The 52,852-nt window shown below is 42.0% G+C and carries 44 protein-coding genes; 41 read left to right on the top strand and 3 right to left on the bottom strand.

All coding sequences use genetic code 11. From position 1 onward, the window contains the following. The coding region (locus WC955_03580; protein MFA5858129.1) for a gliding motility-associated C-terminal domain-containing protein at nt 1-722 on the top strand (722 nt) is incomplete at its 5' end. Between the two features lie 60 nt (nt 723-782). Here WC955_03580 and WC955_03575 read toward each other — a convergent pair. Then, on the bottom strand, nt 783-1,739 hold the full coding sequence (locus tag WC955_03575) for a 4Fe-4S cluster-binding domain-containing protein (GenBank protein MFA5858128.1): 957 nt from the start codon (nt 1,737-1,739) through the stop codon (nt 783-785). A gap of 32 nt (nt 1,740-1,771) precedes the next feature. On the opposite strand from WC955_03575, the gene dusB reads away from it, so the two are divergent. The 4 genes from dusB to WC955_03555 all read left to right on the top strand — a co-directional run bounded on the left by dusB (nt 1,772) and on the right by WC955_03555 (nt 7,959). Further along, nucleotides 1,772-2,740: a tRNA dihydrouridine synthase DusB gene (gene dusB / locus WC955_03570; protein MFA5858127.1), complete on the top strand. Its 969-nt coding sequence runs from the start codon at nt 1,772-1,774 to the stop codon at nt 2,738-2,740. A gap of 103 nt (nt 2,741-2,843) precedes the next feature. Further along, a complete protein-coding gene (locus tag WC955_03565) occupies nt 2,844-6,179 on the top strand; it encodes a carboxypeptidase regulatory-like domain-containing protein (GenBank protein MFA5858126.1) in 3,336 nt (1,111 codons plus the stop codon). A gap of 17 nt (nt 6,180-6,196) precedes the next feature. Further along, entirely contained in the window at nt 6,197-6,985 is a 789-nt protein-coding gene (locus WC955_03560) for a fumarylacetoacetate hydrolase family protein (GenBank protein ID MFA5858125.1), read from the top strand. Between the two features lie 11 nt (nt 6,986-6,996). After that, nucleotides 6,997-7,959, top strand: a complete 963-nt coding sequence (locus tag WC955_03555; protein MFA5858124.1) for a hypothetical protein — start codon at nt 6,997-6,999, stop codon at nt 7,957-7,959. Between the two features lie 4 nt (nt 7,960-7,963). Here the strand turns inward: WC955_03555 and WC955_03550 are convergent, their stop codons facing one another. Further along, a complete protein-coding gene (locus tag WC955_03550) occupies nt 7,964-8,311 on the bottom strand; it encodes a PilZ domain-containing protein (GenBank protein ID MFA5858123.1) in 348 nt (115 codons plus the stop codon). Between the two features lie 157 nt (nt 8,312-8,468). Here WC955_03550 and xseB point away from each other — a divergent pair, with 157 nt between their 5' ends. The 8 genes from xseB to holA all read left to right on the top strand — a co-directional run bounded on the left by xseB (nt 8,469) and on the right by holA (nt 17,234). After that, entirely contained in the window at nt 8,469-8,744 is a 276-nt protein-coding gene (gene xseB, locus WC955_03545) for an exodeoxyribonuclease VII small subunit (GenBank protein MFA5858122.1), read from the top strand. After that, nucleotides 8,731-9,591, top strand: coding sequence for a polyprenyl synthetase family protein (locus tag WC955_03540; protein MFA5858121.1), 861 nt, complete (start codon nt 8,731-8,733; stop codon nt 9,589-9,591). The genes xseB and WC955_03540 overlap by 14 nt, the downstream gene beginning before the upstream one ends. A gap of 11 nt (nt 9,592-9,602) precedes the next feature. Beyond that, the gene (gene dxs / locus WC955_03535; GenBank protein MFA5858120.1) at nt 9,603-11,510 is read left to right on the top strand and encodes a 1-deoxy-D-xylulose-5-phosphate synthase; all 1,908 of its coding nucleotides are present in this window, start codon (nt 9,603-9,605) and stop codon (nt 11,508-11,510) included. Then, nucleotides 11,510-12,301, top strand: a complete 792-nt coding sequence (locus tag WC955_03530; protein MFA5858119.1) for a TlyA family RNA methyltransferase — start codon at nt 11,510-11,512, stop codon at nt 12,299-12,301. The genes dxs and WC955_03530 overlap by 1 nt, the downstream gene beginning before the upstream one ends. Nucleotides 12,302-12,398: 97 nt before the next feature. Beyond that, nucleotides 12,399-13,058, top strand: coding sequence for a HEAT repeat domain-containing protein (locus WC955_03525; GenBank protein MFA5858118.1), 660 nt, complete (start codon nt 12,399-12,401; stop codon nt 13,056-13,058). 21 nt (nt 13,059-13,079) lie between these two features. Next, entirely contained in the window at nt 13,080-15,545 is a 2,466-nt protein-coding gene (gene leuS / locus WC955_03520) for a leucine--tRNA ligase (GenBank protein MFA5858117.1), read from the top strand. Nucleotides 15,546-15,588: 43 nt separating this feature from the next. Then, nucleotides 15,589-16,206 carry an LPS assembly lipoprotein LptE gene (gene lptE, locus WC955_03515; GenBank protein ID MFA5858116.1) on the top strand — a complete coding sequence of 206 codons (618 nt, stop codon included), beginning with the start codon at nt 15,589-15,591 and terminating at the stop codon, nt 16,204-16,206. Next, nucleotides 16,203-17,234 (top strand): DNA polymerase III subunit delta, encoded by a 1,032-nt coding sequence (gene holA, locus WC955_03510; protein MFA5858115.1) that lies wholly within the window; start codon nt 16,203-16,205, stop codon nt 17,232-17,234. The genes lptE and holA overlap by 4 nt, the downstream gene beginning before the upstream one ends. On the opposite strand, the gene rpsT is transcribed toward holA, so the two are convergent. Next, nucleotides 17,208-17,486, bottom strand: coding sequence for a 30S ribosomal protein S20 (rpsT, locus tag WC955_03505; protein ID MFA5858114.1), 279 nt, complete (start codon nt 17,484-17,486; stop codon nt 17,208-17,210). The two genes, holA and rpsT, sit on opposite strands and share 27 nt — an antisense overlap. A gap of 147 nt (nt 17,487-17,633) precedes the next feature. Here rpsT and murJ point away from each other — a divergent pair, with 147 nt between their 5' ends. The 28 genes from murJ to WC955_03365 all read left to right on the top strand — a co-directional run. Beyond that, a complete protein-coding gene (murJ, locus tag WC955_03500) occupies nt 17,634-19,208 on the top strand; it encodes a murein biosynthesis integral membrane protein MurJ (GenBank protein MFA5858113.1) in 1,575 nt (524 codons plus the stop codon). A gap of 44 nt (nt 19,209-19,252) precedes the next feature. Next, entirely contained in the window at nt 19,253-20,500 is a 1,248-nt protein-coding gene (locus WC955_03495) for an excinuclease ABC subunit UvrC (GenBank protein ID MFA5858112.1), read from the top strand. Between the two features lie 179 nt (nt 20,501-20,679). Continuing rightward, on the top strand, nt 20,680-20,886 hold the full coding sequence (locus WC955_03490; protein ID MFA5858111.1) for a cold shock domain-containing protein: 207 nt from the start codon (nt 20,680-20,682) through the stop codon (nt 20,884-20,886). A 116-nt stretch (nt 20,887-21,002) separates the two neighbouring features. Further along, nucleotides 21,003-23,678 carry a preprotein translocase subunit SecA gene (gene secA, locus WC955_03485; GenBank protein ID MFA5858110.1) on the top strand — a complete coding sequence of 892 codons (2,676 nt, stop codon included), beginning with the start codon at nt 21,003-21,005 and terminating at the stop codon, nt 23,676-23,678. A gap of 8 nt (nt 23,679-23,686) precedes the next feature. Continuing rightward, complete coding sequence (locus tag WC955_03480) at nt 23,687-24,481, top strand: ABC transporter permease (protein ID MFA5858109.1); 795 nt, start codon at nt 23,687-23,689, stop codon at nt 24,479-24,481. Between the two features lie 7 nt (nt 24,482-24,488). After that, complete coding sequence (locus WC955_03475; GenBank protein ID MFA5858108.1) at nt 24,489-25,178, top strand: ATP-binding cassette domain-containing protein; 690 nt, start codon at nt 24,489-24,491, stop codon at nt 25,176-25,178. Nucleotides 25,179-25,249: 71 nt separating this feature from the next. Then, the gene (locus WC955_03470) at nt 25,250-26,173 is read left to right on the top strand and encodes an MlaD family protein (protein MFA5858107.1); all 924 of its coding nucleotides are present in this window, start codon (nt 25,250-25,252) and stop codon (nt 26,171-26,173) included. Nucleotides 26,174-26,182: 9 nt separating this feature from the next. After that, nucleotides 26,183-27,760, top strand: coding sequence for an apolipoprotein N-acyltransferase (gene lnt, locus WC955_03465; GenBank protein ID MFA5858106.1), 1,578 nt, complete (start codon nt 26,183-26,185; stop codon nt 27,758-27,760). Nucleotides 27,761-27,842: 82 nt separating this feature from the next. Beyond that, nucleotides 27,843-28,733, top strand: coding sequence for a Gfo/Idh/MocA family oxidoreductase (locus WC955_03460; GenBank protein ID MFA5858105.1), 891 nt, complete (start codon nt 27,843-27,845; stop codon nt 28,731-28,733). A gap of 22 nt (nt 28,734-28,755) precedes the next feature. Further along, nucleotides 28,756-29,559, top strand: a complete 804-nt coding sequence (locus WC955_03455; protein ID MFA5858104.1) for a hypothetical protein — start codon at nt 28,756-28,758, stop codon at nt 29,557-29,559. A gap of 10 nt (nt 29,560-29,569) precedes the next feature. Continuing rightward, nucleotides 29,570-32,593, top strand: a complete 3,024-nt coding sequence (locus WC955_03450; protein ID MFA5858103.1) for a beta-N-acetylhexosaminidase — start codon at nt 29,570-29,572, stop codon at nt 32,591-32,593. A gap of 138 nt (nt 32,594-32,731) precedes the next feature. Continuing rightward, nucleotides 32,732-33,469, top strand: coding sequence for a 1-(5-phosphoribosyl)-5-[(5-phosphoribosylamino)methylideneamino]imidazole-4-carboxamide isomerase (hisA, locus tag WC955_03445; GenBank protein MFA5858102.1), 738 nt, complete (start codon nt 32,732-32,734; stop codon nt 33,467-33,469). A gap of 12 nt (nt 33,470-33,481) precedes the next feature. Beyond that, nucleotides 33,482-33,871 carry a phosphoribosyl-AMP cyclohydrolase gene (gene hisI / locus WC955_03440; GenBank protein ID MFA5858101.1) on the top strand — a complete coding sequence of 130 codons (390 nt, stop codon included), beginning with the start codon at nt 33,482-33,484 and terminating at the stop codon, nt 33,869-33,871. Between the two features lie 4 nt (nt 33,872-33,875). Next, entirely contained in the window at nt 33,876-35,363 is a 1,488-nt protein-coding gene (trpE, locus tag WC955_03435; GenBank protein MFA5858100.1) for an anthranilate synthase component I, read from the top strand. 9 nt (nt 35,364-35,372) lie between these two features. Further along, nucleotides 35,373-35,945, top strand: coding sequence for an aminodeoxychorismate/anthranilate synthase component II (locus WC955_03430; protein ID MFA5858099.1), 573 nt, complete (start codon nt 35,373-35,375; stop codon nt 35,943-35,945). A 6-nt stretch (nt 35,946-35,951) separates the two neighbouring features. Then, nucleotides 35,952-36,614, top strand: a complete 663-nt coding sequence (locus WC955_03425) for an FtsX-like permease family protein (GenBank protein MFA5858098.1) — start codon at nt 35,952-35,954, stop codon at nt 36,612-36,614. 16 nt (nt 36,615-36,630) lie between these two features. Further along, the gene (locus WC955_03420; GenBank protein MFA5858097.1) at nt 36,631-38,643 is read left to right on the top strand and encodes a DUF6785 family protein; all 2,013 of its coding nucleotides are present in this window, start codon (nt 36,631-36,633) and stop codon (nt 38,641-38,643) included. An 82-nt stretch (nt 38,644-38,725) separates the two neighbouring features. Continuing rightward, nucleotides 38,726-43,207, top strand: a complete 4,482-nt coding sequence (locus WC955_03415) for an FtsX-like permease family protein (GenBank protein MFA5858096.1) — start codon at nt 38,726-38,728, stop codon at nt 43,205-43,207. Then, nucleotides 43,204-45,180, top strand: coding sequence for a peptide transporter (locus tag WC955_03410; protein ID MFA5858095.1), 1,977 nt, complete (start codon nt 43,204-43,206; stop codon nt 45,178-45,180). Before WC955_03415 ends, WC955_03410 begins: the two co-directional genes overlap by 4 nt. A 57-nt stretch (nt 45,181-45,237) precedes the next feature. Then, nucleotides 45,238-46,179, top strand: a complete 942-nt coding sequence (locus WC955_03405; protein ID MFA5858094.1) for a hypothetical protein — start codon at nt 45,238-45,240, stop codon at nt 46,177-46,179. After that, nucleotides 46,169-46,549 (top strand): PqqD family protein, encoded by a 381-nt coding sequence (locus WC955_03400; protein MFA5858093.1) that lies wholly within the window; start codon nt 46,169-46,171, stop codon nt 46,547-46,549. The genes WC955_03405 and WC955_03400 overlap by 11 nt, the downstream gene beginning before the upstream one ends. Nucleotides 46,550-46,593: 44 nt before the next feature. Continuing rightward, nucleotides 46,594-47,328 carry an ABC transporter ATP-binding protein gene (locus WC955_03395; protein ID MFA5858092.1) on the top strand — a complete coding sequence of 245 codons (735 nt, stop codon included), beginning with the start codon at nt 46,594-46,596 and terminating at the stop codon, nt 47,326-47,328. A gap of 2 nt (nt 47,329-47,330) precedes the next feature. Beyond that, on the top strand, nt 47,331-48,389 hold the full coding sequence (trpD, locus tag WC955_03390) for an anthranilate phosphoribosyltransferase (GenBank protein ID MFA5858091.1): 1,059 nt from the start codon (nt 47,331-47,333) through the stop codon (nt 48,387-48,389). After that, nucleotides 48,379-49,185 carry an indole-3-glycerol phosphate synthase TrpC gene (gene trpC / locus WC955_03385; protein MFA5858090.1) on the top strand — a complete coding sequence of 269 codons (807 nt, stop codon included), beginning with the start codon at nt 48,379-48,381 and terminating at the stop codon, nt 49,183-49,185. Before trpD ends, trpC begins: the two co-directional genes overlap by 11 nt. A gap of 60 nt (nt 49,186-49,245) precedes the next feature. Beyond that, nucleotides 49,246-49,890 (top strand): phosphoribosylanthranilate isomerase, encoded by a 645-nt coding sequence (locus tag WC955_03380; protein ID MFA5858089.1) that lies wholly within the window; start codon nt 49,246-49,248, stop codon nt 49,888-49,890. Between the two features lie 49 nt (nt 49,891-49,939). Continuing rightward, nucleotides 49,940-51,053 (top strand): peptide chain release factor 2 gene (gene prfB / locus WC955_03375; GenBank protein ID MFA5858088.1). Its coding sequence is split into 2 segments (ribosomal slippage): nt 49,940-50,002 and nt 50,004-51,053, totalling 1,113 coding nucleotides; the frame shifts between segments, so codons are not numbered across the junction. Nucleotides 51,054-51,060: 7 nt separating this feature from the next. Further along, complete coding sequence (locus WC955_03370) at nt 51,061-51,426, top strand: response regulator (GenBank protein ID MFA5858087.1); 366 nt, start codon at nt 51,061-51,063, stop codon at nt 51,424-51,426. A gap of 19 nt (nt 51,427-51,445) precedes the next feature. After that, the coding region (locus WC955_03365; GenBank protein ID MFA5858086.1) for a DUF6785 family protein at nt 51,446-52,852 on the top strand (1,407 nt) is incomplete at its 3' end.

The raw sequence follows: 52,852 nt of genomic DNA, 5'->3' as shown, positions 1-52,852 counted from the left end.
TGCTAACGCTATCTGCGGGAACATACTACTTTACCGCGATAAACCTCTCTGGTAACGCTGTAGTAAAGATAGACAGCGAAAACGGTAGTGTTGGAATATTTGTCACAGGCAAGGTTATGGTTGACGGCACTGCGAAACTCAACCCTGACAATGACAAGTACGCACTTGCGTTGTACTGCCATAACGTTACGGACAACAAAATATTGGTCAACGGCACAATTTGCGGGACAATATACGCTCCGAAATACGACCTTGTGATGGACGGCAACGGTATGATTACGGGTAATGCGTGTATCGCTTCTGCGGTACTCAACGGCAAGGCAAGCGTAGTTGGGCCGGTAGTAACCCCGCCGGAAGCAGATGCTGCAGGTTCACGGTTTGGTATGATGACAAACGATGCTGCAGCGTTGGAAGCAGAAATCGCGAACCTCAACTTTAAGCTTGGCGAAAAAATTATCACACCCAACCATGACGGGAGAAACGATAATGCAACCTTCAGCGGGATAACACGGTACTTAAGTATACGGTTAATGCAAGGTCGGGAAGAAAACGTTGACGTAACAATCTGTGACCTCTCGGGTAGAGTGGTACGGCGGATATCCAACCCATCAGGCTGGGACGGTACTGACGACAACGGCCAACCCGTCGCTAACGGCGTATACATTTACCAGTTCCGCGCGAACGGCAAACTGGTCACCGGCAGTGTTGTTGTGGCGAAGTAAGTAATATATAGATACTTTGTTCATACAAGCATGAGGACATTTTATATAGGGGATAGATCATTAACAGTACGTTCGAGCGTAGTAACAAAAAAAGCAGTGGTTATAAGTTTTACCTGGGAATATGACACCTTCCCGCACTAACTTATTCTTTATCGATGTTAATCCTTGCGTAAAGACGGTATTAACGAATTTGTTGGTATGAGCGTTACGTGCTAGCTTGCCTGGTGTATCGCGTTGAACATTGCCAAGCCTTAGATCGTTACAAAAGTCTGTAGCGTATCCACAGCACGGATATACGTCACCCGTAGGGGTAACAAAAAAAATGTTGCCGGGGCCTGCGCAGTAATCTTCATGGAACCATTTTTTTGCATCCCACGGGGTTGAGAGTAAAACTTTTTTGTTGTTTATAGGGAATAACGGGATACTCGATATCCGTAATAATAAGTTATCCGCTCTTATCACTACCGGCATTTCTCTGTGGTACTCCATTTTTGCGTGTAATACCCGCGCTAGAGCGCGTAGTTTCTTATACGTTTTTGTTTGTAATGCTTTAACTTTGTCTTCTATAAACACCAGTGATACCTGATCAATTCTCTCCCATACACGGTTACATCCGGTGATAAACTTTGCGAGTTTACGTATATCCTGCCGGTGGAACCTGTCACAACTAAGGCCAAACGTACCGTCGTATCCTGCGGTATGTAATTCCGTAAGCTCGTGGGTTAGTTCATCGGAAGTGTGCCACCATACGCCGTTAGTTGTGATTCTGTCAAATTCCATATCATACTTCCGTGCTGTGCGGGTTAGAGCTAATAATTCGCGTAGCGCAAGGAAAGGTTCACCCCCAGTGAAGCCTACTTTAATAATTTCGTACTCCGTGCATTGGCGTAAGAACTTTGATGCTGTCTTTAGATTAATGGTATCACTGCCGGGTTTTACCGTGCAATGTTTGCATGCGAGGTTGCATTTTGTTGTTAATGAAAACAGTACTTGTTCCGGTATAAACTTAGGTTTCATAATGTAAGAATTATAGTATAATATCCGTCATTATGTATATTTTTTGCGGGATGAAACTTAATTCCAACATATTCCTTGCGCCGTTAGCGGGTTATGCTGATGCCGGGTTCCGGAGTGTATGCCGTGAACTTGATGCCGGGTTTACCTACACCGAAATGATAAGCGTTATAAGCCTCGCACGTAAGATTATGCCGGCACTTGAGATGCTTAAGGTTGAACAAAACGAATTGCCGTATGGTGTGCAACTATTCGGGAAGCATGTTGAAAGCTATGCCATAGCAGCGGAACTGCTAAACTCCTATCCCGGGGTGGGGTGTATAGACGTTAATATGGGCTGTTCCGTTCGGAAAGTATCAAACCGCGGGGAAGGTGTTGGGTTGATGAGCACACCTGAACTTGCCACTGAAATTGTATCACGGATGAAAGCTGTAACGCATTTACCGGTGACTGCTAAAATACGAAAAGGGTGGGATGAGAATAGTATTAACGCTGTGGAGTTCGCAAAACGGTTGGAGCAAGCCGGGCTTAACGCTATTACTGTTCACGGGAGGACTAAGGTTCAAAGGTTTCAGGGTGTTGCGGACTGGGATATTATCCGTGATGTAAAGAAAGCGGTTAATATCCCTGTTATCGGGAACGGTGATGTACGCACACCGGAGGATGCAAAACGTATGCTTGCCCATACCGGCTGCGATGCTGTGATGATCGGCCGTGCAGCGGTGGGGAATCCCTGGCTTTTTCGGCAAATTAAGGAGTTAGTTGAAACCGGGAAATATACGCTTCCTGCTGCTAAGGATAAGCTTGGGATTTGTGTGGAACAGTATAAGAAGACATTGAAATATGTCAACCCGCAAAGCGCGGTGTTTCAGCTTAGGAAACACGTATTTTTTTATATCCGCGGCCTTGACGGTGCGGCAGAGGTCAGGCAACGGATTTCAGTGGAACGCTCCTGGGATGCTGTACTAATGATTCTGGCGGAATATCTGCATAAATTTGAGTAAAATATATACTTACAGCTTTTCTTGAGATTTGTTGCAAACAAATATGTGTGTAAAGTATAATGTTTTGTATATTTAGTTAATGGTTAAGGTGGAATTTTAATTTATGTATCAGAAGAAGAACTGGTTAACCCAACTTTTAGTTATCTCATTTTTGTGTACGCAGTTGGAAGGTATTGGTTCAACTGCGGAAGTTATGAATGCGGAACTATGTTTTTACCGCGGGGATGAGGTGTACTCAATTTTCCGTGATGTCGCGGTTAATAATTTGCGTTCTGATGAAGAAAAGGTTAAGGCTGTACTTACCGAACTTGTAAATGGTTTATTACCGGAAGAAAAAGTTGCATACCTGCGTACTGCAATCCCTGCTGGGACGGAAGTTATCGGTGTGAAGATTGCAGGGGAGGTAATATATATTGATTTTACATCTCAAATTGTTAAAGGTATAAACGAAGTGTCGTTAGCAGAGATTTCAAGGCAGGTGTTGTTCACTGCTAGAATTATAGTTCCTGCGGTTAATACTTATAAAATAACATCGATGGGTAAGCCGTTGGGTGAGTACATACCCAAAATTGTGATGACTGAAAAGGAAAAGGTGGACCTACAAAAGTCGTTGAAACTGTACCGTGCGCCAATACCGCCGGTAGCGCCTCGGACTAACGACGGGCCGTTTACCGGGAAAAATATTTCTGTAAGTCCCGGGCATGGGTATTGGTATACGTGCTATGCCTGGGTGTTCCAGCGTGGGCAGGTGTTTGGGTTTGAGGATAATGACGCTGCGTTGCGGGAAGATCATACAAATTGGCATATGATGCGCCACGTGATTAATTACTTGCTTGACGGCGGGGCATCTGTATTCCCGTGCCGTGATATGAATATGTCCTCCGGGAATGATACTGATGAGTCGGATATCGGCCTTGCTGCACCAAATAAGCCGTGGTGGTTGATGGCAGGGAAGTATTACATAAAAAAAGTTGGTGCACCAAAAGCGGTCTCCGATCCTAGTACGTCAGCGCAAAGTTGTGATCCTCAAAACCAAAAGGCAAAGGATTGGAAAGCACGGCCGTATTACGGGAATTGGTTGCTAAAAAACGGGCCGGGGATGGATTTTCATATTGCGTTCCATACAAACGCGAGTAGTAACGCGTCAGTCCGCGGGATGCAGTTTTATGTTGATGTAGATGCAAATGCGGATAATGGTAGTGATTACGATGGGGGTAATCTTCAGGTGCATGTGGATAATATACCTAAACACCGCTTATCTGCGCAAAAAGTGTATGCCCAGGCGGATAAGTTAATTAAAAAGTATTATGACCCGACTTGGAAGTCCGTAGCAATTTATTATACTGACTGGCAGTACTCGGAGAATCATCATTCCCAGGCGCCGTGTTTTATGGCGGAATTTTTGTATCACACAAATGCAATGGATACTAAAGCGTTACTTGACGAAAAGTTCAGGAGGCTTGCAGGGCAGGCGTATTACAAAGGTTTATGTGATTACTGGGGTATAACGGAATACGGGTTGCCGGTTACTATTACCGACCTTAAGGCGTATCCCGGGAGTTCTGCCGGGCAAGTGAGGCTCGTGTGGAGCGCGCCAGGTGAGGATTATACGTATGTCAGCGCAATTAAGTATGTGTTAAAATATTCAAATGCTCCTATTGACACAAAAACTAAGTTTGACGCTGCAACAGTGTATCCGCAAGCATGGGTGCCGAAGTATCGATGGTGGATGGAAGAAAAGGTTATTGACGGGTTCACTCCGGGTGTAACTTACTATTTTGCTATAACTTCAGAGAATGATACTGAAGATATTTCAAAAGTGTCAAATTCAGCTGGGACATACGCAAAAAATGCGGGGGTAATTATTACCGGGGATATTAGCGGGAATATTAAGGATTTACTGGCTAGTGTTGCAGTATCTACCGCCCAAGTAATGTTAGTGCCTAATGGTGACGGTGTGTATCCTGATAAAAACGGGAATTACAGGATAGCAAACCTTACTCCGGGGGTTTATACGTTAAACATTACTGCCGCAGGGTATTCTGCTCAAACAAAAACGTGTGCGGTTGTCGCACAGTCAACTGTTACTGTAAATTTCTACCTCGTGTCCGGTTCCAGCGGTGCGATTAACGGCCGTGCGGTGAATAAACTTACCGGAGAACCTGTATCGGGTGTGAAGATAGTTAATACTTCAAATAATAATGCGACAGTGTATACTGACACCAGCGGGGATTATATTTTTGGTAGCCTTTCTCCGGGGGCGTATTTTATCACTACTCAGGTTGCGGGGTATCAAAATGCGAATAGTTTGTGTACCGTAAGCGCTGGGAATTTGACGGTATTGGATTTTTCATTAACCCCAAGTGGTGTCACTACCGGGAATTTGAATGTCCGTGTTCTGGATTCTGTTAATACATTGTTGACACTTAACGGTGCGGATTGTTTCCTAAGCCCGGAAAACCGGCATGTACTGACTAATACCGGCGGGGTGTATAGTTTCAACAATATTGTTTCAGGGAGCCATACTGTGACGGTTAATCTCGCGGATTATGCTGTTGCGTCGTCCACGTGTTCAATTACTTCAGGGGTTACAGCAGAACTTATAATAAGATTGATACCGTTAGCTTCCGTTTGCGGGGTTTATGGGATAGTAACAAATAAAACTACTTCCGCAGCGTTGCAGGATGCAGGGATTAGTATTTTAGAGAATAGCAGGGTTGCACAGTCAGGATCTAACGGTGTATATGAGTTCACGAATTTATCTTCCGGCACTTACAATCTTGCAGTTTCTCTTTCCGGTTATGAATCAAGTACAACAACGTTTACCCTGGGGTCAGGTGAACGTAAAGAAGTTAATTTTGAACTTACGCCGTTAGCGAGTATTACCGAAATTTCGGGTCGCGTAACGGATAATACTGGGAATGCGATCAAAGGTGCAACCGTAAAAGTGGTAAAAGGTAATACTGTGAATACTTTGATAACGGATGCAAATGGTAATTATAAATTGTCAAACATTTCAGCGGCAGGGTATTATAACGTTGAATTTAGCCATATTGGGTACGAAACAGTTAGTAAAAACAATCAGTATATAACGCTTGGGAGCGCTAATGTAATAAATGCTCAAATGCAGCCTGTTGAAACATTACAAAATGTGCAGTTGAGTAATAGTGTTTATACGCCTATACGTGACGGTGTAGCGCAGGTGTTGACTTTAAAGTTTAATGTTTCATCCGGTGAGAGTAATGTGGTGGTTAGGGTTTATGATATCAAAGGGCGTAGTGTGCGGCAGATGGAGAATGTAATGGTTAACGGTACAGCTGCGGAAACGTCCTGGGATGGTAATGATAATGCCGGCCGTGCAGTACCCGGCGGGGTATATATCTATCAGATCGAAGCCGGGGGGAAAGTGCGTACCGGTAAGATTCTTGTCGCTAAATAAAGAAAGGATGTTGTTGTATGGCAAAGTTTGTAAGGTTCAAAACAGGTAATATTCCTCCGAGTTACGGGCTGGTCGAAGGAAGTGATGTTACGTTGTTGGAAGGCGATGTTTTTTTGGGTTATAGGTTATTAAAGACAGTATTGCAGTTGCGTGACCTTGAAATCCTTGCCCCTGTATTGCCTCCGAATATTTATGCTGTAGGGTTGAACTACCGTGATCATGCGGAAGAAAATAATTTGCCGTACCCCAAAATACCGCCGGTATTTATGAAAGCTAATACCAGCGTTATTGCGCATGGAGAAAAAATTAAGCTCCCGAAATGCGCACCAAAGATGGTGGATTATGAAGCGGAACTCGGGGTGATCATAAAAAAACCGGCATTGAATGTTCCTGAAGATAAAGCTATGGAGTTTGTCGCAGGGTATACCTGCGCAGATGATGTCAGTGCGCGGGATGTGCAGTTTGAAACCAATGAAAAACAGTGGGTCCGCGGGAAGTCGTTTAATACGTTTTGTCCACTTGGGCCGTTTATAGTTACCGACGTTTATTCAAAAGGGTTGAGTGTTGAGTTAAGGCTTAATGGTAAAGTTATGCAGAAGTCTAATACAGATAATCTTATACATAATGTTTCTAAATTAATTGCGCATCTGTCACAGGATAATCTGTTATTACCCCAAACATTGATTCTTACCGGTACACCGGGCGGGGTTGGGCATTTTAAGAAACCGCCGGTATACCTCAAGCCAGGGGATGATGTGGAAGTTGAAATCGGGGATGTAGGTATTCTCCGGAATATTGTGGAGTAAGAATTGTTGATATGAAAATATTGTCTAATAAACAGATATTCTCTGACGGGAAGCATAACGCGTTTACTTCTATCTCAAAATTTAAGGGTAAGTATTTTATAGTGTTCCGTCACGGGGAAAGTCATGTGTCTTTAGACGGGAAGATTGTAGCCATTACTTCAGAGGATCTTAAGGTGTGGTCACTACCGTCAGTCGTTGCGGATATCGAGACGGATGACCGGGACCCTAAATTGTTTGTGTTTAACGATAAACTTTACTGCGCGTACCAAACACGGCATCTTAAGGATAATGATCCAAAACAAAGCGTTGCGGAACCTATGATTACATGGACAGAAGACGGGTTTAATTGGTCAATCCCTGTAAAGATGATTGATCTTATGGGTGTGCCTTGGTATGTTCACCAGGGTGCGGATGGTAAGTTTTATTCTGCATTATACACTTTTGAGGACCGTACTGACGGGCGTACCTGGAAAGTTGTATTACTAAAAACTGCGGATCCTGAAAAAAAGTGGGAGCAACAATCGGTTATATGGCAGGGTGAATCCGCGAATGAGACGGATATCCTGTTTTCCGGGGATAAGCTTTACGCGGTTATCCGGAGGGAGAGAATGAATACTGTTATAGTATCATCAGTTATGCCGTATACAACCTGGGAGAAAGTGTATGAACTGCCTTTTGAAGTACACGCTCCGGTGTTGTATCCGTCACAACAAAACACCGGCGGGTTCTATATAATTGGAAGGTTGATACAACGCACAACGGAGTTCGGGTTGCCGTATCATGAAGTTGCAGTATTTGAATGGGCACCCGTAACTGGGTTTAAGAAACATTGTATATTTGTCAGCGGGTACGGTGTTGATTCTTCATACGCGGGTATCTGCGGGATTGATGGGCAACCTGATGAACTTGCGGTATCCTATTATTTTGGTACATCGCAGCAGGCAAGTATTTTTGTTGCCCGGATAAAAACCTGAACTTCTACTTCCCGTGTTCTGCGAATAATGCTTTGTTTATGAAGCGTTTAATCTTGAAACGGTTAAATAATCCGAGTTTAATAAATTCAATGCCGTGTAACGGGCCGATATCTGAGCTGTAAGTCCAGCAGACTTTTCCTTTAACGCGTATAGGCTTGCTGTCCGCTGAGAGTGAAAATATTAGTGTATAAATTTCATCTTTTTTTAATTCCGCGTGTGCTTGCAGGCCAAGCCCGCCTGCGCTGATATTACTCGTCACGCCTGTGCATACCCGTCCTGTGCTTTTTTTGTCGTATACTTCAAGTTTTAGGATTAACGGTATACGTTCAAATTTACGCCTGTTGATTGACATTAGACAGTATTTCCTTTTCCATAAACTGCGTTATTTTGAATATATTATATCAAATATACCATGCTTTTTGCCTAACATTTAAGTATACGCCTTTAATAATTGGTATAATGTATTTATTAATTGTTATGTACAAACATTAAGTAGATCGGGGATACTAATGAAAAAAGATGGGAAGAAAGAGTTGAAATTTGAGGTTGCTATTGCGCGGCTGGAAGAAATAGTTGCCGCTCTTGAGTCAGGTAATGTCGAGCTTGATAAGTCATTGGAGTTATTTGAAGAAGGAATTGGCTTGGTGAAGTATTGTAATGAAAAAATTAATGAAGTTAAGGGTAAGATTGAAATCCTGATGAAAACAGGTGAGGGTAAATTCATAAAAAAAGTGTTTGAAGAGGATAACAGCAAAGACGGGGATGGTAATATTGGAAAAGTTTAAGGCATACTGGAAAAAAAGTTGTCCTAAGATTGATGGTAAAATTCATGCGGAACTGCGGGGATTAAAGCCTTATACCCCAAAAAGGTTGTATTCCGCAATGGAGTATGCTTTATTTACCGGAGGGAAAAGGTTGCGTCCTGTATTATGCCTTGCCGGTGCGTATGTGTTGGGTAAAGAAGTAACACCTGCGTTATTGAGGTTGGCTTGTAGTGTTGAGTTTGTGCATACGTACTCATTGATTCATGACGACCTGCCGGCATTGGATAATGATGATTACCGCCGGGGAAAACTTACCTGCCACAAAAAGTTTGATGAAGCAACGGCGGTACTTACGGGTGATGCGTTATTAACTCATGCGTTTGAACTGATTACAGGGACAAAAGGCGTACCTGCGGAACGGAAAGTATGGATTGTTAATGAATTGGTGAGAGCGATCGGCGCAGGGGGAATGATCGGCGGGCAGGTGGTTGATCTTGAGTTGATTACAAAAAAGAAGGTTTTGGAGAAACATATTCATTATGTATACCGTCATAAAACTGCGGATTTAATCCGTGCGAGTATTATTACCGGCGCAATTGCAGCGGGTGCAGAGGCAGATGATATAAAACGGTTATCGATATACGCGGAGAACGTGGGGTTGGCATTCCAGGTGCAAGATGACTTATTGGATTATAACGAAGATGTTAAAGCTAAACGCGTGACGTATCCCGTAGTGGCGGGGTTAAATAAAACTAAGGATGATCTTGGAATTATGGTAGGTAACGCTAAACGCGTAATCAAAAAGTACCTTCCGCGTGCGGATGTATTGCAGGGATTCGCGGAGTTTGTTATTAACAGGGACAGGTGATATAGTTTTTTATGGTACTAGAAAAAGTTAATTTTCCTGATGACCTTAAACGTGTAGAGAAAGAGCAGTTACCGAAACTAGCTAATGAAATACGTGAGGTTATTATTAATACAGTCTCAAAAACAGGGGGGCATCTGGCGCCAAGCCTTGGGTGTGTGGAGCTCGCAATTGCGATACATTATGTTTTTGATACACCCAAGGATCAGGTGGTTTGGGATGTCGGCCATCAGTCATATGCTCATAAGATACTTACAGGGAGAAAAGATAGGTTTCAAACATTACGTCAGCATGATGGGTTAAGCGGATTCCCTAAACGCGTGGAAAGTGCGTATGATCCTGTTGGTACCGGCCATTCATCAACGTCAATCTCCGCAGCGCTGGGATTAGCGGTTGCGCGGGATATTAAGGGTGAGAACCATAAAGTTGTAGCAGTTATCGGTGATGGAAGTATGACCGGCGGGATGGCGTTCGAAGCACTGAATAATGCGGGGAGTTTGCATAATGATATGCTTGTTATCCTCAACGATAACGCAATGTTTATTTCTCATAGTGTTGGCGCACTGGCTGCGTATTTCACTAAGATCTTGACATTAGGGTTAGTTAAGAAGTTTGAGAAGACAGTGGAAACGTTTTTCAGGAGGCTGCATTTTCTCGGGGTGTATATGCTTAGGATTGCAAAACGGTTTAAACTTTTATTTTTCCCGGGGATGTTGTTTGAAGAGATGGGTTTTTCGTATCTCGGGCCGATTGACGGGCATGATCTTGAATTATTGATTACTACTTTGGAACGTATAAAAGATTTTAAGGGGCCGGTGTTGTTGCATGTTATCACGCGTAAGGGGAAAGGGTATTCCCCTGCGGAAAAGCAGCCGGCTAAGTTTCATGGAACACCTGCGTTTTCATTGGAAGAAGAAGATGATGAAATTTTGAGTACTGCAGGGTATACGGCTGGAACTCAGCAGAATGATGGGAAGAAAGTGTTGACTTATACTCAGGTATTCTCTAAATCACTTGTTAAACTAGCGGAGAATGATACGCGTATTTGCGCGGTAACCGCTGCAATGCCGGAAGGGACAGGGTTAGGGATGTTTGCTCAAAAGTTTCCTGACAGGTTTTTTGATGTTGGGATTGCTGAACAGCATGCAGTAACTTTTGCGTCAGGTTTAGCGGTTAACGGTATGCGCCCGGTAGTAGCGATGTATTCTACGTTTATGCAGCGCGCGGTTGATCAGTTGATACACGATGTTGCGTTACAGAATTTGCCGGTAACTATTGTTCTTGACCGCGGTGGGCTCGTAGGGGAAGATGGGCCGACGCATCACGGGGTGTTTGATTTATCGTATCTCAGAATGATACCGAACCTTGTTATTATGTCGCCGCGGGATGAGAATGAATTGCAAAGGATGTTGTATACAGCAGTAAAACTTGACCGCCCGGTGGCAGTACGGTATCCGCGGGGGTATGGGTATGGTGTTGAGCTGGAACAGGATATACGGCAGTTGGAGGTTGGTAAGGCTGAAGTGGTTCATTCAGTAAAAGGACGTGGGGTTATAACGGTGTTGGGTATTGGTAATATGGTAATCCCTGCTGTGCGTGTTGCTGAAAAACTGGCTGCTGAGGATAAGATTGAAGTTCAGGTTATTGATATGAAGTTTGTAAAACCGTTGGATACATGTATGATTGATAAAGTATTGAGTGAATACCAAAAAGTTGTGACTGTAGAAGAAAACGTTCTTACCGGCGGGTTTGGGAGCGGGGTAGGGGAGTATATCGGGAGTAAGTACAGCGGAGTAAAACTTCTGAACATTGCGTTACCGGATAAGTTTATTGAGCATGGTAAGGTTGTTGAACTTCATAAAATATATGGTTTGTCTGAAGATAAATTGTGTGAGTCCATAAGACAGTTTGCTGGTTCGTAATGTTAAAAAAAACTGCTCAACGGAAAAAGTTGTGTGATATTGTCGCTGATAAATGCTGTATCCCCGTTAAACTTGCCGGTGCGTTGGTATTGGCTGGAGAGATTGAAGTGAATGGCGTGGTTATCACAAAACCGGGTGTAATGGTTGGGTTGGATTCTGTGATTAAGAGGTTGGAACTACGGAAGTATGTTTCCCGGGGAGGTATTAAATTATCCGCGGCTTTGGATAAATTTAATGTGCTTCCCGCGGGGAAGGTGTGTATCGATGTAGGATCTTCAACCGGCGGGTTTACCGACTGCCTGCTTCAACGTAATGCTGAACGCGTGTACGCAGTGGATGTAGGTTATGGGTTGATTGATGTTAAGTTAAGGAATGATAAACGTGTGGTATTGCTTGAACGTACTAATGCGAGGATGCTTAACCGTAAGGTGATTGAACTTAAGTGTAAAGAATCAGGGGTTGAGTACCTTGTTCCGTCACTTGCAGTGATTGATGTAGCGTTTATTTCATTACGCATGGTTCTCACGCCGGTGAGTGAGGTATTGAGTGATGACGGTGTGATTGTTGCGTTATTAAAACCGCAGTTTGAGGTTGAACCCCGGGATTTGGTTAAAGGTATTGTCAGGGATGTTGGGGTTAGAGAAAAAGTTGTTAGTGATATTAAACAATACATTGGAACGGTTGGGTTAGTATGTACCGCTGTTACGGAGTCGGTTATTAAGGGAGCGAAGGGGAATGTTGAGTATTTGTTACATATTACGAAGGGTGTTGATAGCGGTTTTACAGTCTAGCTATGGCCGGGATGCTTGATATTTGTCAGTAGTATGTTATAAAATGTATTTTTATGGGTATGCAACAGGGTTGTTTTATAGAAACGGTTATTAATTAATGAACAAAAAAGTTACAGTTTTTGCAAAAGGGTTGGATTGGTTAAGTAAAGGTTTTGTGGTGGTACGTAAACCTATAACTAAACCTGAAGATATTAAAAAAGAATTGAAAAAGGATACCTCCGTTGCATTAATAGATTCTTTGCGTGACCGTGACCCGTTTGTAAGGTCAATCTCTGCGGAAGTCCTGGGGAGAATGAAGGAAAGAAACGCTGTTACACAATTGACCGGATTGTTAAAAGATCAGTCGAAGTTTGTCCGTGAGAAAGCTGCGTTATCACTCGGGCAGATAGGCGATCGCCGTGCAGTACCTGCGTTGATTGAATCACTTACCGATGAGAGTGAGGAAGTAAGGGTTACTGCTGCGGGTGTGCTCGGGCATCTTAGGGATCGTTTGGCAGTACCGGCGCTGATTAAGGCAATGAAGGATCAGGGTAGTATTACACGGATAAAAGCTGCGATTTCGCTTGGGTGTATTGGCGATAAGGAAGCTGTTCCGGCGTTGTATGATTCGTTAGAGGATGAGAATGAATTTGTGCGGAAATACGCGGCGGAAGCGCTGGGGAGTATCGGCCGCCCGGCAGTACCTGCGTTATTACGCGCGTTGCGTAATGAAAAAGTAAGGGCAAACGTTGCATCGGCGTTAGCGACGATTAAGTAAACATGTAGAAAAGGTTGTATTGTGGAAGAAGTAGTTTATAATTTCACTGAAATAGAACAAAAATGGCAGCGTGTATGGACTGAAAAAAAAGCGTTTCAAACCGGTGATGCTGCAGGTAAGCCGTATTATTATTGTCTTGTAATGTTCCCGTACCCGTCCGGGAAAATTCATATGGGGCATGTACGGAATTATGTTATCGGCGATGTTGTTGCCAGGTACAAACGCGCGTGCGGGTATAATGTTTTTCATCCCATCGGGTGGGACGCGTTTGGTATGCCTGCAGAAAACGCGGCTATCAAACACGGGACGCATCCTGCAAAGTGGACATACGCGAATATTGATAATATGCGGAAACAGTTGATGAGGATGGGGATTTCCTATGACCTCAGCCACGAACTCGCTACTTGTTCTCCGGAATTTTATAGGTGGAACCAATGGTTTTTCCTGCAGTTTTATAAACGCGGGTTAGCGTATAAGCGTAAGGCTAGTGTTAACTGGTGCCCAAAATGCCAGACTGTACTTGCGAATGAACAGGCAACTAACGGTAAATGCTGGCGGTGTGATTCTTTAGTTGAACAAAAAGATATTGCGCAGTGGTTCTTCAAAATCCGTGATTACGCGCAAAGGTTACTTGACGGGCTGAAAGATATTAAGCGCGGATGGCCGGAACGTGTATTGTTAATGCAGGAGCACTGGATTGGCGAGAGTACTGGCGCGGAAGTTGTATTCAAACTTAATGGCGAACTACCGGTAAAAGTGTTTACTACACGGCCGGATACGTTGTTTGGTGCTACGTTTATGGTACTTGCTCCGGAACATACTGTTGTCCAGCAGTTAATAGGGCAGGTGAGTAACCGTTCTCAAGTTGAGGAGTATGTTTCTAAATCACGAAGGAAAACTGTGCTTGAACGCACGGCGCTGGACCGCGAAAAAACAGGGGTTCCTCTCGAAGGTGTTACTGCCGTGAATCCTGTTAACGGGAAAAGGATTCCCGTATGGCTTGCGGATTATGTATTAACAAGTTATGGTACCGGCGCAATTATGTCAGTCCCCGCGCATGACCAGCGGGATTTTGAATTTGCGAAAAAGTTTGGGTTGGATATAATCGAAGTTATCCGTCCGGTGGATGAAAAACAAACATCCTTACCGGCTAATGCGTACGGCGGGGATGGTGTGATGGTAAACTCCGGGGAGTATAACGGTATACCCGCTGAGGAGTTCAAGAAAAAAATTGTCGGGTGGCTTAAGGAAAAAGGAGTGGGTGAGTTCCGGATAGAGTACCGCCTGCGGGATTGGTTAATCTCGAGGCAGCGTTACTGGGGTACGCCGATACCCGTGATTTACTGCCCGAAATGCGGCGCTATGCCTGTACCTGAGAAAGATTTGCCGGTTGTTTTGCCGGAGAATGTGCCGTTCTCAGGGACCGGTGAGTCGCCATTGGCTAAGTCAGAAGAGTTTGTTAATACCAAATGCCCGGGTTGCGGGATTGATGCTAAACGTGAGACTGATACTATGGACACGTTTGTTGATTCTTCATGGTATTACCTTCGTTACTGCGATAATAAGAATGCGGAGAAGCCGTTTGAGCTTGCAAAGATTAAGCAGTGGATGCCGGTGACACAGTATATCGGCGGGATTGAGCATGCGTGTATGCACTTGATTTATTCACGGTTTTTCCATAAGGTGCTCCACGACCTTGGGCTTGTGGATAATGATGAACCGTTCGCTAATCTTTTAAACCAGGGTATGGTTACACTTGAAGGTTCAGCGATGTCTAAGTCAAGAGGTAATATCGTTGAGCCGGATACTGTAATGGTAAAATACGGGGTGGATACTATCCGTACTTTTGTTATGTTCGCTTCACCTCCGGAGAAGGATCTTGACTGGTCAGATGCCTGGATTGAAGGTATCTGGCGGTTTCTTTCACGTGTATGGCGGTTGGTGGTGAAATATAAAGCGTTGAATGGTTTGGGTGAAGTCGTTAAGGTTGAGCCAAAAGTGTGTACTGAATTGGTGAGGCGTTATAATATCGCGGTGAAACGCGTGACACTGGATATTGATAACCGGTATCAGTTTAATACCGCTATCGCTGCGGTGATGGAGCTTACCAACGCAATTACTGAGTATCAGGGAATAGGCGATGCTGTCTCCGGTAAGGCAATTGAGGTCTTATTAAAAATTCTTAACCCGTTTGCTCCGCATATGACCAGTGAGTTATGGGAGTATTTAGGTAAAAGTGAAGATATCATTATCGCACCGTGGCCAAAGTATGACGAGTCCGCGATTGCTACTTCTGAAATTGAAATCCCTGTTCAGGTAAACGGTAAATTGCGGGGGAAGGTCGTAATTCCTGCGGAAGGATGGACGGATCAGCAGGTGAAAGATTGTGCAATGGGGAATGATAACGTTAAAAGTATTATCGGTAATCAGAGTGTGTCAAAAATAATTTATGTGCCTAAAAAAATGGTGAATATTGTTGTAAAATAATAGTTAACTTTAGTTGTTATGTAATACAAGGAGTACGAACAAGATGAGAAACTTAATAAAAAGTTTACCGTTATTATTGCCGTTAGTACTGATACTGCCTTCCTGCGGGCCCGCGTCGTATGGTAAACAAACAATTGCCGGCGTGGGTGAGGTTGTGTCCTCCACAAAAAATTTGCCGTCATACATAAAAAAAGTTGCAATTCCGATGTTTACCAATAAAACTGTTACTTACGGTTTGGAAGAAGCGCTGACCTTGCGTGTAAAAGAAGAGTTTTACCGTGATGGCCGGATGGAAGTTGTGGATGAACAAAAAGCGGATGCTATCATTATCGGCGATATAACACGGTATATTCTTGAACCTTTAACGTATGACGATGATCATTTGGTGGTAGAACAGAAGTTGTGGGTACTATTCGACTTTGGCTTATTTGAGAAAGATGTTGTTACGGGTAAGTGGAAAGAAAAACCGTTGATTTATGAGCGTAACCTCGAAGGGTCATATCGTTTTTTTGTCTCAACAAAACCCGGGGGTATGTCTGAAGCTGAAGCACAAAGGCTTATCTGGGATCGGTTAAGCCGTGATATCCTGGTACGCGTTACCGAAGGGTATGGGACAGTGACCGGGATATCTGACCGTAAAGTCCCGCCGGCTGTGGAATGAATTATACAGATTTTATCAAAAACGTTCGACAAAAGAATGTTAAGCCAATATATTTTATTGCCGGGCCTGAGGATTATTTTAAGATTGACGGTGTAAGCCGTCTTGTTAATGCGTTACTTCCAGACAAAACTGCAAGGGATTTTAACTTCGATAATTATGCTGCGTGTGATGTTGATTTACTGACAGTAATTAATACGGCAAATACTGCACCGCTTTTTTCTGAGAAACGATTGGTTGTCCTTAGGAACTTACCTAGAAAAGTGTATTCCCGCCCTCCGCATATTTTGACGGATTATATTAAAAACCCTTATCAATCCACTTGTCTTGTTATCACTATGGAGAAGGGGTTTAACAAAGATGATAAAAAAAGAGGGCTTATAAGCGAAGCGTTGGTTAACGGCGAACTTATAAGCTGTTATGATGTTAACAACATATTTATATTACACGAAATAATTAATGAAATGCTGGAAGAACAAAAAGTATCAGTGACAGATAATGCGATGAGGTTATTGACAGAAAACGTGGGTATGTCAGTATATGCAATTCAAAATGAGATTGAAAAAATTGTTAGTTATTACGGCGGTAAGATAAAAGTTGTGGATACAGAAGAAGTTAATGAAGTGAGTAATATGGTAAGACAGCAGACAGTGGATGACCTGTGGTTTGCGCTTACCAGCCGTAATCCCGGGGATGTATTGGCAGTGGTTGAGCGGCTGTACATGACTGGTGATGTTGCTGTAGCTGTTTTCCCGGCTTTAGCAAGAAATATCAGAGAATTTGCGTTATGTAAAGGGTTAATGGAATCCGGGAATCTTGCCTTACAGTCCGCTGCTTTAAGGATAGGAGTTTATGAATTTATGCCGCGGTATAAAGCGTTAGAAAGCGTGCTAAAGAAGTATTCTCTTGATTTTTTTGTCTCCGCAATACAATACTCAGCTGAATTGGAATACCAATACAAACGCGGGCGTAAACCTACAGAATCTGCGGTTGAAGAGTTGTTATTAAAGTTTATTAATTTTAATTGTTAATCTTGACTTCTTCCGTGCGCAAGTGCTTGGATGAATTATATGTAAGCGCGCAGCGCTGTCAAGTTCCGAAAATACTTTTTTGATAAGTTCTTTCGCTTTTGCACTGTCTTTATTTTTAATAATTTCTTCCATCTCTTTCACAAGTTTCTTTATACTTGAAATTATTCTATGGTTATACACCCGGTGCTTTGCGGATTTACGTACTTCCTTTTTTGCCGATGCATGACGTCCTGTTTTCTTTTGTTGTGCCATTTGACTTTACCTTCTTACTCCTTTATTAAAATATATTATCTTATTTATGAGATATTAATTTACTAAATATATGAACTGTTAGTCAATACCTTGTGAGAAAAGGTATAATATATAATTTATAAAGTATTTCAGAAAGTTGGATTTAACGTGGCAGAGGATAAAGGTATAATCAAGCACGCGTCAAGTGTTACCACAGCGACATTGATCTCGCGGGTGTTGGGGTATATACGTGATATGGCGATTGCGGTAGTGTTTGGTGCGGGATTCGCTGCGGATACGTTTTACGCAGCGTACCGTATACCCAATCTTTTAAGGAGATTGCTTGGGGAAGGGTCGTTATCCACATCGTTTGTGCCGGTATTCACGGATTATCTTACAAATAAGACGGAAGCTGATGCACGAAGGTTATGGAATGTAGTATTCACGTTTCTTACTATCCTGTTGATGGTATTAACTTTACTTGGGATATTATTTGCGCCGCAGATTACTAAACTTATCGCCTGGGGATTTACCGGTTCCGAAGGGAAGCTTGAACTAACGATTTTGCTTACCAGAATAATGTTTCCGTACCTGTTCTTTATCTGTCTTGCGGCATTGATGCTTGCGACACTGAATTCGTTGCATATATTTTTTATACCAGCGCTTGCACCGGCAATGCTTAGTGTTGCGGAGATACTGTATGTCGGGGTAATTGCTGTGTTTTTTGTCAGTGTAAAAACGGATATGTCAACCGCAGTGGTGGGATTATCAGCTGCGGTGGTAGCAGGCGGGATTGGGCAGTTGGTATTCCAATTACCGAGTTTGTATAAACGCGGATGGGTGTTAAAATTCGCGTGGGATCCCGGACATCCGGGATTACACCAGATACTTTGTATGATGATCCCCGCGATGATAGGGTTTTCCGTTGAACAGATTAATACGTTTGTTAATACCGTATGCGCATCATTTCTTGCAGAAGGGAGTGTTACTGCGTTGTATTACTCTAACCGTATTGTCCAGCTGCCTCTTGCTTTGTTCGGGATATCAATCGCTACGGTATCTCTGCCGTTATTCTCGAGGAATGTTGCAAAAAATGATACTGTTGCATTACGTCAAAATTTTTCGCAGGCGGTACGGTTGATTATATTTACAATCTTACCGGCAATGGCAGGGTTAATGGTACTTTCAACTCCTATAATCAGGTTGTTGTTCGAGTACGGAAAGTTTACGGCAGAGGCGACACGGTTAACTTCAACAGCAATGTTTTTTTATGCTATCGGGTTAGTGCCGTTTGCGGTAGTAAAAGTTGTAGCCGGGATGTTCTATGCGTACAAAGATACACGTACACCTGTACTTGTAGCGGGCGCAGCAATGGCGTTGAATATTGTGTTAAACATTGTATTGATGAAACCCCTGGGGGTTGGCGGGTTGGCGTTATCAACTTCCATAGCGTCATTTGTTAATGTCATTATCCTGGGATACCTGTTACGCAAAAAAGTCGGGCTTTTAGATGGAAAAAGAATATCTGTAACATTTTACAAATGCTTATTTGCTGTGGGTGTGATGACTATTGCGTGTTACCTTTTATCAGGTATGGTATTTAAGGGCAGTACAGTATTGGGTGTGCTATTATCGGTTTTATCTTCAGTATTGATATACTTCGGTATAAGTTACTTCTTTAAACTTGAAGAATTTGGGATTATGCTCAACTTGTTTAAGTTAAAAATTGTTAAGCCAAAATGAAGGTTGATTACAATATATTACCCTCAACACCAGGGGTATACCTTATGCGCAGCAATACCAGTGAGGTGTTGTACATCGGGAAAGCAAAAGTTTTGCGTTCAAGGGTAAGGAGTTACTTCAAAAACCGTGATATCCCGCAGCGTATAGCAATGATGGTATCGTTAATTTCGTATGTCGATTATATCCAAACATCAACGGAGAACGCTGCGTTATTACTGGAACAAAAGCTTATCAATAAATATAAGCCGCGGTTCAATATTATCTGGCGTGATGACAAAAGTTATCCATATATTAAACTTACGTTAAACGAAAAGTATCCGAGGTTAATGGTAGTTCGCGGGCGTAAACGTGACGGCGGGGCGTATTACGGGCCTTATACAAAACAGTACGAGATAAAATTGTTGCTCCGGTGGATACATTTAATATTTGCATTACGCAAGTGTAAGTACGATTTTGATAACCATTCTCCAAAAGTGGAAGTGTTGAAGAAATGTTTGTACTACCAGATGCATCGCTGTAACGGCCCGTGTTTATCACCGGAAGCGGAACGTGAGTATGAAGGTATAGTTGAGAAGGTACGCTATTTTCTTGACGGGAAGCATAAACGCGTGCTGGGTATGTGGAAGAAGGAAATGCGTTCAGCTGCGGAAAAAATGGATTTTGAACGCGCTGCGCGGGTAAGGGATATGATCCGTAGGGTGGAAGTCCTTACGGAACGTATAAGGTTGCGTGAACTCACTGAACCTGATCTTGAGACCGCTATATCAACGTCAGAGTACAAGATGTCAAAAGTTTTTGTGGAATTAAAAACATTATTTTCATTACCAAAAGTACCGGAGATCATTCAGTGCATTGATATCTCAACATTAGGAGGGAAGTATTCAGTTGGCGCAATCGTTACTTTTGTTAATGGTTTACCTGAGAAAAAATGGTACCGCAGGTATAAGATCAAGGCAGTCACGGGTGTGGATGATTATCTTATGATGAAAGAAGTTGTTACCCGCAGGTTCGCTAAATCACAGGATGATATGCCTGACCCTTCTCTTTTATTAGTTGACGGCGGAAAAGGGCAGTTGGCGGTAACTGCGGGAGTACTTGCTGAACTTAATCTCAGAATTCCATTGCTTTCATTAGCTAAACGTGAAGAAATAGTGTATTCCCAAAAATATTTTGATGGTTTGGCATTACCTCCGGGTTCGGCTGTATTGCAGTATCTTCGCAGGATGCGCGATGAAGCGCATAGATTTGCTGTTACCTATCACCGTTTATTACGAAAAAAGGGTATTTACTGAAAAGTGAAGGATTGAATGTGTCCACCGACGGTAAAATATGTGAAAAAAAACACAGTTGACAAAACCGGGGATTTTGCTATTAATCATAATAGAATGGGTGTATCAAAAAAGGCCATATCATAGGTATGTACTTTTGTAAAGATTTTTCTTCAGTCGTAGTATGTTGAGGTGGTAAGATTATGCCTAAAGGTAAAGTTAAATGGTTTAGTGACCGCAAAGGGTTTGGTTTCATTGAAACCCCGGAGAAACCAAACAGTGATGTTTTTGTCCATTATTCTTGTATCGAAGGTGAAGGTTACAGGTCATTAAGCGCAGGTGATGACGTGGAATTCGAGATGGACGAGTCGGATAAAGGTTTAAAAGCGAAAAAGGTTATGAAACTCTAGTTTTATTGCGGTCAGTTGGGTTTAAGAAATTTGAGGTTAACAAACAATCCCGGTTATAAACACCGGGATTGTTTATTTTTTGACATACTGGCCGGGATTTAATAGAATACACAAATATGATTAAATTTATTTATGGTTTACTTTATGGCAGTAAAAATAAGCGTGAGCTCAGGAAATTACAGCCGTTTGTTGAAAGTATTAACGAATTAGAAGAGGAAATTGAAAAATTATCGGATATTGAGCTCGCAGATAAGACTGCTGAATTCAGAAAACGTATTATTGAATCAGGTGAAACTTTGGATGAAATCCTGCCGGAAGCGTTTGCTGTAGCGCGTGAAGCAAGTAAACGTACGCTTAAACTCCGCCCGTTTGATGTTCAGCTTATAGGCGGGATGGTATTGCATAAAGGCAATATTGCTGAGATGAAAACAGGGGAAGGGAAAACATTAGTTGCAACGCTGCCTGTGTACCTCAATGCATTGACCGGCAAGGGTGTGCATGTAGTTACTGTAAACGACTACCTTGCTAAACGCGACTGTACGTGGATGAGCCCAATTTATCAGTTTCTTGGATTAACCGTAGGTTTTGTACAGCATGACATGGCGGATGATATACGCAAGAAAATGTATGGCTGCGATATAACGTATGTCACCAATAATGAGATTGGCTTTGATTACCTCCGTGATAACATGAAGTTCCGTAGTGACGACCGTGTCCTTCGCGGTTTAAACTATGCTATCGTAGATGAAGTTGACTCAATCCTTATCGATGAAGCGAGGACGCCGTTGATTATCTCAGGACCGGCAGAAGAGTCTACGGATAAATATCATATTATCAACCGTGTCGTTCCTCAGTTAAAAGGGCGGTTCGTAACGGAATCTGAGGAAATTGATGCTAAACATGATGGGATTGATTTATCAAAAGGGTATGATTATGTCGCTGATGAAAAAAATCATACTATATCACTCACCGAACAAGGTGTTACGCGGAGTGAGTGGTTGCTGGGTGTAAAAAATTTGTATGACGATATACAATCCGAATGGGTTCATCATATTACACAGGCGTTGCGGGCGCATAAGCTTTATAAACGCGATGTTGACTATGTTGTGAAAGACGGGGAAATAATTATTGTTGATGAGTTCACTGGCAGGTTGATGCCCGGGCGGCGGTGGTCTGATGGGTTACACCAGGCAATTGAAGCAAAAGAAAATATGAGGATCGCTGAGGAAAACCAAACCCTTGCAACTATTACGTTCCAAAACTTTTTTAAACTTTATGGAAAAACTGCCGGGATGACTGGTACTGCTGCAACTTCAGCAAATGAATTCTGGGGTGTGTACAAACTTGATGTCGTGATCATACCCACAAACAAGCCTATGATAAGGAAAGATTATCCGGATATTATCTACAAAACTGAACGCGAAAAGTATAACGCTATAGTCAGTGAACTCGATAATTTATGGAGAAAAGGGCAGCCTGTGCTTGTAGGTACGCGGTCAATTGAAAAAAGTGAACACCTGAGTATGCTATTACGCAAGAAAGGTATTCCTCATAATGTCCTTAATGCAAAGTACCACGAGATGGAAGCACAGATTATTTCACAGGCAGGGCATAAGGGCGCGGTTACCATAGCGACAAACATGGCAGGCCGCGGGACGGATATTGTCCTTGGGGGTAATCCTCCTGTTGAAGAAGATGTTCAGCATATAAAAGATGTCGGTGGCTTGCACGTGCTTGGTACTGAACGGCATGAAGCGCGGCGTATCGATGACCAATTACGCGGGCGTACAGGCCGGCAGGGTGATCCCGGGTCGTCAAGGTTTTATTTGTCGTTAGAAGATGAACTCATGAGGTTGTTTGGTTCTGACCGTATAAAAGGTGTTATGGATAAGTTAGGGATGCAGGAAGGCGATGATATCCAGCATCCTTTTGTGACGAAAGCGTTGGAGTCCGCACAGGCGCGGGTTGAAGCTATGAATTATGATATCCGCAAAAACTTGTTGGAATTCGATAAGGTTATGAGCCGTCAGCGTGAAGCTATATACGGGCTGCGCGATTCTGTGATTGAAGGTAGTTCTGTCCCGCAACGCATTACTGAGATGATAAATGAAGCGGTAGAAGAAAAAGTTGAAGGTATATCAGCAGGTAAGAAATTTCCTGAGGAATGGGACTGGCAGGTGTTGGATGTGTGGACACAACGAATGTTTGGGTTTACGCAACAAAGGAATAAAGAAGAAATTGCGGGAATTAATAAAGAGGAATTACGTAAGAAAATTGAGGAAGAGGTTAATTACCAGTATAAACACAGGGAAAACGAGTTTGGCAGTGATGTTGTCCGCGAAATGGAACGCATGGTGTTGTTACAGATGATAGATACCTGCTGGAAGGATCATCTTTATAATCTTGACCAGTTGAGAAGAGGGATTGGCTTACGCGCGTATGGCCAAAAGGATCCGGTGATTGAGTACAAACAGGAATCGTTGAATCAGTTTGAATTAATGTTGCAGCGTATAAGTGACAGTACAGTAGAGTATATGTTCCGTATACAGCCTGTAAGAGAACCTGTACGCCGTGTGCCTATAAGGACAATTGAACATCGCGGTAACGAAGGGGAAAGTTCTGCTGCAAAGCTGCAGGGAACACAGGGTAATAATAGCGCGTCATCGTCAATACTCTCAAGCGGAAAGGCTTCAGATAATGTCCCGAAGACAGTGAAAAAAATCGGGAATAACGATCCGTGTTGGTGTGGTAGCGGGAAAAAGTATAAGAAGTGCTGCAAAGGTAAAGAATAAAAAAGTTTATGATACTGAGCCTAGCGGATTATATCGGGAAGTCAATCCTGGATTTTTTTAGGTATTGTTATGATTTATTGCTGATGCTGTTCTTGACACTAAAAACGTATCTTAAACCCCCAAGTATCTCCGCAAAAAATGTTATCCGTAGTGTTATTTACAGGCAGATAATATTTACTGCGATTGATGCATTACCGCTGATCACAGTTATTTCTTTAGGATTGGGGATAGTTGTTATAGTTTCAGGGATGACACAGTTGGCAAACCTGGGAGCTGTGGATCTTGTCGGTAAAATAATAGTATTGGTTTTTGTCCGGGAGATGGGCCCATTAATAACGGCGTTTATGGTGATCAGCCGGTCAGGTTCCGCGATGGCTACGGAGCTTGGGAGTATGAAGATAACTAAAGAGATTGAATCACTTGAAATTATGGGGATCGATATCGCGCATTATATTCTCGCACCGAGATTAATCAGTTGTACGGTATCAACGGTTTTACTGACAATATATTTTATTATTATAGCGTTACTTGGCGGGTACCTTATTTCAGCATTAATGATAAAAATCAGTTTTGTAGTATTCATGAATAACGTATTATCAGCGTTTACGTTCCAGGATGTGATTGTTTCAATTGTAAAGAGTTTGTTTTTCGGGATAACAATTGCGTTGATAAGTTGTTACCACGGGTTGGAAGTAGAAAATTCTACAACTCAGATGCCACCGGCGACGTCGAATGCGATTGTTAATTCCATAGTGTTATGCGTGATTATAAACGGAATAGTAACTATTATGAGTTACCTATAAACATTATATGTCCCAAACAGAAATAAAAGTAGTTCTCGAGTTTAAAGATGTAAAGTTTCTCATCAACGGGAAGGTTTTGTTCGAGAATGTTACTTTAAACCTCAACGAAGGTGAGTTAATGACAATAGTAGGTACCAGCGGTAGCGGGAAGTCATTTCTTCTGAAGTTGTGTATCGGGCTACTAAAACCATCGGCTGGGGAAGTTAAATTGTGGGGCGAGAGTATTGGAGAATATGCGCTTGCGCAAAAACAAAAATTGCGTGCAAAAGTGGGGTTTGTGTTTCAGGACGCTGTGCTGCTGAATAACCAGAATGTGTATAATAACCTTGCGTTGCCGTTAAGGTATCATACCCAAAAAAGTGAGAAAGAAATTGAAGTAATTGTCAGTGAAAAACTTGAACACGTGAACGCACGGGCGTATATTAAAGAATTTCCTCCTGCACTGAGCCACGGGGTTAAGAAACTGGTAAATATTGCGCGGGCGTTGATTCTTGACCCAAAATTACTTATTTACGACGAGCCTACCTCCGGGCTTGATGATATTGAAGCACAGCCTGTACTGGAGTTGATAAAGAAAGTTAATATACCGGAAGATGTTACAACTCTTGTTGTGACATCGAATAGTGTGGTATCTGAAAAGTTACCTGGCAGGGTGTTGCTGTTAAAGAATAAAACTGTTATTGATACTGGAAAATAAGTATTGAAAGTTTGTATTATACTTATAGAAACATATTTGTTTAGGGGCCTGTTAATTAGAGGGTATTGTTTATGCATTACATACATAAATTAAGTTCAAGAACGATTGAGCGTATCGTTGGAATATTCGTGCTTATATGTTTCACCGCAACGGTAGCGCTGGTTCTGGGCATTGCGGTGAATAAAAAAATGTTCGCAAAGGAGTATCAGCTTGTCACTAAGTTTAAAAGCGGGTATGGGATTAAGCCGGGGACTAAGATTAAACTTGCAGGTATTGAAATCGGGCAGGTGAACTGGGTAGGGTTCAATGCAGCAAATTTTATTGAAGTGCGGATGAATATAGAAAACCGTTTCCAGGAAAAAATCCGTGCGGATTCTATCGTAACTGTTGGTGGAGCGGGTATCGGCGGAGATAAGGTGTTGAACATATCAATCGGTGCTCCTAAACAGATGGTATTAGTGAATAATTCAAGGATACTATCAGAAGAACCTGTAGAACTCGGGGATATAACAGCAAAAGTTAATTCCGCAATCGGGCAGGTGGAAACTATTATGAAGAATGTTGTGCAGGTAGCTAAAAATGTTAATACTGCATCTGAAAAGTTAAACCTGGTATTAGGTAATGCTAATTCATTAGTGACGAATGTGGATGCAATTGCAGGTGATATCCAAAAAGGTAAGGGAAGTATCGGGATGCTTATTGAGAAAGATAAGTTGTATAAAGACCTTGAGCGTTCTGTTGAGAATGTTGAAAAAATCACGCTTAATGTTAAGAAAGGTACCGACGATGTCCCTAGCCTTATGATGCGGGTTAGAAGTATTCTAGATGAAACTAATAAAGTTGTCTTAGGGCTTCAACGGCACTGGCTTATCAACGGTGGAGTTAAAAAAGCGGAAAAAGAGTTAAAAAATAAAGAAAAAAGTAAATACGAATCAACTTCTTTAACAATATCAACCGTAGCTGTGACTGCAATAGTACCGGTTAAGAAGAAGTAAGCGGTTGCAGTGAGGATAGTATTACTACTGTTTACAGCATTCCTAAGCGCTGTATTAACAATTTTTGCATTCCCAAAATTTGATTTATATATACTATCCTGGATTTGTTTAGTACCATTATTCATCATCTCTTTCCGTCAACAAACAAAGATTGTGTTTTTTACTGCCTGGATTTCGGGTATTCTGGCAAATGCAGGGGTGGTGTACTGGCTCGTCCCTACGTTTCGTACTGCAGGAGAGAGCGGAATTACAGGAATAGCGGCATTAATAGCTCTTTCAGGGTATCTTGGGGTGTATCATGGGTTGTACTTCATTTTTGCGGGATGGATCTTTAATAAATGGAAGTTCAATGAAAAATCTGTATGGTTTAGTCATCCGGGTTTAATGATTACACTCTCTGCCGGGTGGGTGGTGGTTGAACTGCTAAAAACAGTGGTCTTAACAGGTTTTCCGTGGGCACTTCTGGGGTATACACAGTATAATTCCTTGTGGTTAATACAAATATGCGATATCACTGGAGTTTACGGTGTGTCATTTGTCATAGTATTGGTCAACATAGCTCTGGCGTTAATTGTTAATACTTTATTGAATGAACATAAATTGAATGATAAAACCGCTAGATGCGTTATTTCAGTAACGGGTGTCGCTATATTAATCCTGACAGGGTGTTATGGATATAGTAAGTATAGAATCCAAAATATTTATGCGCAAATAATTAATGCTCCTGAGATGAGAATAGCTGTCCTGCAGGGGAATATTGATCAATATAAAAAATGGGATCAGCAGTTTGTTACCGAAATCATGGGTGCGTACAGTAAAATCGTATATGCTGTATCGAAAAATAACGATGGACTTGATCTTGTTGCCTGGCCGGAGACTGCTGTACCGGGTTATTTGCTTAATGAGAAAAGGATGTATGATTGGGTAGTTTCCTGTGCAAGGATGACACGATGCGCTCATCTCGCAGGGACTGTTGAGTATAAAGACGGGGAGATATATAATTCTGCTGTATGCCTAACTCCCGAAGGTGCGGTTGCGGGGAAGTATAGTAAGATACATCTTGTACCGTTTGGAGAGGTTGTGCCGTTGAAAAAGTGGTTGGAGAAATATATTAAAACATTGACTGCTTTGGGGGATGTCAGCCCCGGGAAGCACACGGATCCAATCCGTCTAAAGTTAGCCAGCGGTGTGGAAGCTGATGTAGGGACATATATTTGTTTTGAATCAATATTTGGTGCTGAAGTTACGCGGTTTACTAAAACCGGTGCACAGGTACTGGTAAACATCACTAATGACGGGTGGTACTTAAACACTGCGGCGCCGTATCAACATTTTGTGTTCAACATCTTTCGTGCGGTAGAGAACCGGCGGTATGTTGTACGTTCAGCTAATACCGGCATTTCCGGGTTTATTGATCCAACGGGAAAGGTGGCCGAAAAAACACAGATATTTGTACCTTCAGCTATTACTTTCAATGTACGGTTACTCGATGAGTATAGTTTTTATACACGGTTTCCTTATGTTTTTAGTTTGTTATGTACAGCATTAGTATTAACCTTAGGGTTATTGTGTAAGTTCAAAAATTGATTTTTGTATGGGTTTGTGTTAATATTTAGATTGGTATTAAATGGTGTTTCGCTAATAAACAATGAAAGGAAAAAGAGAACAAATGAAAAAAATTGGGTTTATTGATCATTACATCAACAATTTTCATTCAAACAATTATGTTAAATGGATCAGGCAGGGTAAGTTCAAAGAGAGTATGGATGTCGCGTATGCGTTTGAGGAAACAGTATCCAATAATGTCGATATAACAGCATGGTGTAAAAATAATAAAGTTGAAAAACTTTTAACTCCCGAGGAAGTAGTTGAAAAATCTGATTACCTCATGGTTTTATCCCCAAATAATCCTGAACGCCACTGGGATCTTTGCGAGAAAGCGTTGTCATCAGGTAAGCCTGTGTATGTTGATAAAACATTTGCGTTGGATGTAAAGATGGCAAAGAAACTTATTGCTTTGGCGGAGAAAAATAATACGCCGATGTTTTCAACTTCGGCATTACGGTATTCAGTTGAACTTGAATCGTTCATTAATAATGTAAAGAAAGAAAAAGTAATACCGTTTGTGTCTACCCGCGGGCCGAATGAATGGTGTGTGTACGCAATACACCAGATAGAAATGATGGTAATGCTGATAGGTACCGGTGCAAAACGTGTTATGCGTACAGGTGCAGGAAACGCAGTTGTTATGAATATAGATTATGGTGATGATAAACGTTCAGCAGTAGCGAATTGTATTCTCGGTACTACAAAAATTGATGCTCAAACTTTCGGTCAGGATTTTGAACTTTCCGCGATGTTTGATACCGGCGGCGCATGCGGTATACCCAGGATCGATGTTGGTAAGTGTTTCTTACGGCTGATTGACGATATCTGCGATTTTTATGAAACACGCAAGATAAAGGTTCCGCATGAGCAAACATTGGAAGTTATGCGTATCATTGATGCAGGTAACCGCGCAAATGAAAAGCCGTATACCTGGGTGGAAGTTGAGAAGTAGTTCTCAAAGAAACTGGTTGTAAATGAAGCGTCTAAGCAATAGTGTGGTAATCGGTATTGACCTCCATGGGACATTGTTGGGTAAAGGGTGGAGGATCGAAGATAAACTGATAACTCCTTTGTGTGAAGCAATGGCGGGAGTTAACAAACTCGGGAAGTTATATATTTGTTCGGGTAATGATTTGAGTTTTATTAATAAATACGTCCCGCATAAGGTTCGTGGTTTATTTGAGGGGTACATACTTGAAACGGGATGCGTTGTAAGTAGTGGTAAAAACGAAAAAGTTGTTGTTACGCGGAGAATGGTGAGACGGATAAAGTCGTTGGAACGTATCTTGCGTACATTAAAAATACCGAATACAAAATATTTTGGGCGCCGGCTAGCTACGATAAGTGTATTTACAAAGAATGAACATAGCGGGCTTGACCCGAGGGTGATATTCCCGGAAGTACAAAAACTTGTTGATGGGTATGGGTATCACCAGGACGTTATTGTTACACATTCAGATGTTGCGGTTGACATTCTCCCTATGGGTTATAATAAGTTCACGGGGTTGAAACATATTGCGGGGAAACGGTGTACTGTAGGGATTGCGGATTCCATGAATGATTACAATCTTATACTAAATTCTGATTACGCTTTTTTGCCTGCAAATGCTGCGGAAACATTGCTGAGGTTTATAAAAAATCATGGGAAAACTGTACATAAGATAGGAAATCATAAGAGTTCAATTCCACTGAAACACGGATGGATATATCAAAGCAAGTATCCGTCAACCCGCGGGGTGATTGACAGCCTGAAGTTTATCTCTGAAAAAGCAGTATAAAAGGCGGTTTGTGTTTATTATCTCAAAGTATCTGGCAATTAATATTTACGTATTAACGGTACTTCTTCTCGCATTTTATGTCCCTGTTACTCACGCTGAGAATAAAGGTGAAGTTAATTGGCAGGATTATATTTCTTATGCTAAAAAATTAGATCCGTTACCTCCCACTCCGATAGGTGAAGGTAATATGGGTTCTTTGCCCTCAGGACAGTATGTAAAAATCAAATTTCCTGTCCCGCTTGGTAAAGTATTGAGTTATTCAATATACTTAGGCAATATTGTGGCATACCGCGGAAACGGCGAGATGTATCAAGTTGTTATAAAAATTGATGATATTGACGGTAAAGTTGTACATCAGTCTTCTAAAATCGGTAATTCAGAATCTTTTAATACTCATACCCGCGAGATTATAGATATATCAAAATATGTAACAGAAAAACATAGGAATGCAGGGTGTCTTGAACTGTTTGTAACAGTAAATACACTGAAAGATACATGGACGCTGTATAAACATAGTAAGGATAAGCCGATCAATGTTTTGTTCTTAACATACACCAACGAACTTGAACGTGAAGTTAAAATTAATACAATGCTGTCCCGCCACGGGGTGGAATTATTGCCTAAACCTAAAGAGCTTACTTTAGCGCAAAATGGTTTTGAGGTAAGGAACGGGCTGGAGATAACTTATAGTGCGGGATTGTTGGAAGATACTGAACTCGTTACACAGGGCTTATCGGAAGATTTACGTGAACGCATAGGGATCCTCACAAAAACAGTTAAGGGAGCTGATCCTATGAGGTATCAGTGGATATCCTTAAAAATACCTTCAGGAATTAAAGGCAATACTGTAATCCCAGCTGATATTGAAACGTTAATACCTAGCCATACGCAAGGATATTATCTGTCAGTAACACCGGAAGATGTTGTTATTGCAGGGAAAACCGCGCAGGGGTTATTCTATGGTTGCCAGGCATTGTTGCAGTTAATGGATACCGGCAAGAAAAATCAATATTGTATTATTCCATGTATAAAAATACGTGATTGGCCGTTATTTGATAACCGTATGGTGCAATATGACTTTGCGCGCGGGCAGAGTGTTAATATTGGATATATTAAGCGTATGATACGTCAAATGGCGTTTTTTAAAATTAATCAGTTAATGGTTTATATGGAAGACGATTTTAAGTTTGAAAAATATCCTTTTCTTGGGGATAAAGGTTCGTTTGAACCCAAAGTAGTAAAAGAATTATCTGAATATGCAAAAAAGTATTTTGTTGAACTCATCCCGCAGTTTGAATCCCTGGGGCATGCGAGGAATGTGTTGTCGCATGCGGAACTTAAGGATTTGAGGGAGAACGGTAACCCAAACAATTTTTGTGTACTTAACGAAAACACGTTTGTGTTTCTTGATAATGTTTATAATGAATTATCTAAGGCATTCGTTAATACAGGATATATTCATATCGGAGGTGATGAGTATGAATCCGGGTTCTGTAAATGCGTGAAATGTAAAGAATTTGCAAAAAAGTTTGCGTCGGAATATGAAGCTAAACTGGTGTTGTATTCATGGTATATAAACTCGTTAGGGAAAGTGCTGAAAAAGTATAATAAACGCATGCTGTACTGGGTATCACATAGTATTGAAGGTGATAGGATAGATCAACGTACAGGGATGACGCTTTCTGCTGCTAAACAGTTGGATAAAGAGTTTATACCGTTTGAATGGATATACCACGGCCCTTCGAGCTATCCTAGTTTGGATGATTACAAAACCGCGGGATGGAATGAATTGTACGCGGTTCCGGCGGTAGTGGGATATTCCAGGGTGTATCCGGATTATGAGACAACTTTCCGGGGAATAAGGGGGTTTTACGAAGAAGCCTATCTGCGTGGATACAAAAATGGATGTGTTGCAACCTGGGAACTTGTTAGATGCGGGCTGTTTGAGAACCAATGGTTAGGGATTGTGTATTCAGCTGAATGTTCGTGGTCCGGTAGCAAGGGTGGTCTACAATATTATTTTGAGAGGTACAAAAAACAGTGGTTTGGTATTGATGAAAATAATTCAAAGTTCAATAGCAAGGTTGATAATATAATTTACAGGGGTGCGTTGGATACATTAAATACAGGGAATTATGCTACTTATGAAAATGTTACAATCGCATTTTTTACAGGGCTTGAGGAATTTTACAAAAAATATGTGCGTCCGGATGAAAAAAGTGCTGGTACTGCTGCCGTTGCGCTCGCTAAGGATTGTGTGAATGTAAAAAAAGTGTTGAAACAGATGAAGAGTGTTTCAACAAGTAATCAATTATCAATAAACGCTCTGGAGTTAATGACGGATATAAGAAGTGCAGTAGCTGAGAAGACTGTTGCGTTATTGGTTATAACCAAAGCCTATACCGGCGCATATGCCAATCGCGTTTCACCGGGGACTGTTAAATCAAAACTTATGCTTTGCAAAAACAAGTTAGGTTTGTTGTTAAGAAGCATAGAAGTAATTAAACGGCAATACCGGTATTTCTGTGATAACGCAGGGGCGGCACTGGCCGATATCGGGTTAATTGAAAATATGGCAGAGGATACACGTGAAAAGATTGTGTTAATAGATAGTTATCTTCAAGAATGTGACAACGGCCGTATTCCGTCAATGCAGAACCCGTATGAGTTTATATCTGCATGTAAGGGTGTTTATCCTATAGGATATTGGGATGGTAAGTTGGTAAGGATGAACAAAGATATTCTGGAGTTTGAGATCACAAGAATTATCAAGGATAACGGGGAGTACCTTATAGAGTTTAGTTATACTTCCGGGAAGTATGGGTTGGATATTGAGAATGTTACATTACTGGAGAACGGTAAAATTATTGCGGAAGATAGCCATTCCGGATTCACCGGGAATAAAAACAAGAGTAATGTTTATAAAGTTACAATCAAGGATTATGACAAGACAAATCTGTACCGCATAGTTGTGCGCTGTAAAACCGCTGGCGGTGATGATACCTCAGGTGAACTTGTTTTGGTACACTTATGACTTATACGCGGGGAAGTTTGTTGTTGACACTGTAAGGGTTGTTAAACTATATTATTATTTACATTTTATGAATATCATCCTGCGGAAAAAGTGCCGGCTAATTGTATAGGTTTAATTTAAGGGAGTTGAATTGAGTTTATGGAAAATACCAGTTTTAGAGTAATACCTGCAATAGACATACGTAATAGCCAGTGCGTTAGGCTCACTAAAGGTAAGATTGAAACTGAACATGTGTACTCCAATGACCCTGTATTTATTGCCAAACTGTGGCAGACACAGGGTGCTGAGAGGTTGCATGTAGTTGACCTTGATGGCGCGTTCTGCGGGAATATTAAGAACGTGGAGATCATTGAGGCAATCCGTAAAGCTGTAAATATGGTTATTGAAGTTGGGGGAGGGATACGCTCGATTAAGAGTATAGAAAAAGTATTAAAACTCGGGGTGGATAAAGTTATTCTGGGAACAACTGTGGTGTATAACCCCAAACTTGTTGAACAGGCAGCTGAGAAGTTCGGGGATAAGATTATTATTGCTATGGATATAACACAAGGTAAGCTTTCAATCGGCGGGTGGAAGGAAGTTACAGCGATGACTCCTGAAGAAGTATTGCCAAAACTCGAAAAACTTGGGATCAAAGAGGTTATTTATACTGATACTACAAAGGATGGAACATTGGAAGGGCCGAATGTTGAAGGTGTACGTAATTTTTGTGATATAACTTCGATGCATGTAATATCGTCGGGCGGTGTTGCAACGCTTGAGCATGTGAGTAAGTTGTTGGAAGTAAAAAAACTTAAGGGTGTTGTTATAGGTAAGGCTTTGTACGAAGGTACGATAAAACTTAATGAAGCTATAGAACTTGCTAAGAGGGTGTAGATAGTTGACAATATGAATAGAAAAGAAGTTAATTCATTGGTGAACTCTGTAAAGTTTAAGTTTGACAGTAACGGTTTAATCCCTGCAATTGTACAGGATTATAAGGATGGTACGGTGTTGATGCTTGCTTATATGAATCTTGAATCTATCAAACGTACCCTGGAGAATGGCCTTACCTGTTTTTGGAGCCGCAGCAGAAAAGAGTATTGGGTTAAGGGGTTAACCTCGGGGCATTTACAGAAAGTAAAGAAAGTGTTGTATGATTGTGACGCTGATGCTTTGGTTATCAAGGTCAGGCAGGTGGGTGGTATCGCGTGTCATACCGGTAAGAGGAGTTGTTTTTTTAGGGAGTTAAAAGGTGGAAGCACAATAAGTATGCGTTGTTCAAAGAAAAGTGTTTAAAATAATGAGTTTACAAGTATTTCCGGCTATAAATGAATTCAAGCGTTTAGCAAAAACGTGTAATTTAATCCCTGTCTATTGCGAAATCCTTGCAGACACAGAAACACCTGTTTCAGCATATCTTTCTCTTACCAATAACGATAAGTGCGGGTATAGTTATCTCCTGGAAAGTGTTGAACAGGGAGGTAAGCTCGGAAGGTATTCATTTATTTGTGTGGATGCTGTACCTCTGAATGTTAAAGATAATAATAAAAGTAAGGCAACGCCTGTTATGGCGGTTAATACGCTCTTGCATCAATACAAACCCGCAGATATAAAAGGTTTACCGCGTTTCTGGGGCGGTACCGTCGGGGTGGTGTCATACGAGTACGTGCGCCGGTTGGAAAAACTTAGTAATCCGCGTAAAGATGCAAATGATTTTCCTGAGATGTTGTTTATGAGAGGGCAAACAGTTGTATTGTTTGATCATGTCGAGCGCAAGATGAAAATTGTTTATGCTGCGGATCTCACAAAAAATAATAATAATCCTGTACAAGCGTATGAGGCAGCGTTACGGAATATTAATTTAACAGTTGATTCAATTAAGGCAGGAAGAGCTGCAAAGAATAAGGTTTCTATTAACAAAAAACAGAAGAATTCGAGTTCTGGCAAACAAGATAAATGGGTGCATTCGCTACCGCAAAAACAGTTTACTGCGATGGTACGGAAAAACAGGGAGTATATACGTTCCGGGGATATTATTCAGATGGTGTTATCACAGAGAATACATAAAAAACTGGAATGCCAGCCGTTCTCAATCTATCGCGTACTAAGGACAATTAACCCGTCGCCGTATATGTTTTATCTTAAGTTCAAGGATTTGTACGTTATAGGTACCTCACCTGAAATTTTGGTAAGAAAAGAAGGCGCGGTTGCGGAAGTAAGGCCTATTGCGGGAACACGGCCCCGGGGGAAGACAGAAGCAGATGATCTTAAGAATGAACAAAACCTTTTACGCAGTATCAAAGAACGCGCGGAACATCTGATGCTTGTCGATCTCGGGCGTAATGACCTCGGGCGTGTGTGCAGGTATGGTACTGTAAAAGTACCGGAGTTTATGGTTGTGGAACGGTATTCACATGTTATGCATATAGTGTCTTCAGTGACGGGGAAGCTTAATACAAATGTCACCGCGGGAAAGTTATTTGACGCATGTTTCCCTGCAGGAACGGTTACCGGTGCGCCAAAAGTGCGGGCAATGCAGATTATTGATGAACTTGAACCGGTTACCCGCGGGATTTATGCCGGTGCAGTTGGATATTTTAGTTATCAGGGTAATATGGATATGGCAATAGCTATACGCACAATTGTTGTTAAAGATGGAAGAGTGTATATACAAGCCGGTGCGGGGATAGTCGCGGATTCTGTACCTGAAAAAGAGTTTAAAGAGACAGAGGCTAAGGCCGCGGCATTGGTTAGGGCGGTAAAAATTGCGGAAGAAGGCGTGGAGTAAATTAAAGGTATGATATTAGTTATTGACAACTACGATTCGTTCGTTTATAATCTTGTCCAGTATTTTGGGGAAATGTACAAAAAAATTAAGGTGTACCGTAATGACAAAATCACCGTGGAACAAATTGTAAAACTTAACCCAAAGTATATAGTTATATCTCCGGGTCCTTGCAGTCCAAACGAAGCCGGGGTGTCCGTTCCGGTAATAAAGAGATTTGCCGGCAAGATTCCGATACTTGGAGTATGCCTTGGGCATCAGTCGATTGGGGCAGCTTTCGGCGGGAATATTATACGTGCGAAAAGGTTGATGCACGGGAAAACGTCGCAGATTATTCATGACGGGAAGACGTTGTACCGCGGAATGAAAAATCCGTTTACCGCGACACGATATCATTCGTTATTGATAGAACGCAAAACGGTTCCGGATTGTTTGCAGGTAAGCAGTTGGACAAAAGATAATGAAATCATGGGTGTACGTTTAAAAGGTACTCGTGTGCCCGTGGAAGGAGTGCAGTATCATCCGGAATCTATTATGACGGAAGATGGAAAAAAAATATTACAAAACTTTTTGAATTTGAGGTAAATGTTTATGGTAGAAAATGAACAGAAACAGCAGCAACAGCAACCGCAACCGCAGCAGCAGCCGATGGGCGGTGGGAAAAAGGATATTAAGAGGCAGATAAGGTTGCCGATTTCGGAGGCTATCAGAATATCATTCCGTAATGTAAAACTACGTATCGGCCGCGCATTGATCACAACCAGCGGTATTTTTTTGGGTATCGCATTTTTTGCGTCAATGATGACTAATGAAAATATTGCGCAGCTTACCACCGCTACCGGAGATGTTATTAAGCAAAAACAAATATGGTTATTGACAATGTCGTTACTGGTTAGCGCATTAGGGATTATCAATGCGATGTTGATGTCTGTACTTGAACGGTACCGCGAAATAGGTACGATGAAATGTCTTGGTGCATTGGATGAGTTCATAGTGCAATTGTTTTTGCTGGAATCAGGTTTCCTTGGTTTTTTCGGCGCATTATTTGGTGCGATAACCGGAACACTAATGGTAGTAATTTCTGCATTGATAAAGATGCCGGTATTGTTCTCTAAACTTCCCTGGCTTGCGTTGTTGTCAAATATAGGAATTGGCGTGTTGTTAGGTACGGTACTTGCAGTGCTATGTGCTATATATCCTGCGTATAGGGCTGCGCAGATGGCGCCTGCTCTTGCAATGCGGGCGGATGTTTAATTAAAGGAATTGCTTTATGAATGAAAACAAGATTGAAACCGGGAATAATGCAGTAAAATCGGAAGAAGCTAACGGGTTGACCTGGCGCGCGGCGTTGATATCTATCGTATTCACAATTATTGCGGCATTGTGGATCGGCAGGGTTGAAATTTATTCACATGGGTGTCAGATTTCGGAAAGCGTACCTCCGATACCCGCGGTTGCAGGGTTAATATTTTTGATTATTCTCAATCCGTTACTTAATATGTTGAGTAATAAGTGGAAGCTTTCCCGTGCGGAAATTTTAATTGTTTACTGCGTATTGACTATGTCAGTATCGATGAGTTCTGTTGGTGTAGTCCGGCTGTTGCTCCCATTCATAACTGTGCCTACCTATTTTGCAACACCGGAAAATAAGTTTGACATGATAGCGGAACAGTTACCTAAATGGATAGCACCGCAGGATAAAGAAATTGTCAGGATGATGTACGAAGGCAGTCCTGATGGAGCCGTACCGTGGGGCGCATGGCTCGGGCCGTTGACAATCTGGAGCGCTTTGTTTGTGGTGTTATTCGTAACGATGTTCTTTATTCTTGTTATTTTTAGAAAACAATGGGTGGAAAAGGAACGGTTGACTTTTCCGCTGATTTACTTGCCGTTAGAGTTGACAAGTCCAAGTAAGAAGAATAGTAAGTCTATGATTTCAGATTTCCTGAAAAATCCTGCAATGTGGATAGGGTTTGGTTTGGCGTTTATGTACAATGCATTGAATATACTAAATGCTGTAAATCCCGATATTCCAGCGATGGGAGCTACGTATAATATCGGAGCGTTGTTCACTGAACAGCCATGGAAGTCAATTCAGCCAATGACGTTTTATTATAACCCGGCAGTGCTAGGCTTGGGGTATCTCGTGTCTCTGGAAGTAAGTTTTTCAATATGGTTATTTTTCTTTATGTTCAAAATCGAACAGGTAATTGGTAACGCTATTGGGATGCAATCACAGAATTTTCCGTTTTTCTATTCACAGGAACAGGCTGTTGGCGGATATATTGCGTTTGCGTTGGTCTTGGTGTTTTTAGCAAGGAAACAGATAATTGCGGTAGTAAGGAAAGCATTGTTTAATGACCCTAATGTCGATGATACAGCGGAGCCCGTGTCATACAGAACAGCGTTTTTTGGTAGTATCATTGGATTTGTTTTATTATGCATATTTTTTACTTTGTTAAATATACATCTGGTTTATGTAATTGTTTTTGTGCTTATGATTGTCATTGTCGCGTTTGTGTATGCGCGTATACGCGCAGAGACCGGTGTACCAATGATATGGCTGTTTCCGTTTTACCAGCAAAAAAGGATTTTAACGTACACGCTTGGTGTAAAATCTATGCTTGACCAGGGAGCGTCTAACCTTATTGGGCTATCATTGGTATCATTTCTTGCACGCGGCTTTTTCCCGCAGATTACTGCGTATCAGCTTGATACAATGAAACTCGCGGAAGAAGCGAATATTAAACGCAGAAAAATTATGTCAATCGTCGTGTTTTCGTTAATCCTGGGCTTAGTGGTATCGTATTGGTTGCACCTGAGTATGTACTATAAATACGGGTCAAATGTTTTAGAAGGGGGTTCCGCTGGGGGATCCGGCGGATTTCGCACGGGTCTCGCTGTGACGGAATACAATGAGTTAAGTACTATGCTGAAATCACCACAGGTAGCGAATACTCCAAAGATTGCTGCAACAATTATTGGTGCGGCATTTGTCTTTGGGATGGTTGTTTTACGCAGGGTATTCTTAAATTTCCCTCTTAATCCCATAGGTTTTTTAGTCTCTAATTCCTACGGAATGCCATTATGGGGGCCGTTTTTGATTGTATGGATTATTAAGAGCCTGATTTTGAAACTTGGCGGGGTGGATATGTATAAACGCCTTATCCCGTTTTTCATCGGGATAACAATCGGGCATTTTATTACAGCCGGGGTTATTTGGGGTGCGGTTGCAGCAATGAATCCTGACCTAACACGGTTCTATAGTATAAGTTTTGGGTAGGTTATACGCGCAGGCGTTAATAAATTGTATATTGAGGTAAATAATGGTTAAACTTAACACTAAAAAAACTGGGGAAAAGTTTATGTTTAGAAATTTGATTACTGTAGTATCCGCACTTATCTTGTCCTGTACGCTACTCTGTGCAAATGCGTGTTACGGTGCAGAAGCGGTGGCTGTACTTGACGGTGTTTCAGCGGGTGTTGTCGCGAAAAGTTTTAATTTTGATAATATAAAAAAAGATGTGCATCAGTTTTCAGCGTTTGGTTCGCGGTTGGTGGGATACCCCGGCAATGTTAAGGCTGCGGAGATAATTGAAAAACGGTTTAAGGATTTAGGATATACGGTAGAGAAACAGGAGTTTGAAGTAGTAACACCTATCGTAGGGTCAGCGTCTTTGGAAATCAATAGAAGTAAGATACGGATATATCCAATTTGGCCAAATATTGCGAGGACTAATCAGTTACCACCCGAAGGTTTATCAGGAAAAATAGTTTATGTCGGAGATGGGACTTGGGAGGAGTTTAAAGGGAAAAATCTTACAGGCGCAATCGTGCTTTCGGAGTTTCGTGGGTATGAAACTAACTGGCCGGCATTCTGTGAGTTTGGCGCAAAAGCTATAATTTTTATTGAACCAGAAAAAATATCGAGGAATGATGCGGAAAGTAAGTATTTAAACGGCCCGGCGAGTTTTCCAAGGTTTTGGGTATCAAAATCTAATGCGCAGATGTTAAAACAGGCAGATGGAAAAAATAGTGTTGCAACCGTTAAATGCGAGATGAAATGGGAAAAGAAAAAAACGTGGAATATTTTTGCATGGGTTGAGGGTTCTGACAGGGAATTGAAGAATAATCTGTTGGTACTTGAAAGTTACTACGACAGTATTTCTGTGGTACCTGAACTTTCACCAGGTGCAGAACAGTCAATGGGGATTGCTACACTGCTTGAAACAGCGCGTCTTATCGCTCAACATAAACCCAAAAACTCTGTGTGTCTTACTGCTACCTCCGGGCATTTTCTTGGCCTTAAGGGAAGTTTTCGTTTAGCAGCGCTCTTATCTGAAAAACATAGGAGTAAGTATGAAAAGTTGGATAAAGAATTTGAAACACTGCCTAAGTTTAAGGACTTTATTGAATTTGCAAAACCTAAGTTAGTTATTAGTTTGGATATCGGTAGTAATAATCCTAATGTCGCAATGTTTGCCTGTGGTAATTATTTTAATGATGATTTTGTGCGCAGGTTTTATGTTCCCGTCGGGGATTTGATTGCTAAAATATCAAATGAAGCCGTAACTGCGGGGGCAAAACAGGTGTTGATAGACGCTATCAACCCAAAGAAAGGTAAACGCTGGCAGGATTTTTTGTCAAGCGATTCAGCGTTCACTTGTGAAATAATGGAACGCCAGTCAGTACCCGGAATAAATTTAGTTACTGCAAATGACCCGCGGTATCTTTGTAATACACCGCTTGATCTGCCTCAAAGTATTAACTGGGAAAATATGGAGACGCAGTGCAGGTTAATAGTTCCGGTACTTGTCAAGTATGCGGATAATAAGGATTCATTGGGGAATGGTAAGAATCAGGCGTTATTCCGCTTGAAAGAGTTGTCGTTCAGGTTCGAGCGTATCCGCGGGTTGGCATTGGAGTTTGTTAGGAAAGAAAGTTTTTTACCGTCAACAATTGTTCCCGGAGCGTTAACATATATCCAGCTGATGACAAGGTCATATTCCGGGATTTATCCGTTTGCTATGGATATTACAGATGAAAACGGTAAGTTTATCATGGAAAATACTAGGATGTTAGGTGCGACAATACAATCTTTTAAGACTGACCCTGTGACCGGTGAGATAACCTATGCACCGGATATGGGTTCCGAAGGCGATGCTAAGTATTCCCGGGCGGCGACAGGGAGAAGAGAAAAAGAAAGGCCGATTATTTTGTTTCCGTGCAAGACATTTGATCTCTATAACATAACGGACGTACGGATGTTCAATAGTTTGACAAAAATTTATGTTTATGACAGTAAAACCGACTCTGCACCGTTAAGTTATGGAAATCTTCCGTTTGAACCGTGCTTAACTGTGTTTGTGGAAGAAGGTATTAAACCAAAAGTAACGATGGGTACCGGGGTTATTGGTATACGTAAAGTAGTGCTCAATAGTAACGATAGGTATCCGGAAGGACGCGGGTTTAAGCATGAAGAAAGTTCTACTATATACAACACGTCACTCCGTGCGGCAATTGATATGTGGGAACTTGATGAATACAGGCTTAAGAAACTCGAAAAACATGGTATTAGTAATCCTGAACTCAGAAAAATGCACGGGAAAAGCGCTGAGTTGTTGGAACAAGCAAAGAAATGCCTCGAAGAGTTTGATTATCGCGGGTTAGTGAAGAATACTAATGAAGCAGTAGGGTTTGAGTTACGCGCGTATCCGGATATTGGGCAAACAGCGAATGATGTGGTTAAAGGTGTGCTTTTTTATATGGCGCTGCTTTTACCGTTTGCATATTTTGCGGAACGCTTAATTTTTGGTTTCCCGGATATTAACCGCATGATTGCCGGTGTGTTCGGTATATTTCTTTTGTTCTTTATTATCTTGAGGTATGTACATCCTGCTTTTGAGTTGACAACCACGCCGTGGATTATTTTATTAGCGTTTATCATAGTAGCACTTGGTGTTATAGTTATCTCAATAATACTTGGGAAGTTCAACCGCCAGATGGAACAAATGAAGACTGAACAATCCGGTGTGCATGAAGCTGATGTAGGGAGGATGAGCGCAGTTGGTGTGTCATTCTCACTCGGGATTTCTAATATGCGTAAACGCCGTGACCGCACAATTCTTACAAGTTTGACTTTGGTAATACTTACATTCACGGTCTTATCGTTTACGTCAGTACAAACGTTTGTACAGACTAATAAGTCGGAAGTAAAAGTTCCGCCGAAATATGATGGTATTTTGTTGCGTGATAAAACATGGGAGAGATTAAATGCGCGGTCTGGTTTCTATCTTGGTGCAGAACACAGCGATAAGTACCCGATTGCTGCGCGCTATAATTACATATCATCGGATCTTAGATGGAAAGAATCGATTGAGATTAAGTATAACGATAAATCGTTTGTAGTGAATGGAATAAGCGGTTTTGATGCGGAAGAAAAGGATGTCAGCGGGATTGACAGGACGTTATTTCAGGGAAGCAGGTGGTTCCTGAAACATGAAGAACGCGTGTGTATGCTGCCGATAACTGCGGCAAAAGCGTTGGGGATTGAACCCGGAAACCTTTCAGATGTATATGTAAGCCTGGCAAGTATAAAGTTGAAGGTTATTGGTGTATATGACGATAAAAAAGTTGATAGTTTCACTGATCTTGACGGCGAGTCAATGATGCCGGTGGACTATACCAATCTGCCTCCTGATGTTTATGAGTTAGTTGTCAGGACACGGGCTAAAAGGTCTGCAGGGGATTATAGCGACGAGGAAGTTCCGATTAACGAGTATTCACATATGCTTGGTTCACAGGTTATCTGGACGGATAATGCAACCTGCGCGTTTCTCAGAGGTGGTATGTCGTCAATTGCTGTAGGGATAAAAAATGCGGAGGAACGTGATAAGTTGTTAGATAGTTTAGTGCTTAGATATGCGTTTAATGTTTATTCCGGGAATACTCAGGAAAATACAACTAAGATGTTTACAGCGCTGGGATTAACTTCGTTCAGTGGGCTTGGTAATTTGTTTGTACCGATTTTAATCGCTGCGTTGATAGTGCTAAATACTATGCTTGGGTCAGTGTATGAACGTATACGCGAGATTAGTACTTTCTCAGCGGTTGGGCTTGCGCCAGTGCATATTTCCATGCTGTTTATTGCGGAAGCATGTGTTTATGCAACCATTGGAGCAATTGCCGGGTATCTCTTAGGGCAATCAGTGAGTAAGTTATTGCTCGACTTAAATATGCTGGGTGCAATGACATTGAATTATTCTTCAACTTCTACGGTATCAACTACCATCATTATTATGCTGGTAGTTCTATTGTCGACGTTGTATCCCGCTAAACAAGCTGCGGAGATCGCAGTACCTGCAATGGATAAGAAATGGAAGCTTCCTGAAAGTGATACAGGCGAAATTAAGGTTGAACTTCCATTTACTGTTAGCGGAGTAGATGCTATGGGATGTATAGGGTTCTTAAAAGAATATTTTGATTCTCACGTAGATTATGCGGATAGTAACTTTTATAATAATGAAGTTAAGTTCTGGAAGACGCCAACTAAGTATGGAGAAGGTTATTCTATAGGAATGGATGTGTGGTTACCACCATATGACCTCGGGACCAGTCAGTCTATTGAGTTAAGGGCAATACCCGCAGATTCACATAATATATACGAAATTGATATTATTCTTAAACACAGGTCAGGTGATTTGTCGTCATGGAGGCGAGCGAACCGCGCGTTCCTCTCGTTTTTAAGGAAACAATTCCTTATCTGGCGTACAGTACCGCAATATAAGAAAGAGGAGTACAAAAAACGAATTTGTGAACTTATGGAAAAAGAGGGTGTGGTATCATGAGAAGAGATAATCAAAGAGATATTAACGAATACCGAGATCTAATTGAACAACCCAAAGAGTTTAAGGATGGGTTTAATTTAAAAACTGTTATCGGGGCGATATTTATTGGGTTCATAATGATGCCTGGGTCTATTTATCTCGGGTTGGTTGCTGGTCAGGGAGTAGGGCCCGCAGCGCAGTGGGTGACGATTATTTTGTTTATGGAAGTTATGCGGCGGTCATTCCAGGTGATGACCAAACAGGAACTTTTTGTGCTTTATTACGTAGCGGGACACGTGATTGCCGGGTATGCGTTACACTTGTCCGGTGGCCCGTGGTCTGGTCTTATTTGGCACCAGTTTTTTGTTTCAAGCCCGGCTGCAGCGCCGTTTGCGGATCAAATACCAATTTGGGTATCACCGCAACCTATGTCAGATGCTATTATTAACCGTTCCTTCCTGCATCCGGAATGGTTACCTGCGATTGGTTTGTTGTTAATTAACTATCTCATAGGCAGGGTTAACGCGTTCACTTTTGGGTATGTTTTGTTTAGAATAACTTCTGACGTTGAAAAACTGCCGTTCCCGATGGCACCTATTGCCGCTCAGGGCGCAACGGCATTGGCAGAATCTTCGTCTAAGAGTGAAACATGGCGGTGGAGGATGTTCTCAATAGGTAGTGTTATCGGGTTATTGTTTGGGCTTGTGTATATAGGAATACCCACGATTTCAAGTATGATCTTGGTGACACCGGTAACATTGCTTCCTATTCCCTGGATTGACCTTACCGCTGCAATTGAAACAATTTTACCGGCAACGCCATTTGGGTTTGTTACCAGTTTAGGGACTTTCCTCATAGGATTTGTATTGCCGTATTGGATTGTTGTTGGTGGGTTTGCGTCTTCTGTCATAACTATGATTGCTAACCCGATACTTCAGAAAACCGGGGTGTTAAAAACATGGCGGCCTGGTATGGATACGTTCCATACAAGTTTTGCGAACTCAATCGATTTTTGGTTAAGTTTTGGGATTGGTATTGCGTTTGCTGTGTTTATATTTAGTATCTACGAAATCGTTCGTGCTACGAGAAAGAAAAAGACGGAAAGTGGTAGTGCGGATTTTTCTAAGTTGTTTCACCCACCGGAAGGGCGCGGTGATTTTTCTGTAACACTCGCGATGGGATTATTTGTTTTATCATCTATACTGAACATAGTTTTATGCCGTGTACTTGTTCCGCATTTTCCTATAATTTTTTTCATTGGATTTGCGTTGTTGTATACACCTATGATGTCGTATGTACACGCAAGGTTGACTGGTATGACCGGGCAGTATGCCGGGATTCCTATGGTAAGAGAAGCAACGTTTTTACTGAGCGGATACAAAGGCGCGGCAATTTGGTTTGCACCGTTGCCTATGCATGACTACGGCGGGATGGCTGGGTTTTTCCGTGAAGTTGAGCTTACCGGTACAAAGATTACCAGTGTTATAAAAGCTGAACTGTTAGTCATGCCGATCATCTTTATCTGCGGGTTCATTTTCTGGAGTTTTATTTGGCAGCTTGGGCCTATACCGTCAGCGCTGTTCCCTTATGCTCAAAAAACGTGGTACTTCCATGCTATGCAGTCAAGTTTGTGGATTTCATCAACTGCAGTTGGAGGGAAGCCGTTTTTGCTGGAAGCACTAAAATTTCCTGTAATGGCGACAGGATTGGGGTTCGGGTTGCTGCTTTATGTGATCCTTGCCGCAGCGGGATTACCGATGATGTTGATATATGGATTTATCCGCGGGGTTGGGCAGTTACCGCATTCGTTATTCCTTGAATTCATTGGTGCGTTGCTTGGCCGGTACTATTTCGCTAAGAAATTTGGTGAAAAAAACTGGAGGAACTACGCACCGGTAATATTTGCCGGATTTTCTTGCGGGATGGGTTTAATCGGTATGGTATGTATTGCCGCAACATTAATTGCGCAGTCCGTATCTAAACTGCCGTTCTAGCAGTGAATAATGGTAGGTGGTTAGATTGTTCTTTGAGAAAGAATGTATTTTGAGAATATGAGTGAGAATACTGTGAATCCTGGCAATACCGAGAAAATGATTGCGTGGTACGGTTTTACAATGACGGTACCTCAGGATTGGGATATCGGTGCGTTCAGCGGGAACTATGATAACGGGTATCTAAGAATTGATGACCGTTTTAGTGTCAAGCTTGGGATAAAATGGCAGACGTTCAAGAAAAAGCCGAACTTAAGGCTGGTTGTTGATAATTTTATTAAAAGAATTGTGAAACAGTTCAAGTTTGGGAAAAAAGCGAAGCCGGAGTTTGGCGCTATACGGTGGATTGATGATACACAGTGGACTGGTGTTGAACAGATAGGGTTCAAAATTGTTCACCTAAAAAAAACGCATTTGAAATTTGAAGGGGTTGGGTTCCACTGCAGCGGGTGTAATAAAACTGTTGTATGTCAGTTGTATTATACTCAGGAAGAACAGCCGTTAATGCTGAAGGTTATCAGGTCGTTAAGGGATCATGTACAGGGGGATAAAGCGCCATGGGCGATACTTGATTTCCATGCGGATATCCCTAAGGAGTTCAGGCTTGATAATTGTGAGGTAAAATCTGCATTCCTTCAGATGAATTTTAGTGCTGGTAAAGCAAAGTTAAGGATAGCGCGGTGGGGGCTTGCGGATGTATTGTTGCGCAAAATGCCGTTTTATGACTGGTCAAAAGGTGTGATGAAGTCGTTGTATCACGAGCTTGCGGAGAAGGCTGTTCAGGTGGATTTCCGTGGGCATCAGGCAGTTGAGTTGCTGAACTATAAACCTGTAAAAAAGAGTTTTTTAAGTAAAGGACAGCCTGAGGAAAGTTTGAATATAAAACTATGGTATTGCCCGGAGATTAACCGCATATTTCTTACGGAAATTCGGGTTGATGGAAACGATGGTATAGCCGGGAAGTTTATGGAACAAGTAAGAGTTGTATGTCATGAACAGTAAAAAGAGTATTAAAGGGCGGATGGTATTAACGCGGGAGCAGTCGTTGACCGCGGTACCCAGAAAAAATGGTCTTATTACAGAAGATAAGCGGGGGGAAGAAGAAGTAGTCCTGAAGTTGCCTTTGAAGTATAAGGGAATAAACTCATTTTTTGCATGGATGTTTATTTTACCTAAAAACAGGATTGTTGCGTTAGACCCTATTGGAACGGTTATCTGGGATGCGTGTGACGGGCAACGCACGGTTGCAGGTCTTATACAGATTATCGTAGAGAAGTATAAGCTTAGTTTTAAAGAGTCGGAACTGTCGATATTTGAATATGTACGCAACCTGGTAGAACGCGGGTTAGTACAGTTAGATGTTAAAAAGTAGATTATTTTTTTATTATTATATTTATTGAATAGGAGGAGAGTTACATGGCAGAACTTACTGTCCGGTGTATTAACGTAAGAAAACAGTACATTATGGGTAAAATTGAGGTTAATGCACTTAGAGGCGTTAACCTTGAGATTATGAAAGGTGAGTATATATCGATCATGGGGCCGTCAGGGTCTGGAAAGTCAACTTTGTTTAATGCTATCGGAGGCCTTGATAAACCTACTGAGGGTAAGATTTATATTGATGAAGTTGATGTCGCACAGTTGGATGCATATGAACTTGCGTGGTTGCGGTGCCGGAAAATAGGGTACATATTCCAGACGTTTAACTTAATCTCTGTTATGACAGCGCTGGAGAATGTTACTTTACCGATGATATTTGCCGGGTTGTCTACAGATGAATGCCTTGACCGCGGGAAAGAGTTGCTCGAACTTGTTGGTCTTGGCGGTAGGTTGCATCATAAACCGTTGGAGATGTCCGGCGGGCAACAGCAGCGCGTTGCTATCGCCAGGGCGTTAGCGAATGATCCTGCGATTGTACTGGCTGATGAACCTACGGGTAACCTTGACCTTAAGACCGGGAAAGAAATTATTGCATTATTGAAGAAACTTAATAGAGAAAAAGGTGTAACCGTAATCTCTGCAACACATGACCTTAAGATGTTAGACGTATCAGACCGTATCATCTGGGTGACAGACGGGCAGATTGAGCGTATAGAAAAACGTAGTGATATCGAACTCAAGATCGGTGAAGTTGAAGGACATCAAGAGTAATAATGATTAAGGAAGCTATACAGAAAATTGTTGCCGGGAATAATCTCGACGAGCTTGAAGCTGTTGATGTGATGTCTGAAATCATGGGTGGTGAAGCTACAGACGCTCAGGTCGCAGCGTTTATCACGGCGTTGAGAATGAAAGGTGAAACTATTGACGAGATTACCGGCTGTGCGAGGGTTATGCGCCAGTTCGCGACACACGTGAATGTTTCTCCTAAAAATGCTGTAGGGCTTGATCGGGATGATATCAATATTGACTATGAAACCATTGTAGATACCTGCGGTACTGGCGGGGACAGGACTAATACGTTTAATATATCTACTACCACAGCATTTGTTGTTGCTGGTGCGGGGATTATCGTTGCAAAGCATGGTAACCGTTCGGTATCGTCGCATTGCGGCAGCGCTGATGTCCTGGAAGCGTTGGGGGTAAAGCTTGACGTTACCGTTGGAGTGGTAGAAAAATGCCTTGCTACTGCGGGGATAGGGTTCCTCTTCGCGCCTGTATTGCATGGAGCAATGAAGTATGCTATTAATCCGCGGAAACAGATAGGTATTCGCACAATATTTAATATCCTCGGCCCGTTGACGAATCCCGCGAATGCTACTGCCCAGGTGCTGGGGGTGTACGAAAAAAGTTTAGTTCCAATACTCGCTGAGGTTATGAACAGGCTCGGAGCTAAACATGTATTTGTCGTGCATGGTAAGGACAGTCTTGATGAAGTGTCAGTTACAGGAGAAACTTTTATTGCGGAACTTATGGATAATAAGGTTAAGGAGTATACTATAATACCGGAACAGTTTGGTTTTACCCGTGCAGCACTTGAAGATATCCGCGGGGGTGATGCCAAGAAAAACGCGGAGATCATTTCTGCAGTACTACGCGGTGAAAAAGGCCCGCGGAGAGATGTTGTACTTCTGAACTCAGCACTGGCAATCGTAGCAGCAGGGAAAGCAAGTGGCGTTAAAGCCGGAGTGGAGCTCGCGAGTGTGTCCATTGATTCCGGTGCTGCATTAAAGAAAGTTGAACTCCTGAAAAACCTTACAAATGAAGGTTAATAATATTCTCGACGGGATTATTGCTTATAAAAAAGTATTTGTTCAAGAACGTAAAGATATTGTCTCGTTAAAACAACTGGAGAAACAAATTGCCGGCCTCGAATATAAACCTTATTCTTTCCGTGATTCCATCAAACGTGAGAACAGCGATGCTAAAGTTAACCTAATCGCTGAAGTAAAACGCAGGTCGCCTTCTGCCGGGGAATTAGTTAAAAAATTTGAACCTGTTACTATCGCAAAAAAGTATGAATCTTCTGGCGCAGCGGCAGTGTCTGTACTGACCGATGAAAAGTTTTTTGGGGGAAGCCTTGAATATATATCTGATATTAAAATAAAGGTATCTTTGCCGTTATTGAGGAAAGATTTTATTATCGATAGGTATCAGGTAGCAGAAGCTAAGGCCGCTGGTGCGGATGCTATACTTTTAATTAACGCCGTGCTTGATCCTAGGCAAATTGAAGAGTTACGCGTGTATGCAAAGGAACTCGGGATGGATGTACTTGTTGAAGTTCATGATGGTAAGGAACTAAAGACTGTACTTGAGAAAACCGGTGCGGAGATTATCGGGATAAATAACCGTGATTTAACGACGTTCAGGGTGGATATTAATACCACACTGGAACTTGTTCCCCAGATTCCTGCATTAAAAGTTACAGTCGCGGAAAGCGGGATAAAAACGCGTGAAGATATTGAAGCGCTTACCGGTGCGAATGTGCATGCAGTCCTTATCGGTGAAACATTGATACGTGCGGGATTGTCTAACATCGAACACACAGTGCGCGGGCTCGGTTTATAGTAGTAATTCTTTTCAAAAGCCGTATTTTCTGTTATAATCATTTGATAAGGAAGTATTTGTATGGCAAAAATTAAAATTTGCGGGATCACAAACGAAAATGATGCGGTTTGGTGTGCCGGGATGGGGGTACACTATCTAGGGTTTAATTTCTGGGAAAATAGTCCCAGGAAGGTGTCACAGAAGATGGTGAAGGATGTTGTATCAAAACTTCCTGGGTTTGTAAAACCTGTTGGCGTATTCGTAAACGCTGAAACCGATGAGTTGATTCAAACCGTGAAAAATACGGGGTTAAAACTTGTGCAGTTGCATGGCGATGAAACGGTTGAGTATGTAAAAACACTGGGGGAACAAATATCCGTAGTAGCACCAGGGGTTGAGGTTATTAAAGCGTTTAGAGTACAAGGGGATGAGGTTATAACCTCAATGGAACAGTATAAGCCATACGTAAAGTACTTTCTTTTGGATGCATATGTGCCCGGGGTTGAGGGTGGAACCGGTGAGGTGTTCAACTGGGATATCGCGGTTAAAGCTAAGATTTTGGAAGTACCGATTTTTCTTGCCGGAGGGTTGAATCCTGACAATGTAGCTGCGGCAGTGGAGAAAGTTGACCCGTTTGCCGTAGATGTAGCATCAGGGGTTGAACGTTTACCTCGGAGGAAAGATTATGACAAGTTAAAACAGTTTATTTTACGGTGCCAGTGTTGACAGTTGACATATAATATAAGGTGTTTATGTATTTATTGGAGCAATTATTATGGTAATAGAAGAAGTTAATGGACAAATCCAAGATCTTTCTGTAAGGTTTGAAAAATTGCGGAGGTTTCTTTGAGATTGATAACCGTAGAGCATTGTTAACTGAGCTTGAAGCACGTACAGCAAAACCTGATTTCTGGAATAACCAAACCGAAGCACAGAAGGTTTCTCAGCAAGTAGCAGATATAAGAAAACTATCGGAATTATGGTCCACTTTCCAGAGAAAGTTTGATGATGTAAAAACTTTGTATAACCTTGCTAAAGAAGAGGGTAGTTCTGCGTATGACCAGGAAATTGTTAATGAAATCAATGCGTTAAGCGAAAATGTGCATAGGATTGAACTTGAAACCAAGCTTTCCGGCCCGCAGGATAGGAATAGCGCGATTGTAAACCTTCATTCCGGCGCGGGTGGGACAGAAGCGTGTGACTGGGTAGAAATGCTTTTCAGGATGTACCTCCGCTGGGCTGAACGCCGGGGGTATGCTACCGAAGTTATGGATATTCTTCCCGGTGACGGGGCGGGGATTAAAAGCGTAACTTTTTTCGTTAATGGTTTATACGCATACGGGTATTTGAAATCAGAGACCGGGGTTCACCGGCTTGTACGGATTTCGCCGTTTGATGCGAATAAACGCAGGCATACGTCTTTCGCTGCGTGTGATGTTATACCTGAGATTGAAGATGATGTGCAGATTGAAGTAAAAGATACTGATTTACGGATTGATACCTACCGTTCTTCAGGGGCAGGCGGGCAGCATGTTAATAAAACAGATTCTGCGGTTAGGATGACACATTTACCCACGGGAATCGTTGTTGCGTGCCAAAATGAGCGTTCACAGATGAAAAACCGTGCGAAAGCAATGAAGATGCTGAAAGCTAAATTGTTTGAGTTGGAAGAAGATAAAAAACGCGCGGAACAGGAACGTCATTACGGCGAAAAAGGTGATATTGCATGGGGTAATCAGATACGTTCATATGTGTTTATGCCGTACCAGCTGGTAAAGGATCATCGTACAGATCATGAGTACAGCAATATCGCGGATGTTATGGATGGTAATATTGATATGTTTATAGAATCTTTTCTCGAATCTAAAGCCGGGGAAAAGAAAGGATGAATAACCTATGGCAAAAGTGATGGTTGTTGATGACGAAAAAAATGTGGTTGAATTGCTAGACTTTTTATTGATGAAAGACGGGTATGAAGTGATTAACGCATTCAACGGGAGGGAAGCTATCAGCCTGGCAGCGCAACAAAAACCTGACCTTATCCTTCTGGATATAATGATGCCCGGGATTGACGGGTATACTGTGTATAACACGCTGCAGCAGGATCCTGCAACAAATAAGATTCCTGTGATAATCCTTACTGCAAAAGGACGGATGCGTGATGTGTTTGCAATGGCAAAAAATATTGTGGCGTACATAGAGAAACCATTTGACCCTAAGATGTTACGTGAGAGTGTTAGGGCAGTGCTGATAAAGAAGTGATTAAGAAGGAAATTATTTAATGAATGAAAAACAGAATGAACAAATCAGCGGGTTGACATTTCGCGCGTTTATTATTTCAATCATATTAGTAGTGATCGCAACGGTTTGGATTGGCAGGTCTGAACTTATCACGAATGCGTGCCAGATATCGGAAAGCGTACCGCCAATCCCGGCAGTAGCGGGCTTGTTGCTGCTCGTACTCCTGAATCCGGTACTTAATAAAATCAGTACAAAACTGCGTCTTAACCGCGCTGAAGTATTAGTTATCTACAGCGTAATGACTATGGCAGTATCAATGAGTGCCGTAGGGGTTGCCCGCGTATTTTTTCCGTTTATCACAGTACCGTACTACTATGCTACACCCGAAAACCAGTTTGATAAACTCGCGGAATATATTCCTTCGTGGGTAGCGCCGCAAAACAAGGAAGTTATACGTATGATGTACGAAGGCGCGCCGGATGGGCGTGTCCCATGGGGTGACTGGGCGGTACCGTTGATGATGTGGGGTATGGTATTCGTAACGCTGTTTCTCACAATGTTTTTTATTCTTGTTATCTTCAGGAAACAGTGGATTGAGAAGGAACGTCTGACTTTTCCGTTGATTTATCTGCCGTTGGAATTAACACAACAGAGTAAGTCTGACCCTAACTCCGCGGTATCTGACTTTTTAAAAAGTCCTGTTATGTGGATAGGGTTTGGGTTGGCGTTGTTATACAATGTAATGAATATCTTAAATGCTGTTAACCCTGATTTCCCTGCAATGGGGATTTACTACAATCTGGGTAATGTGTTTACGGAACAGCCATGGTCAGCTATTAAGCCGCTGGTTATCTACTATAATCCTGCAATACTGGGGTTTGGATACCTTGTATCTTTAGAAGTAAGTATGTCTGTCTGGCTATTCTATCTGCTGTTCAGGATTGAACAGGTTATCGGTATGGGTATGGGTGTGCAGTTAAACAATTATCCGTTATTCTATGGCCCGGAACAAGCTATCGGAGGATACATAGCGTTTGCGATTGTACTTGTATTACTTGCACGGAAACATTTGGTTGAAGTATTCAAAAAAGCGGTATTCTCTGATCCTGAGATTGATGATTCAAATGAACCGGTATCGTATAGGGTAGCGTTTTTCGGGAGTATCGCAGGGATAATAATTTTATGCGTAATACTGTCAATGCTTCATATGAAACTCTGGGTAGTAGCTGCGTTTATCTTCATGATTATCACGGTAGCGTTTGTGTACGCGCGTATCCGTGCGGAAACCGGGATCCCGATGATATGGTTATTTCCTATGTTCTACCAGAAACGTATATTGTCATATACTGTGGGAGTGAAAACGTTACTTGATCAGGGTATGCCTAACCTCGTGGGGTTGTCGGTATTGACATTCCTTGCCCGCGGGTTTTTCCCGCAGTTGACGGCT

This window comes from Elusimicrobiota bacterium (assembly GCA_041658405.1).
In the GTDB taxonomy this organism is placed as follows: Bacteria; Elusimicrobiota; UBA5214; order JBBAAG01; family JBBAAG01; genus JBBAAG01.
Note: the sequence above shows the minus strand (reverse complement) of the source record. Positions and strands in the feature narration are given on the sequence as shown.

Coding starts and splice junctions, on each gene's coding strand:
- WC955_03575 (MFA5858128.1), bottom strand. CDS start 1,739: ATGAAACCTAAGTTTATACCGGAACAAGTACTGTTTTCATTAACAACA.
- WC955_03550 (MFA5858123.1), bottom strand. CDS start 8,311: ATGTCAATCAACAGGCGTAAATTTGAACGTATACCGTTAATCCTAAAA.
- WC955_03405 (MFA5858094.1), top strand. CDS start 45,238: ATGAGTGAGAATACTGTGAATCCTGGCAATACCGAGAAAATGATTGCG.
- WC955_03410 (MFA5858095.1), top strand. CDS start 43,204: ATGAGAAGAGATAATCAAAGAGATATTAACGAATACCGAGATCTAATT.
- dusB (MFA5858127.1), top strand. CDS start 1,772: ATGTATATTTTTTGCGGGATGAAACTTAATTCCAACATATTCCTTGCG.
- trpC (MFA5858090.1), top strand. CDS start 48,379: ATGAAGGTTAATAATATTCTCGACGGGATTATTGCTTATAAAAAAGTA.
- WC955_03460 (MFA5858105.1), top strand. CDS start 27,843: ATGAAAAAAATTGGGTTTATTGATCATTACATCAACAATTTTCATTCA.
- WC955_03380 (MFA5858089.1), top strand. CDS start 49,246: ATGGCAAAAATTAAAATTTGCGGGATCACAAACGAAAATGATGCGGTT.
- WC955_03490 (MFA5858111.1), top strand. CDS start 20,680: ATGCCTAAAGGTAAAGTTAAATGGTTTAGTGACCGCAAAGGGTTTGGT.
- trpD (MFA5858091.1), top strand. CDS start 47,331: ATGATTAAGGAAGCTATACAGAAAATTGTTGCCGGGAATAATCTCGAC.
- holA (MFA5858115.1), top strand. CDS start 16,203: ATGAATTATACAGATTTTATCAAAAACGTTCGACAAAAGAATGTTAAG.
- WC955_03470 (MFA5858107.1), top strand. CDS start 25,250: ATGCATTACATACATAAATTAAGTTCAAGAACGATTGAGCGTATCGTT.
- WC955_03430 (MFA5858099.1), top strand. CDS start 35,373: ATGATATTAGTTATTGACAACTACGATTCGTTCGTTTATAATCTTGTC.
- WC955_03420 (MFA5858097.1), top strand. CDS start 36,631: ATGAATGAAAACAAGATTGAAACCGGGAATAATGCAGTAAAATCGGAA.
- trpE (MFA5858100.1), top strand. CDS start 33,876: ATGAGTTTACAAGTATTTCCGGCTATAAATGAATTCAAGCGTTTAGCA.
- WC955_03395 (MFA5858092.1), top strand. CDS start 46,594: ATGGCAGAACTTACTGTCCGGTGTATTAACGTAAGAAAACAGTACATT.
- hisA (MFA5858102.1), top strand. CDS start 32,732: ATGGAAAATACCAGTTTTAGAGTAATACCTGCAATAGACATACGTAAT.
- WC955_03370 (MFA5858087.1), top strand. CDS start 51,061: ATGGCAAAAGTGATGGTTGTTGATGACGAAAAAAATGTGGTTGAATTG.
- secA (MFA5858110.1), top strand. CDS start 21,003: ATGATTAAATTTATTTATGGTTTACTTTATGGCAGTAAAAATAAGCGT.
- dxs (MFA5858120.1), top strand. CDS start 9,603: ATGGTACTAGAAAAAGTTAATTTTCCTGATGACCTTAAACGTGTAGAG.
- hisI (MFA5858101.1), top strand. CDS start 33,482: ATGAATAGAAAAGAAGTTAATTCATTGGTGAACTCTGTAAAGTTTAAG.
- WC955_03480 (MFA5858109.1), top strand. CDS start 23,687: ATGATACTGAGCCTAGCGGATTATATCGGGAAGTCAATCCTGGATTTT.
- xseB (MFA5858122.1), top strand. CDS start 8,469: ATGAAAAAAGATGGGAAGAAAGAGTTGAAATTTGAGGTTGCTATTGCG.
- lptE (MFA5858116.1), top strand. CDS start 15,589: ATGAGAAACTTAATAAAAAGTTTACCGTTATTATTGCCGTTAGTACTG.
- WC955_03495 (MFA5858112.1), top strand. CDS start 19,253: ATGCGCAGCAATACCAGTGAGGTGTTGTACATCGGGAAAGCAAAAGTT.
- WC955_03425 (MFA5858098.1), top strand. CDS start 35,952: ATGGTAGAAAATGAACAGAAACAGCAGCAACAGCAACCGCAACCGCAG.
- WC955_03475 (MFA5858108.1), top strand. CDS start 24,489: ATGTCCCAAACAGAAATAAAAGTAGTTCTCGAGTTTAAAGATGTAAAG.
- WC955_03530 (MFA5858119.1), top strand. CDS start 11,510: ATGTTAAAAAAAACTGCTCAACGGAAAAAGTTGTGTGATATTGTCGCT.
- WC955_03400 (MFA5858093.1), top strand. CDS start 46,169: ATGAACAGTAAAAAGAGTATTAAAGGGCGGATGGTATTAACGCGGGAG.
- WC955_03455 (MFA5858104.1), top strand. CDS start 28,756: ATGAAGCGTCTAAGCAATAGTGTGGTAATCGGTATTGACCTCCATGGG.
- WC955_03415 (MFA5858096.1), top strand. CDS start 38,726: ATGTTTAGAAATTTGATTACTGTAGTATCCGCACTTATCTTGTCCTGT.
- rpsT (MFA5858114.1), bottom strand. CDS start 17,486: ATGGCACAACAAAAGAAAACAGGACGTCATGCATCGGCAAAAAAGGAA.
- WC955_03525 (MFA5858118.1), top strand. CDS start 12,399: ATGAACAAAAAAGTTACAGTTTTTGCAAAAGGGTTGGATTGGTTAAGT.
- WC955_03565 (MFA5858126.1), top strand. CDS start 2,844: ATGTATCAGAAGAAGAACTGGTTAACCCAACTTTTAGTTATCTCATTT.
- WC955_03560 (MFA5858125.1), top strand. CDS start 6,197: ATGGCAAAGTTTGTAAGGTTCAAAACAGGTAATATTCCTCCGAGTTAC.
- WC955_03555 (MFA5858124.1), top strand. CDS start 6,997: ATGAAAATATTGTCTAATAAACAGATATTCTCTGACGGGAAGCATAAC.